The sequence below is a fragment of the Bacillus sp. 01N45 genome (assembly GCF_056399205.1).
The window spans coordinates 343,740-400,057 of the sequence record NZ_JBFTQW010000001.1 but is presented as its reverse complement, the minus strand read 5'-3'; the positions used below and the strand labels follow the sequence as shown (position 1 = coordinate 400,057).

At 35.7% G+C, this 56,318-nt stretch carries 67 protein-coding genes (2 of these 67 cut by a window edge); 46 read left to right on the top strand and 21 right to left on the bottom strand.

Annotated features, from left to right (window positions below; translation table 11 throughout):
- Together AC1DMU_RS02030 and AC1DMU_RS02025 are read right to left on the bottom strand one after the other, a co-directional pair.
- Positions 1-1,112 carry the 5' portion of a Na+/H+ antiporter family protein gene (locus AC1DMU_RS02030; RefSeq protein WP_088064357.1) on the bottom strand. The gene continues 208 nt to the left of window position 1, outside the view, so 1,112 of the gene's 1,320 nt are visible here — the first part of the coding sequence; its start codon is at positions 1,110-1,112; its stop codon lies off the left edge, out of view.
- A gap of 131 nt (positions 1,113-1,243) precedes the next feature.
- A complete protein-coding gene (locus AC1DMU_RS02025; RefSeq protein ID WP_476941460.1) occupies positions 1,244-2,242 on the bottom strand; it encodes an alpha/beta fold hydrolase in 999 nt (332 codons plus the stop codon).
- A gap of 121 nt (positions 2,243-2,363) precedes the next feature.
- Here AC1DMU_RS02025 and AC1DMU_RS02020 point away from each other — a divergent pair, with 121 nt between their 5' ends.
- Complete coding sequence (locus AC1DMU_RS02020; RefSeq protein WP_088064355.1) at positions 2,364-2,840, top strand: ribbon-helix-helix domain-containing protein; 477 nt, start codon at positions 2,364-2,366, stop codon at positions 2,838-2,840.
- A gap of 122 nt (positions 2,841-2,962) precedes the next feature.
- Here the strand turns inward: AC1DMU_RS02020 and AC1DMU_RS02015 are convergent, their stop codons facing one another.
- Positions 2,963-4,552: a bifunctional metallophosphatase/5'-nucleotidase gene (locus AC1DMU_RS02015; RefSeq protein WP_088064354.1), complete on the bottom strand. Its 1,590-nt coding sequence runs from the start codon at positions 4,550-4,552 to the stop codon at positions 2,963-2,965.
- 200 nt (positions 4,553-4,752) lie between these two features.
- Here AC1DMU_RS02015 and AC1DMU_RS02010 point away from each other — a divergent pair, with 200 nt between their 5' ends.
- The 3 genes from AC1DMU_RS02010 (at position 4,753) to AC1DMU_RS02000 (ending at position 6,558) form a co-directional block, all read left to right on the top strand.
- On the top strand, positions 4,753-5,016 hold the full coding sequence (locus tag AC1DMU_RS02010; protein ID WP_000727564.1) for a YqkE family protein: 264 nt from the start codon (positions 4,753-4,755) through the stop codon (positions 5,014-5,016).
- A gap of 68 nt (positions 5,017-5,084) precedes the next feature.
- Entirely contained in the window at positions 5,085-5,609 is a 525-nt protein-coding gene (locus AC1DMU_RS02005; protein WP_088064353.1) for a GrpB family protein, read from the top strand.
- Between the two features lie 121 nt (positions 5,610-5,730).
- Positions 5,731-6,558 carry an aldo/keto reductase gene (locus AC1DMU_RS02000; protein ID WP_088064352.1) on the top strand — a complete coding sequence of 276 codons (828 nt, stop codon included), beginning with the start codon at positions 5,731-5,733 and terminating at the stop codon, positions 6,556-6,558.
- Positions 6,559-6,587: 29 nt separating this feature from the next.
- On the opposite strand, the gene lolS is transcribed toward AC1DMU_RS02000, so the two are convergent.
- Together lolS and mciZ are read right to left on the bottom strand one after the other, a co-directional pair.
- Positions 6,588-7,502, bottom strand: coding sequence for an aldo/keto reductase (gene lolS / locus AC1DMU_RS01995; protein ID WP_088064351.1), 915 nt, complete (start codon positions 7,500-7,502; stop codon positions 6,588-6,590).
- Positions 7,503-7,555: 53 nt separating this feature from the next.
- Positions 7,556-7,684 (bottom strand): Z-ring formation inhibitor MciZ, encoded by a 129-nt coding sequence (gene mciZ, locus AC1DMU_RS01990; protein ID WP_000870295.1) that lies wholly within the window; start codon positions 7,682-7,684, stop codon positions 7,556-7,558.
- Between the two features lie 74 nt (positions 7,685-7,758).
- Here mciZ and AC1DMU_RS01985 point away from each other — a divergent pair, with 74 nt between their 5' ends.
- On the top strand, positions 7,759-8,298 hold the full coding sequence (locus AC1DMU_RS01985; protein ID WP_000067040.1) for an NUDIX domain-containing protein: 540 nt from the start codon (positions 7,759-7,761) through the stop codon (positions 8,296-8,298).
- A 24-nt stretch (positions 8,299-8,322) separates the two neighbouring features.
- On the opposite strand, the gene AC1DMU_RS01980 is transcribed toward AC1DMU_RS01985, so the two are convergent.
- Positions 8,323-8,874: a GNAT family N-acetyltransferase gene (locus tag AC1DMU_RS01980; RefSeq protein WP_476941459.1), complete on the bottom strand. Its 552-nt coding sequence runs from the start codon at positions 8,872-8,874 to the stop codon at positions 8,323-8,325.
- Between the two features lie 155 nt (positions 8,875-9,029).
- Between AC1DMU_RS01980 and spoIIM the strand changes: the two genes are divergently transcribed.
- The 9 genes from spoIIM to corA all read left to right on the top strand — a co-directional run bounded on the left by spoIIM (position 9,030) and on the right by corA (position 17,125).
- The gene (gene spoIIM, locus AC1DMU_RS01975; protein WP_223261357.1) at positions 9,030-9,647 is read left to right on the top strand and encodes a stage II sporulation protein M; all 618 of its coding nucleotides are present in this window, start codon (positions 9,030-9,032) and stop codon (positions 9,645-9,647) included.
- 106 nt (positions 9,648-9,753) lie between these two features.
- Positions 9,754-10,209, top strand: coding sequence for a ferric iron uptake transcriptional regulator (gene fur, locus AC1DMU_RS01970; RefSeq protein WP_000392655.1), 456 nt, complete (start codon positions 9,754-9,756; stop codon positions 10,207-10,209).
- 103 nt (positions 10,210-10,312) lie between these two features.
- Positions 10,313-10,543: a YqzK family protein gene (locus AC1DMU_RS01965; RefSeq protein WP_001250432.1), complete on the top strand. Its 231-nt coding sequence runs from the start codon at positions 10,313-10,315 to the stop codon at positions 10,541-10,543.
- Positions 10,544-10,549: 6 nt separating this feature from the next.
- Positions 10,550-11,440, top strand: a complete 891-nt coding sequence (gene xerD, locus AC1DMU_RS01960; protein ID WP_000390083.1) for a site-specific tyrosine recombinase XerD — start codon at positions 10,550-10,552, stop codon at positions 11,438-11,440.
- Positions 11,441-11,583: 143 nt separating this feature from the next.
- Complete coding sequence (locus tag AC1DMU_RS01955; RefSeq protein ID WP_137013664.1) at positions 11,584-12,327, top strand: FixH family protein; 744 nt, start codon at positions 11,584-11,586, stop codon at positions 12,325-12,327.
- A gap of 442 nt (positions 12,328-12,769) precedes the next feature.
- A complete protein-coding gene (gene deoB / locus AC1DMU_RS01950) occupies positions 12,770-13,954 on the top strand; it encodes a phosphopentomutase (RefSeq protein ID WP_048546267.1) in 1,185 nt (394 codons plus the stop codon).
- Positions 13,955-13,966: 12 nt separating this feature from the next.
- On the top strand, positions 13,967-14,788 hold the full coding sequence (locus tag AC1DMU_RS01945; protein WP_001078444.1) for a purine-nucleoside phosphorylase: 822 nt from the start codon (positions 13,967-13,969) through the stop codon (positions 14,786-14,788).
- Positions 14,789-14,795: 7 nt separating this feature from the next.
- Positions 14,796-16,100 (top strand): pyrimidine-nucleoside phosphorylase, encoded by a 1,305-nt coding sequence (locus AC1DMU_RS01940; RefSeq protein WP_088064349.1) that lies wholly within the window; start codon positions 14,796-14,798, stop codon positions 16,098-16,100.
- A gap of 62 nt (positions 16,101-16,162) precedes the next feature.
- Positions 16,163-17,125, top strand: a complete 963-nt coding sequence (corA, locus tag AC1DMU_RS01935; protein ID WP_060488448.1) for a magnesium/cobalt transporter CorA — start codon at positions 16,163-16,165, stop codon at positions 17,123-17,125.
- 34 nt (positions 17,126-17,159) lie between these two features.
- On the opposite strand, the gene AC1DMU_RS01930 is transcribed toward corA, so the two are convergent.
- Complete coding sequence (locus AC1DMU_RS01930; RefSeq protein WP_060488352.1) at positions 17,160-18,449, bottom strand: NCS2 family permease; 1,290 nt, start codon at positions 18,447-18,449, stop codon at positions 17,160-17,162.
- Between the two features lie 134 nt (positions 18,450-18,583).
- The gene (locus AC1DMU_RS01925; protein ID WP_060488353.1) at positions 18,584-19,255 is read right to left on the bottom strand and encodes an SIMPL domain-containing protein; all 672 of its coding nucleotides are present in this window, start codon (positions 19,253-19,255) and stop codon (positions 18,584-18,586) included.
- A 159-nt stretch (positions 19,256-19,414) separates the two neighbouring features.
- Between AC1DMU_RS01925 and AC1DMU_RS01920 the strand changes: the two genes are divergently transcribed.
- Positions 19,415-19,834 carry a MarR family winged helix-turn-helix transcriptional regulator gene (locus AC1DMU_RS01920; RefSeq protein WP_001003308.1) on the top strand — a complete coding sequence of 140 codons (420 nt, stop codon included), beginning with the start codon at positions 19,415-19,417 and terminating at the stop codon, positions 19,832-19,834.
- A gap of 102 nt (positions 19,835-19,936) precedes the next feature.
- Positions 19,937-20,482, top strand: coding sequence for a hypothetical protein (locus tag AC1DMU_RS01915; protein ID WP_000820916.1), 546 nt, complete (start codon positions 19,937-19,939; stop codon positions 20,480-20,482).
- Positions 20,483-20,506: 24 nt separating this feature from the next.
- Here AC1DMU_RS01915 and AC1DMU_RS01910 read toward each other — a convergent pair whose 3' ends face one another.
- The 4 genes from AC1DMU_RS01910 to AC1DMU_RS01895 are packed head-to-tail and all read right to left on the bottom strand — an operon-like array spanning position 20,507 to position 23,901.
- Positions 20,507-21,571 carry an ABC transporter permease subunit gene (locus AC1DMU_RS01910; RefSeq protein WP_088064348.1) on the bottom strand — a complete coding sequence of 355 codons (1,065 nt, stop codon included), beginning with the start codon at positions 21,569-21,571 and terminating at the stop codon, positions 20,507-20,509.
- Positions 21,572-21,583: 12 nt separating this feature from the next.
- Positions 21,584-22,645 (bottom strand): ABC transporter permease subunit, encoded by a 1,062-nt coding sequence (locus AC1DMU_RS01905; protein ID WP_088064347.1) that lies wholly within the window; start codon positions 22,643-22,645, stop codon positions 21,584-21,586.
- Positions 22,635-23,516, bottom strand: coding sequence for an ABC transporter ATP-binding protein (locus AC1DMU_RS01900; RefSeq protein ID WP_087985125.1), 882 nt, complete (start codon positions 23,514-23,516; stop codon positions 22,635-22,637). The genes AC1DMU_RS01905 and AC1DMU_RS01900 overlap by 11 nt, the downstream gene beginning before the upstream one ends.
- The gene (locus tag AC1DMU_RS01895; RefSeq protein ID WP_046957464.1) at positions 23,482-23,901 is read right to left on the bottom strand and encodes a GntR family transcriptional regulator; all 420 of its coding nucleotides are present in this window, start codon (positions 23,899-23,901) and stop codon (positions 23,482-23,484) included. The genes AC1DMU_RS01900 and AC1DMU_RS01895 overlap by 35 nt, the downstream gene beginning before the upstream one ends.
- 166 nt (positions 23,902-24,067) lie before the next feature.
- Here AC1DMU_RS01895 and dacF point away from each other — a divergent pair, with 166 nt between their 5' ends.
- From dacF to AC1DMU_RS01825, 14 genes are all read left to right on the top strand, one after another.
- Positions 24,068-25,258 (top strand): serine-type D-Ala-D-Ala carboxypeptidase DacF, encoded by a 1,191-nt coding sequence (gene dacF, locus AC1DMU_RS01890; RefSeq protein ID WP_000831992.1) that lies wholly within the window; start codon positions 24,068-24,070, stop codon positions 25,256-25,258.
- Positions 25,259-25,428: 170 nt separating this feature from the next.
- Positions 25,429-25,779, top strand: coding sequence for an anti-sigma F factor antagonist (gene spoIIAA, locus AC1DMU_RS01885; protein WP_000059133.1), 351 nt, complete (start codon positions 25,429-25,431; stop codon positions 25,777-25,779).
- Positions 25,780-26,220 (top strand): anti-sigma F factor, encoded by a 441-nt coding sequence (gene spoIIAB, locus AC1DMU_RS01880; protein WP_048546248.1) that lies wholly within the window; start codon positions 25,780-25,782, stop codon positions 26,218-26,220.
- 12 nt (positions 26,221-26,232) lie between these two features.
- Entirely contained in the window at positions 26,233-26,991 is a 759-nt protein-coding gene (gene sigF / locus AC1DMU_RS01875; protein ID WP_000350733.1) for an RNA polymerase sporulation sigma factor SigF, read from the top strand.
- A gap of 137 nt (positions 26,992-27,128) precedes the next feature.
- Positions 27,129-28,655 carry a sodium-dependent transporter gene (locus AC1DMU_RS01870; RefSeq protein ID WP_000450092.1) on the top strand — a complete coding sequence of 509 codons (1,527 nt, stop codon included), beginning with the start codon at positions 27,129-27,131 and terminating at the stop codon, positions 28,653-28,655.
- Positions 28,655-28,753, top strand: coding sequence for a methionine/alanine import family NSS transporter small subunit (locus AC1DMU_RS01865; RefSeq protein WP_000016829.1), 99 nt, complete (start codon positions 28,655-28,657; stop codon positions 28,751-28,753). Before AC1DMU_RS01870 ends, AC1DMU_RS01865 begins: the two co-directional genes overlap by 1 nt.
- Positions 28,754-28,869: 116 nt before the next feature.
- Positions 28,870-29,490, top strand: coding sequence for a stage V sporulation protein SpoVAA (gene spoVAA / locus AC1DMU_RS01860; RefSeq protein WP_087985124.1), 621 nt, complete (start codon positions 28,870-28,872; stop codon positions 29,488-29,490).
- Positions 29,483-29,899 carry a stage V sporulation protein SpoVAB gene (spoVAB, locus tag AC1DMU_RS01855; RefSeq protein ID WP_000572948.1) on the top strand — a complete coding sequence of 139 codons (417 nt, stop codon included), beginning with the start codon at positions 29,483-29,485 and terminating at the stop codon, positions 29,897-29,899. Before spoVAA ends, spoVAB begins: the two co-directional genes overlap by 8 nt.
- 14 nt (positions 29,900-29,913) lie before the next feature.
- A complete protein-coding gene (gene spoVAC, locus AC1DMU_RS01850; protein WP_000147730.1) occupies positions 29,914-30,372 on the top strand; it encodes a stage V sporulation protein AC in 459 nt (152 codons plus the stop codon).
- A gap of 13 nt (positions 30,373-30,385) precedes the next feature.
- Positions 30,386-31,402 carry a stage V sporulation protein AD gene (spoVAD, locus tag AC1DMU_RS01845; RefSeq protein WP_088064346.1) on the top strand — a complete coding sequence of 339 codons (1,017 nt, stop codon included), beginning with the start codon at positions 30,386-30,388 and terminating at the stop codon, positions 31,400-31,402.
- Between the two features lie 3 nt (positions 31,403-31,405).
- Positions 31,406-31,756, top strand: a complete 351-nt coding sequence (gene spoVAE, locus AC1DMU_RS01840) for a stage V sporulation protein AE (RefSeq protein ID WP_000345909.1) — start codon at positions 31,406-31,408, stop codon at positions 31,754-31,756.
- 5 nt (positions 31,757-31,761) lie between these two features.
- Positions 31,762-32,331: a stage V sporulation protein SpoVABEA gene (spoVAEA, locus tag AC1DMU_RS01835; RefSeq protein ID WP_001254416.1), complete on the top strand. Its 570-nt coding sequence runs from the start codon at positions 31,762-31,764 to the stop codon at positions 32,329-32,331.
- Positions 32,318-33,790, top strand: coding sequence for a spore germination protein SpoVAF (spoVAF, locus tag AC1DMU_RS01830; protein ID WP_087985122.1), 1,473 nt, complete (start codon positions 32,318-32,320; stop codon positions 33,788-33,790). Before spoVAEA ends, spoVAF begins: the two co-directional genes overlap by 14 nt.
- Before the next feature lie 96 nt (positions 33,791-33,886).
- The gene (locus AC1DMU_RS01825) at positions 33,887-34,690 is read left to right on the top strand and encodes a Cof-type HAD-IIB family hydrolase (RefSeq protein WP_002008448.1); all 804 of its coding nucleotides are present in this window, start codon (positions 33,887-33,889) and stop codon (positions 34,688-34,690) included.
- A gap of 31 nt (positions 34,691-34,721) precedes the next feature.
- Here the strand turns inward: AC1DMU_RS01825 and AC1DMU_RS01820 are convergent, their stop codons facing one another.
- Entirely contained in the window at positions 34,722-35,588 is an 867-nt protein-coding gene (locus AC1DMU_RS01820; protein ID WP_000850509.1) for a DUF1002 domain-containing protein, read from the bottom strand.
- Positions 35,589-35,775: 187 nt separating this feature from the next.
- Here AC1DMU_RS01820 and AC1DMU_RS01815 point away from each other — a divergent pair, with 187 nt between their 5' ends.
- Both AC1DMU_RS01815 and ribT read left to right on the top strand, forming a co-directional pair.
- Positions 35,776-36,213 (top strand): peptidylprolyl isomerase, encoded by a 438-nt coding sequence (locus AC1DMU_RS01815; RefSeq protein ID WP_000853789.1) that lies wholly within the window; start codon positions 35,776-35,778, stop codon positions 36,211-36,213.
- Between the two features lie 468 nt (positions 36,214-36,681).
- On the top strand, positions 36,682-37,050 hold the full coding sequence (gene ribT, locus AC1DMU_RS01810) for a GNAT family N-acetyltransferase RibT (protein WP_088064345.1): 369 nt from the start codon (positions 36,682-36,684) through the stop codon (positions 37,048-37,050).
- A 20-nt stretch (positions 37,051-37,070) separates the two neighbouring features.
- Here ribT and AC1DMU_RS01805 read toward each other — a convergent pair whose 3' ends face one another.
- Positions 37,071-37,589, bottom strand: coding sequence for a DUF309 domain-containing protein (locus AC1DMU_RS01805; protein ID WP_088064344.1), 519 nt, complete (start codon positions 37,587-37,589; stop codon positions 37,071-37,073).
- A 97-nt stretch (positions 37,590-37,686) separates the two neighbouring features.
- Entirely contained in the window at positions 37,687-37,782 is a 96-nt protein-coding gene (locus AC1DMU_RS01800) for a YjcZ family sporulation protein (protein WP_000510194.1), read from the bottom strand.
- Positions 37,783-37,951: 169 nt separating this feature from the next.
- Here AC1DMU_RS01800 and scpA point away from each other — a divergent pair, with 169 nt between their 5' ends.
- The 6 genes from scpA (at position 37,952) to phnF (ending at position 43,211) form a co-directional block, all read left to right on the top strand.
- Positions 37,952-38,695 (top strand): segregation/condensation protein A, encoded by a 744-nt coding sequence (scpA, locus tag AC1DMU_RS01795; protein WP_001199757.1) that lies wholly within the window; start codon positions 37,952-37,954, stop codon positions 38,693-38,695.
- Between the two features lie 158 nt (positions 38,696-38,853).
- A complete protein-coding gene (gene scpB, locus AC1DMU_RS01790; RefSeq protein ID WP_000375162.1) occupies positions 38,854-39,426 on the top strand; it encodes a segregation/condensation protein ScpB in 573 nt (190 codons plus the stop codon).
- Positions 39,427-39,504: 78 nt separating this feature from the next.
- A complete protein-coding gene (locus AC1DMU_RS01785) occupies positions 39,505-40,407 on the top strand; it encodes a ComEC/Rec2 family competence protein (protein ID WP_001257286.1) in 903 nt (300 codons plus the stop codon).
- Positions 40,408-40,614: 207 nt separating this feature from the next.
- Complete coding sequence (gene nagA / locus AC1DMU_RS01780) at positions 40,615-41,757, top strand: N-acetylglucosamine-6-phosphate deacetylase (protein ID WP_002107769.1); 1,143 nt, start codon at positions 40,615-40,617, stop codon at positions 41,755-41,757.
- Positions 41,758-41,761: 4 nt separating this feature from the next.
- Positions 41,762-42,550, top strand: coding sequence for a glucosamine-6-phosphate deaminase (gene nagB, locus AC1DMU_RS01775; RefSeq protein ID WP_001024205.1), 789 nt, complete (start codon positions 41,762-41,764; stop codon positions 42,548-42,550).
- Entirely contained in the window at positions 42,480-43,211 is a 732-nt protein-coding gene (gene phnF, locus AC1DMU_RS01770; protein ID WP_002194085.1) for a phosphonate metabolism transcriptional regulator PhnF, read from the top strand. Before nagB ends, phnF begins: the two co-directional genes overlap by 71 nt.
- Positions 43,212-43,281: 70 nt before the next feature.
- Here phnF and AC1DMU_RS01765 read toward each other — a convergent pair whose 3' ends face one another.
- Entirely contained in the window at positions 43,282-44,088 is an 807-nt protein-coding gene (locus AC1DMU_RS01765) for an HAD family hydrolase (RefSeq protein ID WP_476941458.1), read from the bottom strand.
- 165 nt (positions 44,089-44,253) lie between these two features.
- On the opposite strand from AC1DMU_RS01765, the gene glcT reads away from it, so the two are divergent.
- The 4 genes from glcT (at position 44,254) to ptsP (ending at position 49,616) form a co-directional block, all read left to right on the top strand.
- Positions 44,254-45,102 carry a glucose PTS transporter transcription antiterminator GlcT gene (gene glcT / locus AC1DMU_RS01760; protein ID WP_001067321.1) on the top strand — a complete coding sequence of 283 codons (849 nt, stop codon included), beginning with the start codon at positions 44,254-44,256 and terminating at the stop codon, positions 45,100-45,102.
- 339 nt (positions 45,103-45,441) lie between these two features.
- A complete protein-coding gene (gene ptsG, locus AC1DMU_RS01755) occupies positions 45,442-47,505 on the top strand; it encodes a PTS glucose transporter subunit IIABC (protein WP_000473194.1) in 2,064 nt (687 codons plus the stop codon).
- A gap of 135 nt (positions 47,506-47,640) precedes the next feature.
- Positions 47,641-47,904, top strand: a complete 264-nt coding sequence (gene ptsH / locus AC1DMU_RS01750; protein WP_000411080.1) for a phosphocarrier protein HPr — start codon at positions 47,641-47,643, stop codon at positions 47,902-47,904.
- A complete protein-coding gene (gene ptsP / locus AC1DMU_RS01745; protein WP_000174214.1) occupies positions 47,904-49,616 on the top strand; it encodes a phosphoenolpyruvate--protein phosphotransferase in 1,713 nt (570 codons plus the stop codon). The genes ptsH and ptsP overlap by 1 nt, the downstream gene beginning before the upstream one ends.
- A 97-nt stretch (positions 49,617-49,713) precedes the next feature.
- On the opposite strand, the gene AC1DMU_RS01740 is transcribed toward ptsP, so the two are convergent.
- The 3 genes from AC1DMU_RS01740 to AC1DMU_RS01730 all read right to left on the bottom strand — a co-directional run bounded on the left by AC1DMU_RS01740 (position 49,714) and on the right by AC1DMU_RS01730 (position 51,460).
- On the bottom strand, positions 49,714-50,082 hold the full coding sequence (locus tag AC1DMU_RS01740) for a DUF3915 domain-containing protein (protein ID WP_088064341.1): 369 nt from the start codon (positions 50,080-50,082) through the stop codon (positions 49,714-49,716).
- 196 nt (positions 50,083-50,278) lie between these two features.
- Positions 50,279-50,497: a hypothetical protein gene (locus AC1DMU_RS01735; protein WP_088064340.1), complete on the bottom strand. Its 219-nt coding sequence runs from the start codon at positions 50,495-50,497 to the stop codon at positions 50,279-50,281.
- 345 nt (positions 50,498-50,842) lie between these two features.
- Complete coding sequence (locus AC1DMU_RS01730) at positions 50,843-51,460, bottom strand: nitroreductase family protein (protein WP_000180385.1); 618 nt, start codon at positions 51,458-51,460, stop codon at positions 50,843-50,845.
- Between the two features lie 330 nt (positions 51,461-51,790).
- Between AC1DMU_RS01730 and AC1DMU_RS01725 the strand changes: the two genes are divergently transcribed.
- The 4 genes from AC1DMU_RS01725 (at position 51,791) to AC1DMU_RS01710 (ending at position 55,531) form a co-directional block, all read left to right on the top strand.
- Positions 51,791-53,083, top strand: a complete 1,293-nt coding sequence (locus AC1DMU_RS01725; protein WP_142291805.1) for a GGDEF domain-containing protein — start codon at positions 51,791-51,793, stop codon at positions 53,081-53,083.
- A gap of 90 nt (positions 53,084-53,173) precedes the next feature.
- Entirely contained in the window at positions 53,174-54,310 is a 1,137-nt protein-coding gene (locus AC1DMU_RS01720) for a serine hydrolase domain-containing protein (RefSeq protein ID WP_141542696.1), read from the top strand.
- Positions 54,311-54,314: 4 nt separating this feature from the next.
- On the top strand, positions 54,315-55,193 hold the full coding sequence (locus AC1DMU_RS01715; protein ID WP_088064338.1) for an NAD(P)-dependent oxidoreductase: 879 nt from the start codon (positions 54,315-54,317) through the stop codon (positions 55,191-55,193).
- A gap of 5 nt (positions 55,194-55,198) precedes the next feature.
- Positions 55,199-55,531 (top strand): DUF3909 family protein, encoded by a 333-nt coding sequence (locus tag AC1DMU_RS01710; RefSeq protein WP_087985115.1) that lies wholly within the window; start codon positions 55,199-55,201, stop codon positions 55,529-55,531.
- A gap of 51 nt (positions 55,532-55,582) precedes the next feature.
- On the opposite strand, the gene AC1DMU_RS01705 is transcribed toward AC1DMU_RS01710, so the two are convergent.
- Positions 55,583-55,858, bottom strand: coding sequence for a hypothetical protein (locus tag AC1DMU_RS01705; RefSeq protein ID WP_000054671.1), 276 nt, complete (start codon positions 55,856-55,858; stop codon positions 55,583-55,585).
- 310 nt (positions 55,859-56,168) lie between these two features.
- On the bottom strand, positions 56,169-56,318 hold the end of the coding sequence (locus AC1DMU_RS01700) for a 1,2-dihydroxy-3-keto-5-methylthiopentene dioxygenase (protein WP_088064337.1). Its footprint extends 363 nt past the window's final position; 150 of the gene's 513 nt are visible here — the last part of the coding sequence; its start codon lies beyond the right edge, outside the window; the stop codon is at positions 56,169-56,171.

Below are 56,318 nucleotides of genomic sequence, written 5' to 3'. Positions count from 1 at the left end.
AATCCAAGCTGCATGCAAAGAGGCACAAAAATTGTTGTTAAAATAGGGATGGTTGAAAAGGATGAACCAATTCCCATCGTAACGAGAAGTCCAATCACAAGCATAAGAAATGCAGCGAGTGGTTTGTTATTTCCAATTATATGTGCACTCGTTTGCACAAGAGATTCAACATGTCCTGTTTTTCGAAGAACAGCGCCAAATCCAGCGGCAGCGATCATAACAAAACCGATAAAGGACATCATGCGCATTCCGCTTGTTAATATCGCATCTGCTTCTTTAAGAGGTAGACTACCACTTACTGATAAGACGATAATCCCCGCTAAAGCACCGAAAATCATTGATTCTGTTGCTAATTGAACAGTTAATGTGGCTATGATAGATAACAATCCGAAAGTAATGCTACGTGTTGTATAGGGAACGATTTCATTTGCGGTAGTATGAACTTGTTCTGTTTCATACGTACGAGGTTCCCGGTACGTAATGAATACCGCTACACATAATCCAATAATCATACCGATTGCTGGAATAGTCATTGCTTTTGGAATAAGTGCGACATCAAATGTAAGACCACTTTGCGCAGCATTTGTTTGCAATACGTCATGATAAATTTTTCCGAACCCTGCTGGAATCCACATATAAGGAGTAATCAATCCGAATGTAATAATACATGTAACAAGTCGGCGATCCACTTTCAGCTCATTTAATACTTTTAAAAGTGCTGGAATTAAGATAGGGATGAAAGCGATATGAACAGGAATCACATTTTGTGAGAAACAAGCCATCGTTAAAATGATGAATAAAATAAGTATTTTAGAATAAACTTGTTTTTTCGTGTCTTGTTCATTGCCAATCCATTTTAGTGCAGTTTGAATCATGGCATCTGGAAGTCCTGTTTTGGAAAGGGAAATAGCGAAACCGCCAAGCATTGCATAACTTAAAGCGATTGGAGCACTGTTTCCAAGGCCAGTTGTAAAAGTGTTAATAGTTTCTGAAATACCGAGTCCACCGATAATTCCGCCTGTTAAAGCTCCAACAATGATGGCGACAATGACCTGGACACGTAACAAACTAAGCAATAGCATAACTGCTACTGCGACGAGTACAGCATTCATAATAAATGTAATCTCCCTAAAATTTTATTGTGTTAAGGCAAGTAAATATGAAGCACTTTGCTAGATTTATACATAGTTGCGACATATTATTATAAATTGTTTTCTATGAAATGTAAAAGAGCCTTTTGTTACTAATGTTGAAAAGCTAGCCCTTGTTTAATTGATTGTAAAGAATTGGCGAATAATTCTGGTTCTTCTAAATCAGGAGAATGTGCTGAATTTGGGAACCAAATCATTTTTTTTATGGGGGCTTCTATCACATCACAATATTCCTGAACGAGAGCATAAGGAGTTTGATAATCATAGCGACCAGAACAAAAATAAACCGGAATAGATAAGCTTGAAATAGAAGAAAAGAAATCGATTGTCAACATTTCTTCCCATAAAACGCCAGATTTTAAATTTCCTGCGAGAAACTTGAACCAATCTAATAGCGTATATTCAGGGGAAAAGAAGCCTTTTCGTATGAAAGAAAAGGAAGATCCGTTTTGGATTGCTCCGCCGAATGTGCCAAGCCACTTTCTTTGAATAATAAGGCGTCTTGTATCTAAAAATGGTGGTTTGCCTAATTTCAAAAGGGACGCTAATGCTTTTTTATGATCATGTTTTTTTGCAGAACGAATTAAATGCTGATATAGCAATTCTTCGTTTTGTTTCATATGTACAATCTGCCCAATACCGATGTAAGCCTCGATATACTGTGGATATTGATGTGCTATGTTAAGCCCAATAATGCTTCCCCAAGAATGACCAGCGAGAAATAGTTTCTGTTTATTGAACTTTTTAAGTACATATTGAATCACTTCTTTTGCATCGGAAACGAATTGTTCGATTGTAAAATTTGCTCCGAAATCTTTCATTGAAAAGGATTTACCTGCCCCGCGCTGATCCCAATTAATAACGATGAAGTGTTTCTCCAATTCTTTTTGAAAATGACGAATAAATCCAATTTGTGCCATGCCAGGTCCGCCATGACAGCATAATAAAATTGGCTGCTCTATGTTTTGCCCGCGTATAAGGAGAGTTTGTTTTCGATTATGGATCATAACGCTTTCCATCGTAGCAATACTATTAGGAATGAGTTGTTTATTTTCATTATAAAACTGTGGGGTATAGCTACGAAAAAGCATATGGAAATCCTCCTTTTCTGAAATCGTATGAATCGCACAGGCTATTTGTTTTGCATATACTGTTAGAAAATCATTGTAACATACCATACTAGTGTCATTTCAACACGGGAGGAGGGAAATTGTGACGATTGGAGAAATTATAGATTGCTTAAATAGACGTGAATCCATCGCTATTATAGCAAAACGTCTTGAAATAAGCCCATATACATTATCAAAGAAATTAAGATTGATTGGATACGAATATGATGGAGAACAGAAGAAACGTATTTTTGTAGGAGATGGAGAAGAACCGCGTCACTTACAACTCCAAGAAGCGACAGCCCTTCAATATGCGACAACGGATTATCAATTATTAATTTATGAGCAATTACAAAGTATTTATGAGTTATTAAGAAAGAGAGAAGAAGTAATTGTGCCCATTATGAGTATAAGTACAGAAAAAAAGAAACGTACCTTTTCTATTAATAAAGAAATATTAGCAAAACTAGACATTATATCAGAAGCGAAAGGAATTCAAAAATCTAAACTTGTAGAAGAGGCGTTACAACAATTTTTACAACAATATGATTTTAACAAAACATCACATTTTGATAACTAAAGAAAAGGATACTATGTTCATTGTAAGAACGAGTATCCTTTTTAGGTTTTACTAATGTTGTGGATTAAGTATAAGTGCGTATCCTTTACAATAAAAATCTGGGTCGCATATTAGGGAAATACTTAATTTATCTTTTGAATTCTTCCATCAATAACTGGCTGAATTGGTTCTTTTAATTGTTTTACATAATCGACTAGCGCTTCAAAGTCGTTTGGACCAGTTTCTGAATTCTTCCCATTTTTAAATGATACGAATCCGTCACCGCCAGAAGCTAAGAAAGCATTCGCAACTACGCTATACGTTTTAGATGGAGATAACTCTTCGCCATTTGTTAAGCGTATATTCGTAACCTTTTCACCGCTTGGTTTATTTGCATCCCACGTATATTGAATACCTGAAATTTGAAGCATTCTTGTTGTTCCTTTTTGCCATTGTTGATTTAAAATGTCGCGAATATCTTGACCTGTTAAATCTACTTTAATCAATTGGTTTCCAAAAGGCTGAATGCCATATAATTCGCCCCAAGTAATATCGCCAGCATCTAAGTCATTACGAATGCCACCAGGATTCATAAGTGCGATTTGAGCTTGCATCGTTTGACGCTGTGCGTCGGCAATTACATTCCCAAGAGTAGATTCACCAGCATCATTTTGTTTACGGTCGATAGGTGCTGTAGATTTTCCTACAACTTCATTTACAAGTGGTGCGATTGTTTCTTTATATTGATCTATTTTTTGTTTTACTTGTTTATCAGGTTCCACACCTTCATGATATGTTGTAATCACTTCAGCTTTTTTCTTTACAATATCTTTTGTTTTACGATCAATTGTTACATCTACGTCTGAGAAAGCTGTTCCATAAGAGTTCGCTTGGACGATTAGTTTATTATTTACAGTACCATTTACATACGTGTGACTATGTCCACCGAAAATAACATCAACTTCCGAGTCTGTTTCATTTGCAATTCGAGTAAGGTCTCCATTTGTCACGCCAGACTCATCAGTTGTTCCGCCGACATGGGCAAGGACGACGATGGATTTAACACCGAGACGCTTTAATTGTTGCGTTGATTTATTAATTGCTTCTACTTCGTCAGTGATCTGTACATTTTTAAGCATAGTAGGCATCACGACATTTGGCGTATCAGTTGTAACAACGCCAATGAATCCTACAGGAACACCATCTACCATTTTTACAGTAAATGGTGGTAAAAATAAGCGACCAGTTGATTTGTTATAGAAGTTAGCAGCGACATAAGGGAAGTTAGCACCTTTGAAATTACCTGTTTTCTCGTGATATCCACCGTAAATGAGGCGTTTCATTTCATCGATACCTTCATCAAATTCATGGTTTCCGATTGTACCAACATCGAATTTTAAGTCATTTAAAAATTCAATTGTTGGTTCATCTTGTAACAACGCTGAAACTGGTGGACTAGCTCCGACAATATCGCCAGCATGTACGAGAAGTGTATTAGGGTTTTGTTTTTTACGTTCTTTTAAATAAGTGGCTAAGTACTCAGCGCCACCAGCTTCTTTGTTATTAATTTTTTTAACAGTATCTAGTTGTCCATGGAAATCATTAATACCAAGCATTTGTACGTCTACGTAGCGGTTTTGTTCAGCTGGAGTCTGGGATGGGGGAGCGGCAAATACGCTTGAAAAAGTAATGGTGCTTAAAACGGCAACAGCAGGAATGATTTTTTTCCACATAATTTAATTCTCCTTTTTTATAATCTGACATCATACGACATAATTTTAATAGATTCATAGGATTATATCTATATAAAAATTTAGTTTTTTCGAAAAATTAACATATTTACAAAAAGTGAATGATAGAGTAACGAACCTTTTTTATTGTCGAGTTCATTGTATATCTACTATAATGGAGAAAAAAGTAAAAGGTGAGTAGCATGAAGAAAAAGAAACAAAGACAAATGCAAAGACAATCGCAAGTGAATAGACCAGAGAAAGAGTCGCTTACATTAGGCGATCAATTAAATGATTCACTCATGCAGCAATTAAAGAATAAGAAGAAAGAATTGCAAGTGAGAGAAGAAGAAAAAGAGGCAGCTGAACTGGAAAGAAAGCGCCGAGAACAAAAAGAACGTGAAAAAAATAAATCATTTGAAGAACTGTTAAGTGAAAGTAGCCTTACTTGGAAAGACTTTAAATAATATAAAAAATGATCAGTGCATACCGCTGATCATTTTTTTGACGAGCTTGTAAGAAAAGGGGAGTTTTAATGAGAAAAATTGTAGTCGTTCCGCATGAAAATCATTGGAATGAAAAATTTCAAATAGAGGCCGAACGATTAAAATCGGCGATGCCAGAAAGGGTGAAAGTCCATCATATTGGAAGTACATCAGTGCCAGGACTGGCAGCTAAACCAATTATAGATATGATTATGGAAGTAGAGTGTATCGACAGAGTAGATCATTGGAATGAACGTTTTGAAGAGCTTGGTTATATCGTAAAAGGGGAAAATGGTATTTCAAGACGTCGTTATTTTATTCATGGAACTGAGGAAAAACGCTCGTATCACTTACACGTTTTTGAAAAAGGAAATCCTGAGATAGTAAGGCATTTAGCGTTTCGTGATTATATGATGGCTCATTGTGAAGAAGCAGAGGCATATGCAACCTTAAAGAAAGAATTAGCCGAAAAATATACATATGATGGCACGTTATATACGGAAGGAAAAAATGAGTTTGTGCGTAGTGTTGATGAAAAAGCGAAAGAATGGAGAGAAGGAAATATGAATAATTGAGTTTGCGTTTTAGTGTATAAAATTATTATGTAAACTGTACATATGTTTTGACTTTTTGGTTGAATCTTGTTGAAATAAAGTGGTAGCTTATAAAAAATGTAAGAATGAAAGGGAGACGACTGTGCACATTCCAACAACTACACTTCATAATGGCGTAAAAATGCCGATGATTGGTCTAGGCGTTTATAAAGCGAAAGAAGGCGATGAAGTAAAACAAGCAGTAAAAACAGCGTTAGAAGTTGGATATCGTTCGATTGATACAGCAACTGTATATGAAAATGAAAGCGGTGTCGGAGAAGCGGTTCGTGAATCAGGGATTCCGAGAGAAGACATATTTATTACAACAAAAATTTGGAACGACGATCAAGGATACGAGGAAACACTTGAGGCGTTTGAAAAAAGCTTAAAGAAATTACAAATGGACTATGTAGATTTATATTTAATACATTGGCCAATAAGAGGGAAGTATGTCGATACGTACCGAGCGCTAGAAAAACTGTATGAAGAAGGTAAAGTGCGCGCAATTGGTGTTTCAAATTTTCATAAACATCATTTAGAACTGTTATTACCAAATTGTAAAGTGAAGCCGATGGTCAACCAAGTGGAACTTCATCCGATGTTAGCGCAATTTGAATTGCGTAATTTCTGTCAAGGTGAGCAAATTCAAATGGAAGCATGGAGCCCATTAATGAGAGGCGGGGAAGTATTCGAGAACCCGATTATTCAGGCCATTGCTACGAAATATGAAAAAACACCTGCGCAAGTTATATTAAGATGGGATATTCAGAGCGGGGTAGTGACGATTCCTAAATCTGTTACACCATCTCGCATTAAGGAGAATTTTTCTATCTTTGATTTTTCATTAACGGAAGAAGAGATGACTCAAATTAATACGTTAAATCGTAATTTACATGTAGGAACGAATCCGGATAAATATGATACGCTATAAAAAGACGCTACCAGTATGGTAGCGTCTTTTTAACGATGTAAAGCGTAAGTATCACATTTAGCAATTTGCTGAAGTTGTATATATTGAGCTGTTGTTAACTGTGTTTGTTTACTAGCCTGGCCATTTTCTTTCAATTGCCCAATAGAGCTTGCACCAGGTATAACAGCTGCAACAGTTTCGTTATGTAAGCAATATTGAATAGCTGTTCCTGTTAAAGAGCTTTCTCCGATTATTTCTTTTACATTCGCAAGTGTCGCATATAATTCATCGTAAGAATAAGAAAGATAATTCTTTTCTTTTACTCTTTCTATCTTTCTTGCATTATTATCAGTTAAAATTCCTTTTGCAAGTGGCCCACGAGCAATAATGCTAATTTGATGTTCACTTAGAAGTGGGAACCATTCTTCAGGGCGACGATTTAAAAGGCTATATTCCATTAGCACACTAACGATATTGGAACGTTTAGCATATTCACGGATAACATTTGGACGTATAGAAGAAATACCGTAATGACGAATAATACCTTCTTTTTTTAATTCTTCAAAGGCTTCAATTGTTTCATCTATTGGATCTTCAATCGTCCCGCCGTGAAGTTGATAAAGATCAATATAATCAGTTTGAAGTCTACGTAAACTTTCTTTCACTTCAGCCTTTATGTAACTTTTAGAAGGATCCCAAGACCACCCGTTTTTTTCTTCTGTCCATCGATTTCCAACTTTTGTTGTAAGAACAATTTGGTCTCGTTTCCCTTTTAAGGCTTTTCCAACAAATTCTTCGTTTAATCCATAATCATATAAATCCGCTGTATCAAAAAAATTGATTCCTAAATCGATTGCTTCATCGATAATACGCATAGCTTCTGTTTCAGATGTACCGAGAGACATACAGCCAAGTCCCATTTCTGTCACAAACAAATCTGAGTTTCCTAATTGACGTTTTTTCATAGGTCAACCTCCTTACCTTTATTGTACGCAAGGGAAAAGAGGTTGACAAACGTTTACTTTTTATTTGCTGTAATCCACTCTTGTACAGTTGTATACTCTTTTCCATATTGTTTTAGCTTATGGCGAATTTGCCATGCTTTTCCGACTAAAGTGACGCGATTTGGTAAAATATAAACTTTCATTTCTATCACGCTCCTTTCAATGTGGTAAAATGTATGAGGAAAGAATAGGAAATAGAACAGGGAGATGAAGTAGTATGAGTAATCTTGCAGAGAGAACAGTAAAAACTGAACCGATTTTTGATGGTAGAGTTATAAAAGTTCGTGTTGATGATGTAGTATTACCAAATGGAGCAATGAGTAAACGTGAAATTGTAAATCACCCTGGTGCAGTTGCTATTATTGCTATTACTGATGAGGGGAAAATTGTGCTTGTCGAGCAGTATCGTAAAGCGCTTGAAAAGGCGATTATAGAAATTCCGGCCGGCAAGTTAGAACCTGGTGAAAAACCTGAGGTGACAGCAGTTCGTGAATTAGAAGAGGAAACAGGATATGTATGTGAAAATATGGAGCTTATTACTTCTTTCTATACATCTCCAGGATTTGCAGATGAAATTTTATATGTATATAAAGCGACAGGTTTGACGAAAAAAGAAAATAAAGCCGAGTTAGATGAAGATGAATTCGTAGAATTGATGGAAGTATCGTTAGAAGAAGCGATTATTCTTATGAAAGATCTTCGTATTCATGATGCGAAGACGATGTTTGCAGTACAATATTTACAACTACAAAAATAAACACTCGCCAAAGGCGAGTGTTTTTTAATTGATTTTTGCGTATACGCGTGCATCACGTAAGCTACCATCTGGTGCTATGAAATCATTTTCCATTGTACCTTCTAGAATAAATTCTAAACGTTCTGCTAGGTTACATGCATTTGCATTTGTTGTATCAGTACGAATTTCAATTCTTCTAGCACTTAGCTTATCAAAGGCAAATTGAATGGCACCTTTAATGGCTTCAGTCATATAGCCTTGTTTTGTATAAGCACTATGCAGCCAGAAGTGAAGTGAAAACTTTGGAATATCCCAGTTTTCAGGCTTGAGCGTTATAGCTCCGATGAATGTACCAGATACTTTATCGTATAAGTGAAAATCAAGTGTTTCACGAAGTAAAAACTGCCCGTGAGCGTTACGAACGATTTCTTCAGCACTTTCTTCTGTTTCAGCGTTAATTGGCATCCACGGTACTAAGTCTTCTAGAGAAGCTTGGATTGCTTCATACACTTCTGCACCATCACCTGGAAATGGCTTACGAACTTGTAAGCGTTCAGTTTGAAATAATGTTGGAAAATCTAATAATAATGGTTTCAAGAGAAATCCCTCCTATTCTCTACTTTTTAGTTTAGCAAAGTAGAGCGGAATTTCAATGTTAATTCGTCATACTTTTTTCTTTCTTTCATACATTTTTAATAAGAGTGTGAACGGAGGGAAGAAAAATGTGGAGAAAAACTTGGCAAGACCGTGTAATGTCTCACATACAGGAAAACTCTTCATTATATATATTTAACGCTGTTTTATTATTGATGGGAGTAATATTTGGGGCCATTCTTGTAAATAGTTTACAATTAAATCAAAAACAAGATTTATCATTTTATTTACAACGTTTTTTTGGACAAGTTTCTAAAGGAGAATTTGCTGTTGCGAGCGAAATGTTTCGAGAAAGTTACTTTTCGCAATTAAAATACATTGGATTTATTTGGATTTTGGGGATTTCAATTATTGGATTGCCACTTATTTTTATTTTATTATTTGTAAAAGGAGTAGTTGTCGGATTTACAGTAGGTTTTTTAGTAAGTCAGCATGGATGGAATGGATTATTATTAGCATTCGTTTCTGTATTGCCACAAAATCTCATTATTATTCCAGTATTTCTCGTTATGACAACAATTGCTGCAAGCTTTTCCTTACGCATGATTAGACATCAATTTATTCGGAAAATAACCGAACCGCTATTACCATTATTAATTCGTTATACATGCTTCTTTCTTGTAATCGGAGTAGTGTTAGCTCTTGCTTCTAGTGTAGAAGCTTATGCATCACCAGTTTTAATGAAAGAAGTCGTTGAGGCTATTAATAAACAATAAATACTTTTTGAGAATAATTATCAATTTGTTTTTATTGTTTTTCTTTTGACAGAAGCCCTTCTTCTGATATAATGGTGTAAGAGTGGCGAGGAGGGAGTAGTACCGAATGGAAGAAAGAATTGAACGAATTAAGAAGCAATTACATGCAGCGAGCTACAAATTAACACCGCAACGTGAAGCAACAGTTCGTGTGCTGCTAGAAAATGAAGAAGATCATTTAAGCGCAGAAGATGTTTACCTCCTTGTAAAAGAAAAGTCGCCAGAGATCGGATTAGCAACCGTCTATCGAACTTTAGAACTATTATCTGAGTTAAAAGTTGTCGATAAGATTAACTTCGGAGACGGTGTTTCACGCTATGACTTACGCCAAGAAGGTGCGCAGCGTTTCCACCATCATTTGATTTGTACACAATGTGGTGCTGTACAAGAAATACAAGAAGATTTACTTGGTGAAGTGGAAAGGAAAGTAGAACATGACTGGAGCTTTAAGGTGAAGGATCATCGTTTAACATTCCATGGGATTTGTAAAAATTGTCAAGAAAATGAAACGGATGAAAAATAACCTTTTCCTATTTAACTAGGAAGAGGTTTTTTATTTGAATAAGGTATAAATTGGTGAAAGCTTGGCATATGTTGTAATAACTTATATTTTGGAGGAATTTACAATGCGCCGAGCTTTAAAATTAACTTTTGATGGGATAAAAGTATTTTTATTATTTACAAGTTGTACGATTTTGTTTTATTTCGCTATACTATGGATAAATGAAGAATATGAAAGCTATCATCGTTATGAAAAGCCAAAAGAAGAGACTGTAGAAAAAGTATCAGGGAATGAAGAGCCGGCAAAGGATGCTTTCGTAAATAGAATGATGTTTTTCTATGAAAATGGGGAGTAGTGTAGATTGGAAGATCAATTAAAAGATTTTATTCATTATATGGTTGTCGAAAAAGGGCTAGCGAAAAATACAGTAGTATCTTATGAACGTGATTTAAAAAGTTATGTAAAGTATTTGCAAAATGTAGAACAGGCGAAAAGCTTTCATGAAGTAACACGCTTGCACATTGTTAATTTTCTGCAGCACTTAAAAGAAAACGGAAAATCTTCGAAAACATTAGCACGTCATATTGCATCGATTCGTTCGTTTCACCAATTTTTACTTCGTGAACGGGCGGTAGAGCACGACCCATCCGTACATATTGAAACGCCGCAAGGAGAACGGAAATTACCGAAAGTACTATCAATCGATGAAGTAGAGGCGTTACTTCAGACACCGAAAATGACGAGTGCTTTTGGGGTTCGTGACAAGGCGATGCTAGAGTTATTGTATGCAACAGGACTTCGTGTTTCGGAATTAATTGCCTTAAATTTAGAAGATGTACATTTAACGATGGGATTTGTTCGTTGCATAGGGAAAGGGAATAAAGAAAGAATTATTCCACTAGGAAGTTTAGCGACGGAAGCGATTCAAAAGTATATTGAAAAGGGAAGAAGAGAATTGATGGGTAAAAAAGTAGTAGATGCACTCTTTTTAAACCATCATGGGAATCGATTATCAAGACAAGGATTTTGGAAAATTTTAAAACGATTGGCGAAAGAAGCAAATATTGAAAAAGAGCTTACACCGCATACGTTGCGCCATTCTTTTGCTACGCATTTATTAGAAAATGGAGCAGACTTGCGTGCTGTGCAAGAAATGCTTGGACATGCAGATATTTCAACGACGCAAATTTATACGCATGTTTCAAAAGCTAGATTAAAAGATGTATATAAACAGTTTCATCCGAGAGCATAGTTACTATGCTCTTTTTTCATAGATTCAAAAGGCTACAGTACTTCACAAAAACTTCACAAACATTTCGTACATTGTTTTCAGCAGAAGACTAGAATATTACAATGTATTTCCTCTATACTAAATAAGGTATGAAGGAGGAAATGATGATGAAAAAACTTATTATGACTTTATTTATCGCGATGCTAGCATTGGCTGGCTGTAATACAAACAAAGAAGAACCGAAAAAAGAACAGAAACTAGAAGCTGTAAAAGTAGCAGTTCAAACAAATCCGAAAGAAATTAAACCTGGTGAAAAAACAGAAGTACAAGCACTTGTTACACAAGGAAAAGAAAAAGTAACAGATGCTGATGATGTAAAGTTTGAAATTTGGAAAGCTGGCGACGAAAAGCACGAGATGTTAGATGGTAAGCATAAAGGAAAAGGTGTTTATGCAGTAGAGAAAACGTTCGAGACGGATGGAGTATACCATATTATCGCTCACACAAATGCACGTGAAATGCATGTTATGCCAGAAGTAAAAGTGGCTGTAGGAAATGCGAAAGTAGAAGATGCGAAAAAAGAAAATAGTCATCACGGTGCAGGGCATGGCGATCATAAAAGCGATACAATGATCCATCTTATGGCTGGTGATATAAAAGCAAATGCTGAATCGACTATGAAAGTTCATTTAAAACAAAAAGAAGAAGCGTTAACTGGTGCTGAAGTACAACTTGAGATTTGGAAAGATGGTGTTGAAAAACACGAATTTATTCCAGCGAAAGAAGGAAATAAAGGAGAGTATGAAACGAAACATACTTTCAAAGAAAATGGTTCTTACAAAGTGAAAGTTCATGTTAAAAAAGGCGAACTACATGAACATAAAGAAGAAACAGTAGAAGTAAAATAAAAAGCAGCTCTTTAGAGCTGCTTTTTATTTTTATTCCGTAAACGTCCAATTGATGAGGGCTTATAATCAGTGGAGAAGAACTAAACTCCTACTAATCAAAGTTTCACTTTATATGAAGAAATAAATCATAAAATAATTAGCACTTATTTGCATAATGGATTACAATAGAAGTGTGAAGAAAATGAGAAATTCTACGAAAATGTATTAAAAAGAAAGCGTAAACATGTTATGATATCTGTATCAGATGTCTGACATCTGACTTAGAAAAAACTAGAAATGTTTTTGAGTCGTTTCGAAGTAAACGAAATAGGTTAGAGAATCAATTAAAGAAGTACTGTTTGACAATGAGAACGAAAGAGAATTCTTATGGAGAACAGTTTCACTTTATAGCGTTTTGAACATACTACAAGAAGTAGAACTGAACTTATAGGAGGTCGCAGTTATGAATAAATATAAACGTATATTCCTAGTCGTAATGGATTCTGTTGGAATCGGTGAAGCACCAGATGCTGAGCAATTTGGTGATTTAGGATCTGACACAATTGGTCACATTGCTGAACATATGAATGGGTTACAAATGCCTAACATGGTGAAATTAGGTCTTGGTAACATTCGTGAAATGAAAGGTATCTCTAAAGTAGAAAAACCACTTGGATATTATACAAAAATGGAAGAGAAATCTACTGGTAAAGATACAATGACAGGTCACTGGGAAATTATGGGTCTTTACATTGATACACCATTCCAAGTTTTCCCTGAAGGCTTCCCGAAAGAATTACTTGATGAATTAGAAGAAAAAACAGGTCGTAAAATCATCGGTAATAAACCAGCTTCTGGAACTGAGATTCTTGATGAGCTTGGTCAAGAGCAAATGGAAACAGGATCTTTAATCGTTTACACTTCTGCTGATAGCGTATTACAAATCGCAGCACACGAAGAAGTAGTGCCGCTTGATGAGTTATATAAAATTTGTAAAATTGCACGTGAATTAACATTAGATGAGAAATACATGGTAGGTCGCGTTATCGCTCGTCCATTCGTTGGTGAGCCTGGAAACTTTACACGTACACCAAACCGTCATGATTATGCATTAAAACCATTCGGCCGTACGGTAATGAATGAATTAAAAGATAGTGACTACGATGTTATTGCTATCGGTAAAATCTCTGACATATATGATGGTGAAGGTGTAACTGAGTCACTTCGTACGAAGTCTAATATGGATGGAATGGATAAGCTTGTAGATACATTAAATATGGACTTTACAGGTCTTAGCTTCTTGAACTTAGTTGACTTTGATGCATTATTTGGACACCGCCGTGATCCACAAGGGTACGGAGAAGCTCTGCAAGAGTATGATGCTCGTCTTCCAGAAGTATTCGAAAAACTAAAAGAAGATGATTTATTATTAATTACAGCAGACCACGGTAATGATCCAGTTCACCACGGTACTGATCATACACGTGAATATGTACCGTTATTAGCATATAGCCCAAGCATGAAAGATGGCGGACAAGAATTATCAATTCGCCAAACATTTGCTGATATTGGTGCAACGGTAGCAGAAAACTTCGGCGTGAAAATGCCAGAACACGGAACAAGCTTCTTAAACGAGCTAAAGAAATAGGGGGATAAACAAATGAATCGTGAACTTATTACAAAATCAGCTTCATACTTAAAAGAGAAATTTCAAGAAACGCCACAAGTAGGACTAATCCTTGGATCTGGACTAGGTGTATTAGCAGATGAAATCGAGAACGCAGTAACAGTACCTTACAGTGAAATCCCTGAATTCCCAGTATCAACTGTAGAAGGTCATGCAGGTCAACTAGTATTCGGTACACTTCAAGGTGTAACAGTAGTAGCAATGCAAGGACGTTTCCACTTCTATGAAGGATACGACATGCAAAAAGTAACATTCCCAGTTCGTGTTATGAAAGAACTAGGTGTAGAAACAGTTGTTGTAACAAATGCAGCTGGTGGTGTAAATACATCATTTGAGCCAGGCGATCTTATGTTAATTTCAGACCACATTAACTTCATGGGTACAAATCCATTAATCGGACCGAATGATTCTGAAATGGGCGTACGTTTCCCTGATATGTCTACATCATATACGACAGAACTTCGTGAAATGGCGAAACAAGTTGCAGCGGACTTAAATATTAAAGTACAAGAAGGTGTATACGTTGGAATGACAGGTCCTGTATATGAAACACCTGCTGAAATTCGTATGCTTCGTACACTTGGCGGAGATGCAGTTGGTATGTCAACAGTACCTGAAGTAATTGTAGCGCGTCATGCTGGTATGAAAGTACTTGGTATTTCTTGTATTTCAAATATGGCAGCTGGTATTTTAGATCAGCCACTTCATCACGATGAAGTAATCGAAACGACAGAACGTGTTAAAGCTAACTTCTTAGCATTAGTAAAAGCAATCGTAAAACAAATGAAGGGGTGACCTCACAATGAGAATGGTGGACCTAATTGCAAAAAAACGTGACGGACATGCACTAACGACAGAAGAAATTAACTTTATTGTTGAAGGATATACGAATGGTGATATTCCTGATTACCAAGTAAGTTCACTTGCAATGGCAATTTTCTTCCAAGATATGGACGATCAAGAACGTGCTGATTTAACTATGGCAATGGTAAATAGCGGTGATACAATCGACTTATCAGCTATTGAAGGGGTAAAAGTAGATAAGCACTCAACAGGTGGTGTTGGTGATACAACAACACTTGTGTTAGGTCCATTAGTAGCCGCTTTAGGTGTACCGGTTGCAAAAATGTCTGGACGTGGGTTAGGACATACTGGTGGTACAATTGATAAATTAGAAGCAGTTCCAGGATTCCATGTTGAAATCGAAAATGATGAATTCATGCGACTTGTAAATGAAAACAAAATCGCAGTTATTGGTCAAAGTGGAAACTTAACACCTGCGGATAAAAAGTTATATGCACTTCGTGATGTAACGGCAACAGTAAACTCAATTCCGCTTATTGCAAGTTCGATTATGAGTAAAAAAATTGCTGCTGGTGCAGATGCAATTGTTCTTGATGTAAAAACTGGAGCAGGTGCATTTATGAAAACAGATGAAGATGCAAAACGTTTAGCAGAAGCAATGGTGCGCATTGGTAATAACGTTGGTCGTAATACGATGGCTGTTATTTCTGATATGAGTCAACCACTTGGTGAGGCGATTGGTAACGCACTTGAAGTACAAGAAGCAATTGATACATTACAAGGTAAAGGACCGAAAGATTTAGAAGAGTTATGTTTAACGCTTGGAAGTCAAATGGTATACCTTGCTGGACAAGCTTCATCTTTAGAAGATGCACGTGAGAAATTAATTGAAGTAATGAACAACGGTAAAGCGCTAGAATCATTTAAAACGTTCTTATCAGCGCAAGGCGGCGATGCTTCTGTTGTTGATGATCCTTCTAAATTACCACAAGCACAGTTTAAAATTGAAGTAGAAGCGAAGGAAGACGGTTATGTATCAGAAATCGTTGCAGATGAAATCGGAACAGCAGCAATGCTTTTAGGAGCAGGACGTGCGACGAAGGAATCTGAAATTGATTTAGCAGTTGGCTTAATGCTTCGCAAAAAAGTAGGGGACAGCGTGAAAAAAGGTGAATCCCTTGTTACAATTTACGCAAACCGTGAAAATGTGGACGATGTAAAAGCAAAAATTTATGAGAACATGAAGATTGCTAACGAACATGTAGATGCACCAACATTAGTGCACGGCATCGTTACCGAATAATAAAAAAGGGCCAAGGAGTATTTCTCCTTGGCTTTTTTTGCTATTTTTTGTTTATAATAATAATGGGTGAAATTATGATTAGAATTTGTGCAATAACAAAAACAGATGAAGTATTATATGATGTTTCGCTAGAAGAAACAACGAAAGACCATATTGTATGGTATTGGCTAGATTTATATAAGCCAACGAAAGAAGAGTATACATACATTTTGCAAGATCATTTTAAGTTCCATCCCCTTGCAATTGAAGACTGTATAGAATATGTACAGAGACCAAAAGTTGATTTTTATGATGGATATAACTTTTTAGTTCTTCATGCATTTGGTGAGGATGGATTAGAACCGCACGAGATTGATTTATTTATTAGTGATCGTTTTATTGTTTCTTTCCACTTTTCTCATAACAATGCAATCGAAAGAGTATGGAAAACACTTGGGGAAAAGAAGCGTATTAAAAATAGTCCTTTACACGTAGCGCATACAATTATCGACCAAATTGTAGATGACTATTTTGCGCCTGTATATTACATTGAGGATCATTTAAATGCAATTGATGATAATTTAACGGGTGAGACAGCAGGAAGTGTATTAGAAGAAGTATTTGATATACGTACAGATTTATCGAAGCTAAGGCGCACAATCATTCCGATGCGTGATTTATTGTATCGTATTTTAAATTCGACTCGTTTTTACGGTATAAGCGATCATGAGATTTACTTTAAAGATATACATGACCATTTGCTTAAACTGACAGAAATGATTGAAGCAAGCCGCGAGTTAACGGCAGATATTCGGGATAGCTATTTTTCATTAAACTCACATCATATGAATAACATTATGAAAACATTAACTGTATTCTCGACTATTTTCATGCCATTAACATTTATTGCGGGAGTATACGGAATGAACTTTACGCATATGCCAGAGCTTGGTGGACAATATAGTTATTTTATTTGTCTACTTCTAATGGCGCTAATTGGCGGTGGGATGATGGCTTGGTTTTATAAAAAAGGATGGTTTAAGTAAAAAAACACCGAGGAAAATTCCTCGGTGTTTTTACTTAACCAATAGCATGTAATACGAACATGGCTAAGAATAAGCATGTAACGATATACATAGACGGTGCGACTTCTTTACGCTTTCCAAGAGCAACTTTTAAGATAGGATAAGCAATAAATCCGAACGCAATGCCATCAGCGATACTATATGTGAGCGGGATCATGACGATAATTAAGAACGCTGGAAATCCTTCTGAAAAATCGTTCAGAGGAATTTGCTGAATGCTTGTAATCATCAGGCCGCCAATAATAATTAAGATTGGTGCAATGGCACTATCAGGAATTAGTTTCACAAACGGAAGTGCAAACAGTGATGCGAAGAATAACAACCCCGTAACGATAGACGTCAGACCTGTCTTTCCGCCTGCAGTAATACCTGCAGCACTCTCTACTGTTGATACGGTAGGGCTTGTGCCAAATAGACCACATGTCATTGCTGAAATTGCATTGGCTTGGTAAGCACGTGGGAATTTACGGTCATCTTCTAATAAACCGTGCAGAAGTCCCATGTTCTCAAAAATAAGCACCATGCTTAAGGAGAATGTTGCAATCCAAAACGGTAAGGAAGAAAGTTTGCCAAATGACATAGCTCCAAACACATCGCCGTAATTAGCGAATGAGAATGAACTATTTCCGATTTGACTTGTATCAACAAGACCAAATAGCCATGCAATACCAGTTCCTATTGCAATCGTCCATAAAAAGCTTCCACGTACGTTACGAATAAATAGTACAAGTGCAACGATAAGAGTAAGTAGTGTCGCAAGAACGACAGGGTTACTTAATTTACCCATTGCAACAGCAGTATTTGGATTCGAAACGACTAAACCACCTTTTTGCAATCCGATAAATGCTAAAAATAATCCGATGCCGACAGTAATAGCTTCCTTTAATGACTTTGGAATCGATACTGAAAGCAAGCGAGCGATTGGTGTAAACGCAGCAATTGCAAAAATAATACCAGAGATGAAGACAGCTGCTAATGCTTCCTGCCAAGCTAATCCGAGCGTATGCACAGCAGTGTACGTGAAGAATGCATTTACGCCCATACCAGGGACAAGAATAGCAGGTGCATTTGCCCAAAATGCCATGAGCAGACATCCGACAAATGAACTGAAAACAGTTGCTAAAATTCCAGCTTCAAGAGGAATGCCAGCATCCGATAAAATTGATGCATTTACAATCATAATATATACGATTGTGAAAAATGACGTAACTCCAGCTAAAACTTCTTGTTTTGGTGATGTTTCGTGTAAACCTAATTTAAATGTTCTTTCAAGTATTCCTTTCATGTTAAACCTTCTTTTTCATATCCCTCTCCCACCCGTGATATCTCTTTTGTAAGAGCTCACCGTCCTTTATTATATCAGAACATCATGTTTTTACAACAAGGAAAATGATAACGTTTACTTATAAAAGAAATTATTTATAAATACGTAAAAATGGCTCGTATTGTTGAAATGATTTCTAATTCTCCTGATTGAATGGGCGGAGCTGCTTGCGCATGTAAAGTAGCATAGGACGTCACTTCCCGTGGTAATTGGGCGGATTCTTCAACGAATGAGAGTGGAACTGGATTAATGTTTAAATTGTATGTACTCGCAATAGCACGAGCTTTTTCTACCGCTTGTTGCAGAGCTTGAATAAGAGCTTGCTCATAATATTTATTTGGATGAGATATTCGAAAACGTAACCCTTTTGCTAAGTTTGCTCCATTTGAAACGGCTATATCATATACTTCCCCTGCTTTTTGTACATTTAAAACGGTAATTTCATACAAATGTTCCACACGATATCCTTGTAGTAATGCTTTATCATTTACATATTCGTACTGGGGCGTAATCGTATATGAAATGGTTTCTATATTTTTTTCGGCAATACCTAGTTGTTTTAGTGCATCCAATAATTGTTTTGATTGCACTGCATTCTCTTCTTGTGCCTGTTTTACATTTTTATGATCTGTACGAATACCAATCGTTAATATAACAACATTTGGTTTTGCTTTTATAACGCCTTCACCTTGCACCGTAATGGTAGCTTCTTTACCAGTATTAGCTGTACGTACGTTGTGTAAATAAGGATTCATTCCACCTTGCATCTTCCATCACCATCCTTATTTATATGTATATGTGTGAACAAAAAAGAAATTTGTATGAAAAAGTTACATAAATGAGAATGTTAAAGAAAGAAAGCATATACAATAAGGGTATTTATAGATTATAATATGTGTAAATATGATAAAAAAGGGACGAGGCTAGTGAACGAAAAAAGAGAAACACTGATTTTAGAGTTATCCGGATCATTTCGAAAGATGATACGTTTATTACAAAATGATATTAATACACGTTTTGCAGAACATATGCCATACAATGAATTTTCTGTATTACGCGCGTTATTTTTAAAGAGTCCACAGATGGCTTCGCAAATTGCGAGTGAAGTAAACGTAACCTCTAGTCATATTACAGCTGTTACTGATCGTCTCGTACGAAAAGGGTTTGTAGAAAGAAAGCGTTCAAATTCAGACCGTCGTATCGTGTACCTAGAAATTACAGAACACGGAAGAGAAGTAACTGAAAAACTTGAAGCTGTGCGTAAAGAATATTATAAAGAGAAATTTAAAGGTTGGAGCGACCAAGAAATCGAAATGGTGTTAGAGCTATTTGGCCGCGTATTATAATAAATGAGGATAGGAAGCGAAAGTTTTCCTATCCTTTTTCTTTTGAATAAAAACATTTTGAAACTCCAATACTTTAATTAAAAAGAATCGGAGTGAAAGATTATGAAACGTATTTGTATGCTTTTCATTATGATTGGAAGTTTTTTCTGCTTTAATCAATTCGTGGACGCTGCAACGCCTCTTCAAGTCGTTCAGAAAGAATTACAACATATTTCAAATAAGCAACCTGTTTTATATTCAAAACTATGGATTCGTTCTATGCAGAATGCTATTTTATTTCATCATAGTGATAACATTCGGCATGAAGATACGATAAGCAATGTGACAAAGTCTTCTCTTATAAAAGTAAAACAACTTCCACTTCAGAAAGCATCACAGTACATCCCGAGATTATCGCAATATATTTCTAAGTTTGAAGCTGAGAATGTGCAAGTGTATTATGTTGCAGCTCGTTATGAAGTGAAAAAAGAAAATCCGTATCAGTTAAATGGCATGAATTATTTTATGCAAGTGTTTATTCAACAAGGAGGAGAATGGAGAATTGCTGAAAGCATAGTTGCTCCAACAGATCAAATCGTGGCAAATGGTGACGGCTTTGGAACGAAGCAAGAAAAAGAGTATGGGAAAAGAAGAGAGAATGTGAAATAACCTCCTCATGAAGAGGAGGTTATTTTATTTAAAATTCCAAGAGACTTTCCATTTTAATATTTTTGGCAGGAAGAAATACATAATTAAACTAGTAACTAAAAATCCGATGTAAAAGCTGGACAATGAATGCGCGCGACTTAGCATTAAGCCTCCAACGATTCCACCAAAGAAAATCGCACAAGCCATAACTACTTTTTGTAGTTTCGGATACAATAAGTAGTTACCATTTCGCTCATTGACTGAACGGGCATATAAATATATACCGAGTGATAATAAAATAATAATATGTGCAATAGGTGCAATCAATGTTTTTGCCGGCGGGATTGTTGTAAAGTTTGGTTCATTATGACGTACTCCATCCTTATCAGTATAAGCGTTTTGAGGATCGTAATTAAAGCTAATAGTAAACTCTTCTGCTGGACCAGAAATACGTATGTTTTCCATAATATCATGTATACTGCCATTGTTCTCATGAAAGTCGGCATTCGAGTGAACAGCAATGACTCCTGATATTAGAGATGGAAGTAACACTGGGAAGATTAATATAGCTGCAGTAAGAAATCCTTGCGATATAATATTCCCTGCAATTGTACCTACACATAAGGTAAGTGTATAAATAGCGATTAATACAATTAACATGTATATAAAGTAACTATGAAAAGGGGAAAATACTTGATATTTATTATGAAAAGTTAACTTTTTCATAATAGCAAATAGCCCCCAGTTTAAAACGACAACAGCGGCGATATTACAGATTCCAAACAACCACTTTGTTATATAAAGGTGTGAACGTTTAAATGGCATAGACCATAACAAGTCGCTAGCGTTATTTTGTCTTTCCCATCCAATTAACGTACAAGCTAGAACGATTAGCACACTACCTAACAGCATGATAGAATCTAGAAGTATTAAATCAAAACTGTAATGATATATAACTTTCCATTTTTTATTCATATTTAGAAAATATTGCTGTTGAATAGAAGTCATATAGTATTTATATGACAAAGTATAGAAGCTGACGAGCCAAAATAACCATACAACATATTTACTTTGTTGATATGTTCTTAGCCATAGTGCTTTTTGAAACATAGGATCTCTCCTTTAAAAAACTTTATAATTTGTTAGGCGTGATAATACAACATAAGTAATGATTCCAGCGAGAAACAAACTGATATAGTAGTTAGGTAAGAAATAAAATTGATTTATTTTATAGCCACCTAGTAATGCAAAGTAAATGGTTGTCCCCCATATCCATATTTTTAAATGTTTTTGGAAAATAAATATCTTTTGAGTGTTTTCATTTGGTGATCTTGTATATAAATATGCGCCAAGTAGTAAGTAAAATATTGTATAAAAAATCGGGACCAATATGGATTTAGCTGAATAATATCTATAAGATGCTGGATCTCTTAAAGTGTTTGGATCGTTTTCTTTTTTACGTGATTTTGGATCATAATCGTAATAAATAGAAAAATTATATATTGGTGCAACAATATTTGTTTTATTATTTATTTCAGAAAGACTTTCATATAAGTGAGAGTTTCTATTATTTTGAACATTTAAATGATTTATTGTAAAATTGTACAGCAATGAAATAAATGTAAGACCCATTAGTAACCAAGGAATACAAAAAACAACTTGTGAAAAAACGCTTCCAGTAAAGGCACCGATACATAATGCAGCTGTATATACTGCAACATATGAAACAATTGCATAAAGAAAGTATCGATGAAATGGCCCGAATGATTGATAATCAAAATGAATCGTTGTTCTATAAATAAAGTACATAAGAATCCAGTTTACAAGGAGAGACCCAATAATCCAAAATGAACCGAAAGCCCATTTAGATAAGAAAACATCTTTTCTTTTAAATGGCATTGTTAAAAGTAGTGCATTAGACTGGCTGCTACGTTCCCACCCTATTAATAGACAAGCAATAGAAATAATAAGGATAGTTATCCAAAAACTATTACCTGTATTTGACCAAAAAGCATAATCATAATAGAACGTTCCCTTTTCATGTAATTTATAATAATTAGCAAGTTGTTGCTGAGCTGCTTTATAGTATCCGAAAGATAGAAGATAAAGTGTATAAAAGAAGAACAGTAGTACAGCATATTTCCCGCGTTTCCAATTCCACGTCCACAACGCCTTATGAAACATAACCATCCTCCTCTAGTGTCGTAACGAAGACATCTTCAAGTGACATTGTTAATTCTTCAATGAGTATAGGTTGTTCTTTATAAAACTTCTCCAATGTTGCAGCCACATTTCCCTCAATTAAGATTGTATATACTTTTCCTGTTTGATTTAATATTTTAATATTGCTTAAGTTTTCTAGTTTTTGAGGTAATGAACGTTCGTAAGCTACTTGTATTTTTGCAAATCGTGATTTGGCATCGTCTAGTGATGTAATAGACGAGATAGTATGGCCTTTTAATATAATAATTGTATCTGCAATTTGTTCCACTTCATCTAAATGGTGAGTTGAGATGAAAATGGTAATCTCTTTTTCTGCCACTTCTCCAACGAGAAACTGTAAAATCTGCCTTTTAACGATAGGATCAAGTCCGTTTGTCGGTTCATCCAAAATGATATATTCTGCTTTTGTAGAAACGGCTAAAATGATGGCAAGCAATGCTTTCATCCCTTTTGAATAACTACGAATTCGTTTGTTTGGTAAGTTAAAACGTTCTAACAGTTCATAGAAATATGCTTCATCAAATGCGTTATAAACTTCTTTATAAAACTTTACAATTTCTTTTACCGTATATCCGTTCAATATGTTAGTAGAATCCGGAACATATACGATTTTTTGCTTTATTTCAGGACAATGATGAATGTTTGTATCCTCATATGTAACAGTCCCTGCATCAGGGTCTAAAATGCCGACCATCGTTCGTAATAAAGTTGTTTTGCCCGCACCGTTTCTTCCAAGTAATCCGATGATACTTCCTTTTTGTAATGTGAAAGAAACATCGTCTAAAATTGTTTGATTATCAATTGTTTTCTTGAGGCTTGTCACTTTCAGCATCCGTATTTCCTCCAATCTCTTTATAGTATGAATCTATCCAATCATGAATTTTATCTTTCGTAATACCAAGATAAGAGGCTTCTAATAGTAATTGATGAAATTGCTTTTCAACCATAGCGATTTTCCTTTCGTCTAATGTTGGGGTAATCGATTGGGATACAAATGTTCCTTTTCCTCGTAATGTTTCAATAATCCCTTGTCGCTCTAACTCTTGATACGCTTTACTCACTGTATTTGGATTTATAACGAGTAAAGAAGCGAGTTCGCGTACAGAAGGAAGTTTATCACTTGGAGCTAACATGTTTTTCAATACGAGTTCTTTTATATTTTGAACAATTTGTTCCCATATCGGAGTGTTGCTTCTTGGATCAAGTTGAATATGCAAGAGCAATGTCTCCTTTCTGACTTGTATTAAGTGTACTACTGTATATAGTACACTTAATACAATATAGGTGATGAATATATTTGTCAACTGAAAATATTAGAAAAATATGGTATTAAAAAATAATAAATTGGAAAAAATAGGTTTGATATAGAATGGAGGGTTAGTCATGAAGCGAGTTTTTGGAATACTTGTTTGTTTCATGTTATTGCTTTCTGGTACTTCAGTTAGTTTCGCACAATCTGAGAAGACGAAGCAGGAAAAAACAGAAGAAACAACGCCGAAGTTAGCGGAACAAGCGTCATCAGCAATTGTAATTGAACAAGATACAGGTAAAGTTTTGTTTGATAAAAATCCAAATGAGAAGTTACCACCTGCTAGTATGACGAAGATTATGACAATGCTATTAATTATGGAACAAGTTGAAAAAGGAAAACTAAAACTGACCGATAAAGTTAGAGCAAGTGAGCATGCAGCTTCAATGGGTGGATCACAAATCTTTTTAGAGCCTGGAGAAGAGATGACTGTAAATGAAATGCTAAAAGGTATTGCTATTGCATCTGGAAATGATGCGTCTGTTGCAGTAGCGGAGCATATCGCGGGTTCAGAAGAAGGTTTTGTAAATATGATGAACAAAAAAGCGAAAGATTTAGGACTGAAAAATACTCATTTTCAAAATCCAACAGGTCTTCCGGCTAAAGACCATTATTCCACAGCAAATGATATGGCTATAATGGCAAAAGAATTGATGAAGTACCCACTTATTCGCAAATATACAGGTAAATACGAAGACTATTTACGAGAAGATACGGATAAGAAGTTTTGGCTCGTGAATACGAATAAGTTAGTACGTTTTTATCCTGGAGTAGATGGTGTGAAAACGGGCTTTACGACAGAAGCAAAATATTGTTTAACAGCATCGGCTGAAAAAAATGGCATGCGTGTGATTTCAGTTGTTATGGGAGCACCTACATCGAAAGAACGGAATAATCAAGTAACAAAGCTTCTTGACTATGCATTTGGACAATATATGACAAAGAAATTGTATACACGTGGCGAAAAAATTAAGACTGTACAAGTAGGAAAAGGGAAAAAAGAAAAAGTAGATTTAGTTGCGTCAGACAATGTGTCTCTTCTTATGAAGAAGGGCGAAAATATGGACAAAGTAAAGCAAGAAGTAATTGCTGAAAAGAAAGTGAAAGCGCCGATTAAAAAAGGTGACGCGCTGGGTACACTTGTTATTAAAAAAGATAAAGATGTTTTATTAAAACAAACAATTGTAGCAAAAGAAGATGTTGCTGCAGCGAGCTGGTGGGAGTTATTTAAAAGAAGTTTTGGGATGTTTTCAACATCAAAATAGCGGCAAACATTTTGCCGCTTTTCTATTCGTATGAAAGTAAATAATTGCCGAATGTTTTCACTTTATGGCGAAATAGTTCTTCTTTTGTCAGCAGGAAGGATTCTTATGTTGTATCACGAAAATCTTTATGTATGTAAATGAGTAAAGTTTGAGCATAAGGAGGAAATCGTGTGAGTCTTTCCATGCAATTAGAAGTAAAGCGTGACGTCCTATGTGTGAGACTAGCGGGTGAATTAGATCATCATACTGCTGAAGAGTTGCGAACGAAAGTAACAGATATGATTGAGACACATGGTGTTCATCATATTGTTTTGAGCCTAGAGAACTTATCGTTTATGGATAGTTCTGGTTTAGGTGTTATATTAGGCCGATATAAGCATGTAAAGGGATTAGGTGGAGAAATGGTTGTTTGTGCAATTTCACCGCCTGTTAAGCGTTTATTTGAAATGTCGGGCTTATTTAAAATTGTTCGCTTAGAAGAAAGTGAAGCGCATGCGCTCGCGACGTTGGGGGTGGCGTAAATGAGAAATGAAATGAACCTTCAATTTTCAGCATTAAGTCAAAATGAATCATTCGCTCGCGTTACAGTAGCTGCTTTCATTGCGCAACTAGATCCAACGATGGAAGAACTTACGGAGATTAAAACAGTTGTGTCAGAAGCAGTTACGAATGCAATTATTCATGGATACGATGGAAATGCAGAAGGTGTTGTTTATATTTCTGTAATTTTGGAAGAAGCAATGGTGAAACTCACGATTCGAGATGAAGGGATTGGCATCTTTGATTTAGATGAAGCAAGACAACCCCTTTTTACAACTAAACCTGAATTAGAGCGTTCCGGAATGGGATTTACTATCATGGAAAATTTTATGGATGAAGTAGAAGTTATTTCAAACGAATCTTTCGGGACAACAATCCATTTGACAAAATACTTATCAAATAGTAACGCTCTATGCAATTAAGGAGAATAGCCTATGGACATAGAGGTCAAAAATGAGAAGAAGAAACCTCAGTTAAAGGACCACGAGCTAAAAGCGTTAATTCAACAAAGTCAAGATGGAGATCAACAAGCGAGAGATACAATCGTTCAAAGTAATATGCGTCTCGTATGGTCGGTTGTGCAGCGTTTTCTTAATCGAGGATACGAACCAGACGATTTATTTCAAATTGGATGTATTGGGCTCTTAAAATCGGTAGATAAATTTGATTTATCTTTCGACGTGAAATTTTCAACATATGCAGTTCCAATGATTATTGGAGAAATACAACGATTTTTACGTGATGATGGATCAGTGAAAGTAAGTAGATCTTTAAAAGAAACAGGAAATAAAATTCGAAAGATGAGAGACGAGCTTTCGAAAGAATTCGGAAGGGCACCAACGATTAACGAAGTAGCCGAAGCGTTAGAACTAACGCCAGAAGAAGTGGTTCTGGCGCAAGAAGCGAGTCGTGCTCCTTCATCCATACATGAAACGGTGTATGAAAACGATGGAGATCCAATCACTATTTTAGATCAAATTGCTGATCAATCTGAAACGAAATGGTTTGATAAAATTGCTTTAAAAGAAGCAATTAGAGAATTAGATGATCGAGAACGTTTAATTGTATATTTACGCTACTATAAAGACCAAACCCAATCAGAAGTAGCGGAGCGCATAGGTATTTCGCAAGTACAAGTTTCAAGACTTGAAAAGAAAATATTAAAACAGATGAAAGATCGAATAGATGAGTAGCTATCTATTCGATTTTTTTTATGACTTTAATTTAGTAGGGATTGTAAACTTTCGTAAAAATTAACAGAATTTATTGATAATTTAGTAAATTTAAAATATAATCCAAGTATGAACTTGTCACAAAGGGGGAAGGAAATATGGAAACGAGGCAACAATGGGGAACGAGGGCCGGATTCATTTTCGCAGCGGTCGGCTCTGCCGTTGGATTAGGAAACATATGGCGTTTTCCTTATACAGCGTATGAAAATGGGGGAGGCGCATTCTTTTTACCGTACTTATTCGCATTATTAACGACTGGTATTTCATTATTGGCGTTTGAATTTGCTCTTGGGCATCGTCATCGTGGTTCGGCGCCACTTACATTCTTCCGTATTAGTCCGCGTGCTGAATTTATCGGATGGTGGCAAATGTGTGTAACGTTTATCGTTTCAACATATTATGCAGTAATTATTGCTTGGTCTATTTCCTATACGTACTTTGCAATTACTGGAGCATGGGGGAAAGACACGCAATCATTTTTATTTAAAGAGTATTTGCATGTTGCAGATAAGCCTGGACAGTTTGGAGGGCTCGTACCGGAAGTATTAATTCCATTAGCTCTCGTTTGGATTATCGTGCTCGGTGTAGCATTTAAAGGAGTTAAAAAAGGAATCGAAGTTGTTAATCGTATTTTCATCCCTTTATTAGTTGTTATGTTCCTTATTATCGTAGTTCGTGCAGTGACGATGGAAGGTGCAATGCAAGGGTTGGATGCATTCTTCAAACCAGATTGGAGTCGTATTTTTGATGGGAAAGTATGGCTTGCTGCTTATGGTCAAATTTTCTTTAGCTTATCTTTAGCATTTGGAATTATGATTACGTATTCTAGTTATTTACCGAAAAACTCAGATACAACAAATAATGCCTTTATTACTGGCTTTGCAAACTCAGGATTTGAATTGTTAGCTGGGATTGGGGTCTTTGCAGCTCTTGGATTTATGGCAAATAATATGGGAGTACCAGTTGATAAAGTAGCAAGTGCTGGTGTAGGACTTGCGTTCGTAGTATTCCCGCAAATCATTAATGAGTTACCGATGTCACCGTTATTTGGCGTATTATTTTTCTTATCATTAACGGTTGCTGGAATTACATCCCTCATTTCACTTGCGGAAGTATGTTTTGCTGCCGTATCTGAAAAGTTCAGCTTAAGTCGCCAAAAAACAATTGGAATTATGGGGACGCTTCTCGTACTAGTTTCTCTTGTTTTTGCAACACGTGGCGGGCTTATGTTCCTAGATGTTGTTGATTATTTCGCTAATAACTTCGGATTAATTTCAATTGCATTAGCGGAAGTGGTTACGATAGGGCTCATTCTACGCCGTTTACCAGTTTACCAAAATCATGCAAACTTCGTATCTGATATTAAGTTAGGGACGTTTTGGAGAGTAAGTTTACTCGTTATTACCCCGCTTATGTTAGGGTACATGTTAATTGATGGCACAATCCAAAATATTAAAAAGAACTACGGAGATTATCCAACGGAGTTTGTCGTAACATATGGTTGGTCAATTGCAGCAGCCTTCCTTATCGTTGCACTAATCATTAGTATAAAGAAATGGAATGCACAAATACATTCAGATTCTGCTAAGCTTGAAAAAGAATGGAAAGATCGGGGTGTTTCATAATGAGCGGATCAGCGATTATGATGATGGTGATTGGTATGGTAGTCATTTGGGGAGGACTCGCATTAAGTATTGCAAATTTATTTAAGAAAAAGGCATAAACTAAAAAACATCTGTACCGAAACGGTACAGATGTTTTTTTATGAAAAAATTGTATTAGAAAAAAATTCAATAACCATACTACAACTACGAGGAAGAGTGAAGAGGTGAATAGAAATTGGAACAAACAATTTATATTAAAATGCGTAATCGATTAAAAGTTTCTCCTACGTATGAAGTGAAACTACGTGATGTCGCTCAACTTGCCGGAGATACTGAGGTAGTTGAGTCGTTACAGGATGAGGTAGTTTACAAAATAACAGCGCATGATAAGACACATGTTGTAATTGATGTTATGAAAATTATTGAGATTATTAGGCGAAAAGCGGCTCATATACAAATTAATTTACTCGGTTCTGGACAAACTCTTGTTGAAATTATATATGAAAAAAAGAAAGTACATCCGGTTTTCTTCGGACTTGTATGGTTGTTACTTTTTATTGGAGCGGCTCTTGCGATCATTTATTTCCATGAAGATGTAAGCATGCAACAAGTGCACCAGCGGTTATATTACATGATTACGGGAGAATTTAAGGCGCAGCCACTGCTATTTCAAATTCCTTATTCAGTAGGTCTTGGGTTAGGTATGGTCTTATTTTTTAATCATGTATTTCAAAAGCGAATTAATGAAGAGCCGAGTCCGTTAGAAGTGGAGATGTTCCAATATCAGCAGTCACTTGACCAATATGTAATTGTTCATGAAAACAAGGACAATATGAAACAACTTGCCGATGATTGAGTCTGGGCTTGTTATTTTAATTGGTTTAGCGGGAGGAATTGCAGTGGGTAGCGGATATGTCGCATTTTTAGCTGTACTTGGTATAATCCCCCGTCTAGCTCAATTAACGAGAAGTGGAAAGCACATTCAATATTTTGAGTGGGCAGTTATTGCAGGTACGTTAACAGGAGCTTGGTGTAGTTTGAAAAACATTACATTTCAAACGTCGCAATATTGGCTTGTTATATTAGGAATATTTTGTGGCACATTCATTGGAATGCTTGCAGCCGCATTAACAGAAGTGTTAAATGTTTTACCTATTTTAGCGAAACGAGTAGGGGTAGAAGGGAAAATCGTTGTTTTACTCGTTGCTCTTGTACTTGGCAAAGTAATAGGCTCATTGTTTCACTGGATTTATTTCGTAAAGTAGGAGGCAGTATATAAATGACAGGGCGAAAACTAAAGGATGATTACATAAATAAAGTGAAGGAGTACCATCCAAAACCAAACTATTTCCTAAATTGTGTCAAGGCATTTCTTGTAGGTGGATTCATTTGTACTGTCGGAGAAGTATTGATGAAATTTTATATACATTATTTTCATTTCAGTGAACAAGAGGCAGGAAATCCGACAGTTGCAACGCTTGTATTATTATCGGCGATTTTAACAGGTTGTGGTGTATATGATAAAATCGGTCAATTTGCTGGAGCGGGATCGGCCGTACCTGTTACGGGATTTGCGAATTCTATGGCGAGCGCTGCGCTAGAACATAAGAGTGAAGGAATTGTGCTTGGGGTTGCTACAAATATGTTTAAGCTAGCGGGAAGTGTTATCGTTTTTGGGGTCGTTGGTGCATACGTTATTGGATTAATAAGATATACTTTTAACATTTTTATGTCTTAAAGGAGGGGCTAGTATGAGGTTGACCGGAAAACAAACGTGGGTATTTCAAAATGATATTTATGTGAATGCAACCGGTACTGCTGTCGGTCCAAAAGAAGCTGAGGGCCCTCTTGGGAAGGATTTTGATATTTCATATGATGATTTACATTGCGGAGAGGAAAACTGGGAACTTGCTGAACGAAGGTTAATGTCAGATTCAATTCAACAAGTCTTGCAAAAAGGAAATGTAAAAACATCACAAATTGATTTCTTTTTAGCGGGTGATTTATTAAATCAAACAGTGACAGCAAATTATGTTGCGCGTAGGTGGGGGATTCCCTTTTTAGGGATGTTTAGCGCTTGTGCAACCTCGATGGAGACTTTAGCGGTTGGATCAGCCTTTATAGATGGTGGATTCGCAAATCGTGTTTTAGCGACGGTAAGTAGTCATAATGCAACGGCTGAAAGACAGTTCCGTTATCCAACAGAGTATGGGGGACAAAAACCAGGAACAGCAAATTCCACTGTTACAGGTGCGGGATCCATATTAATTAGTAAAGAAAAAAGTGCTATTAAAATTACGGCAGCTACGATTGGAAAAGTGCAAGATTTAGGGATTGCGAATCCTTTAGATATGGGGTCGGCGATGGCACCTGCTGCTGCTCATACAATTCAACAACACTTTGAAGATTTGAAGAGAAGTGCAGCAGATTATGATTTGATTGTTACCGGTGATTTATCAGCTATTGGGACACCAATAGCAAAACAACTGTTACTGGAAGAAGGTTATGATCTTGGGCATATATATAATGATTGCGGATTAATGATTTATGATCCCGGTCAAGAAGAAGTATTTGCCGGTGGTAGTGGTTGTGCTTGTTCAGCTGTTGTCACATATGGTCATTTATTAAGCGAGATGCAAAAAGGGAATTTACAACGAATTTTTGTCGTTGCTACTGGTGCGTTATTAAGTCCGATGATGATGCAGCAGAAAGAAACCATTCCAACAATTGCACATGGTGTCGTATTTGAGAGAGTGAAGGGAGAGTGAATTGTGGATTTTATATATGCATTTCTTGTAGGAGGCGCCATTTGTGTAATTGGACAGGTATTGTTAGATTTCGCAAAGTTAACACCAGCCCATTTAATGGCTACCTTTGTAGTTATAGGAGCAGTTTTAGATGGATTTGGATTGTACGATAAGCTTATAAAGTTTGCTGGTGCTGGGGCGACAGTTCCTATTACAAGTTTTGGACATTCACTATTACATGGGGCAATGCATGCGGCAGAAAAACACGGATATATTGGGATTGGTATGGGTATGTTTAGTTTAACGTCTGCAGGCATTTCTGCAGCGATATTATTTTCATTTTTTGTAGCACTTATATGTAAACCGAAAGGATAAATCAAATGAGACGAAGGGTTGTTTTGGTCACAGATGGAGATGAATATGCAAAGCGAACAATTGAGCTTTTAACGAAGGAATTTGGGGGAAGGTGTATTTCAGCATCACAAAGTAATCCAACCAAATTGACAGGGAAGAAAGTTGTTGAGCTTATTATGCAAACGCCATATGACCCTGTATTTGTCATGTTTGATGACAGTGGATTTATTGGAGAAGGATCTGGTGAAAAGGCTTTAAAATATGTAGCCACACATAAACAAATTGATGTACTGGGGATTTTGGCAGTAGCGTCTAATACACATCATTGGGAATGGGCACGTGTAGATGTCAGTGTAGATCGAAACGGGAATTTAACCGAATACGGTGTTGATAAATTTGGACTTCCAGATGGTGAAATTGGCAGAATTAGCGGAGATACAATTTATTGTTTAGATGATCTGAATGTTCCTGTCATTGTGGGAGTTGGTGATATTGGTAAGATGTGTGGAAACGATGAATGGGAGAGAGGATCACCTATTACTAGAAAAGCGATTCAATTAATTTTGGAAAGGAGTGGTTTTTATGACGAAGCCTAAAAAAGTGGATATCCCTATTTCATCTTTCATAAGTGATAATGAAAATTACTTAAAGCAAACAGCTGGACTGGGTGTTACATACGACGTTGGCATTCGTAAATTTCAAATTTTAAATAAAGAAATTGGTGTGTTATTTGTAAACGGACTTTGTGATACAAATTATATTATCCCTATTTTAGAAGAAGCGGTGGATACAAATGAGATAAGGGATGTAGAAGAAGATACAGTGAAGCTTTTAGAGAATCGTTTAATCCATCAACAAGTAAGCAAAGTGAAAACGATGGATGAGGTAATGCTCCAAGTATTATCAGGACTTATTGTTATATTTGTGGAAGGTGAAACGGAAGCGTTCGCAATAGATGTTCGCAGCTATCCAGGACGAACACCGACAGAACCTGATACTGAAAAAGTAGTACGCGGTGCGAGGGATGGATTTGTTGAAAATATCGTTGTAAATACAGCGTTAATTCGTAGGAGAATTCGAGATCCACGTCTTCGAAATGAAATGATTCGAGTAGGAGATAGATCCCAAACTGATATTTGTATTACATATGTTCAAGATGTTGCAAATCCAGATTTAGTAAAGATTATAAAGCAAGAATTAAATAACATTGATGTCGATGGAATTACGATGGCGGATAAAACAGTGGAAGAATTTGTTGTAAAGCAAAGCTATAATCCATTCCCGCTTATTCGATATACAGAAAGACCGGATGTAGCGGCGAATCATTTATTAGAAGGACATGTGTTAGTACTAGTTGATACATCACCGAGTGCTATGATTACTCCAACAACATATTTCCACCATTTACAGCATGCGGAAGAGTTTAGACAAAATCCAGCTGTCGGTACATTTTTACGTTGGGTACGCTTTTTAGGTGTCTTATTCTCCTTATTTTTACTACCATTTTGGTTAGTGTTTGTATTTGATCCAACTCTTTTACCAGAAAAACTTGCTTTCATTGGACCGACTAAGATGACACATTTACCAATTCTATTACAGGTGTTGATGGCCGAAATCGGACTTGAGTTTTTAAGGATGGCAGCCATTCATACGCCAACGCCGTTATCTTCTGCTGCAGGGTTAATTTCCGCCATATTAATTGGTCAAATAGCAATCGATGTAGGTTTGTTTGTACCAGAAGTTATTTTGTATGTAGCAGTTTCTATGATCGGTGCATATGCAACACCGAGTTATGAATTAGGATTAGGAAATAAAGTTGGAAAATTGTTTGTTATTATTTTAACAGGTCTCTTCCATGAGATGGGATTTGTAATTGGTATGACGATATTGATTTTATTTTTAACGTCTATAAAAAGTTTACAAACGCCTTATTTATGGCCGTTTTTACCATTTGATTGGGGTGCATTAACAAAAATTCTACTTCGCCCGACGATGTCTAGTTTAAAAGTACGACCAAGTATTGTAAGACCTCAAAATGTAAAAAGACAAAAATAAACGGGATTATACACCCGTTTATTTTTTTAGCAAAAATTTATTGTTTTTTAACAAAAATCAAACATTTTTTGTGTACACTTAGAGTAGATATTGTGTATGGAAGGGGAAGAGGACATGATTAAATTATTTGTAAGTGATTTAGATGATACGCTCGTTTATAATGTGAATCATATGCAAAAAGAAGATGAACGTGCACTTTGTTGGTTAGCTGAAAAAGGGACAAATATTTGTTTTGCCTCTGGCCGCTTTACTCATCGAATTGATGAAGTCGTAAATAGGTTTGCATTCCCGTATTACACAACTAGTTTAAATGGAGCAACGATGTTACTGCCGGATGGAAAAATATTTCATGAATCAAGTTTTGAAGATGGGATTGCCCAGGAAATATATCGATATATCCATAAAAAGGGACTAGCAGATATTGTTTGTGCAAATGAGCAACGGTATACAAAAAGAAAGAATGAACATCATCATACTTTTGAAACGTATATGGGCGTGCATATTGCTGAGATAGAAGCATTAGAAGAGGAATTTGGTAAGACTGTACATCCTGCGAAATTGTTTGTTTTTGGGGAAGAAGAGACAATTGCAGCATTAGATCAAGAGTTACGAGATACATTTCAGAGCGAAGCGGAAGTTTTTATGTCTGGTAAACGCTATGTTGACATTATGCCAAGGGGAGTAAGTAAAGGGAGTGCTTTAAGGCGACTAATGGAACATTTACAAATTGAAGCAAATGAAGTTGCATGCATTGGAGATTCTTTCAATGATATTTCTATGTTTGAAGTAACTCCGCATTCATTTACTCTACATCATGCTCATCCATATGTGAAGAATAAGGCAAATCATATTGTTCGTTCGGTCGAAGAAGCTGTTATGAAATTGCCATTACTTGTATAAAAAAAGAAGCTCGTCACTGACGAGCTTCTTTTTACTTGAATAACGATTTAACAAAATCAATGATACTTGAGAAGAAATCTTTAACTTTATCTAGGAAACCTTGCCCTTCTTCAGATCCTAAAAAGGCAGAAACGTGTTCTTTTGCTTTATTTAACTGACTGCCAACTTGATTCCAATCGATATTAAGATTTTTCATTTTATCAAATAGCGCAACTAAGTTATCTAACTGTTCATCCGTTAATGTAATACCAAGTTGATCCGCAATTTTTTTAATTAATGAACGTAAATCTTCAGTCGTTTTTGGCTGTTCTTTGGCAATTTCTTCTTTAATTTTTGCAACAAGTTGAACTGCTTTTTCTTCACCAATTTTATCGCCGAGCTGGGCTGTTTGCACCATTTCTTCATTGGCTACTTTTTTTACTTCCTCAGGAATTGCTTTGTTCGATGTTGTTTCATAGGCTTTCATTAAACCGGTTAAAGCAGCAGTTCCTGAAACTTTAAATGGTGCAGTAATTTGAATTTCTGCATCTTTCACACCTGCTGTAATAAGTGCGTTTGTGTACATTGCATCTGTTATCGAATTAATGTTTTTTGAACGTACAATGAGACCAGAACCTGGCTTTGTGTATGTAATCATAGAAGAGGAAATTGCTCTCGTACCAATTTGGGCTTTTGGAACAATCCCTTCTAGAAATTTATGTTCTTCCGCATTAGACACAGTAATGATTGTAGCATCTTTTGGTGCTTTCATTTCTTTTAACAGATCTTGTTTTTGTTGTTCAGACAAGTTTTCTCCTAGTGTAACAATTGATTCTCCTTCGATGATGTCTGCAAACGAAGCTGTTGGCATCATAAATACCGTTACAGCCAATAGCAGAGCTAGTAATTTCGTTTTCACGAAAAATCGCTCCCTTTCTCTTTCTAAAATTTTCGGGCAACACAGTTATTATAGTATATATTTCTTATTTGTCACCTAGCTTTTTCCACATTTCGAAAAAGAAGTATCTAGATTGTCGGATTCTTTTTGTTTCTAGTCATGAATGTGGTAATATAGTGCTGAGATAGTTGAAAGGAGACATATACGTATGAAAACTTTAGGATACATATTAATGGAAAATGGTGAAAAAATCGAGTTAGAATTTTTCCCAGAAGAGGCACCAAAAACAGTAGAAAACTTTAAAAAACTAGCAGAGCAAGGATTTTATGATGGTGTGACATTCCACCGCGTTATTCCTGGCTTCGTAAGCCAAGGTGGAGATCCAACAGGAACAGGTGCAGGTGGCCCAGGTTACTCTATCCCATGTGAAACTGATGGAAATCCTCATAGACACCTTGTAGGTTCACTTTCTATGGCTCATGCTGGCCGTAATACAGGCGGTAGCCAATTCTTTGTTGTTCATGAGCCACAACCGCATTTAGATGGTGTACATACTGTATTCGGTAAAGCAACAAGCGGTATTGAAACAGTATTAAACATGCGTCAAGGCGATGTAATGAAAGAAGTTAAAGTTTGGGAAGAATAAGTTAATGGGAAAAGAGAGCTATGGCTCTCTTTTTTGTTTTTTAATAGGAACGGGTATTTCGTTTGCAGTACATGATACAAGTAGTACTGTTATTGTAGCGAAAATATGGCGCTTATAAGAACAAAATTTTAACAAATTACATAGAATACATTAGATTTCATGTTTCAATAAATATTTTTATTACATTAATTTTGCTAGAATTCATTTGCTCTCAGGTGATGAATATTGGAGTGGTAATGAGCGGTGGATGTTTCTTTTTACTTTCATATAACAGCGTTTCTTTGTTAATCTACTTAGAAAAAATAGTACTGAAACATATATTTGACTTTCTTCTTTTTGCTTTGTATGATTATCAAGTTGTTTTAGGCCCTTCTCACTCTGTTGAAAATATTGTAAAATGAATGTGATATGAAAAGAGTGGTTGAGGGGATTAATAGTTTGTAACTTTTGTAAGAAGGGATAAGGGTTATGTTAATTCGTTTTAAAAAAAGTTATGAAAAGATTGCAATGGGGCTTCTTTCATTTATGCCAACTGAAAAAGATGTGAAAACATTACAATTGACTATGAAAGATTATGAGGCAAAGGATGATTGGCAATTGTATTTGTGGAAACAAAACGAAGATTTTGTTGGGATAATGGGGATTGTAAAAAAAGAGAATCAAGTGATGGAAATTCAGCATTTGAGTGTGAACCCGTCTCATCGTCATATGGGTATTGGAACGAAGATGGTTCAAGAGTTAAAGAGTAAATTTCTTGAGTTTACAATTTGCGGAAATGAGCAAACAGCAAGTTTTTGCAAAAAGTGTAAAGGGCTAGAACAAAATATACATTCGTAAAAGCAGAGATAAGTGGTTTATTATCTCTGCTTTCTTTTTTGTAATTGTTCGTTTCGTTCAGCGATAACCTCTGTTCGATCACGTAATGTGTGCTTATGTATTATATATTCATTAGAAGTAGCATTCACGTCTTTCCAAGGAAGGTTTTGTTTCTGGCATAATTCCATGCAGTGCTTTTCTAATGCTGTATCCGATAACGGTAAAAATAACGGTGTAAAACTCTCTTCTTTCTGTATAGATTGCAATCTATCCTGGAGTAAGCATAGAAGTTGTGTCTGATTTATTCCTAAACGTAGTAAAGGTGCACTGTTTTTTTCTAAAATCGTTATGGCGCTTTTCATCATCTTTTCTGAGCCATTCCAGTTAGAGCGTCTTTGATGGTATAAAGAAACTGCAATTTGAATAAGACCGACTAAATAATTATCACGATTTCCTCTCGGTTTTGTTTTCCAATATTCTTCCAGTGTTTCGTGGCATTCAAAATAATCATAATCTCCGTGAAAATGAATTAAAAATTGTATGTATTCGGTAGGATACATTTTCTTCACCCCTGTTTAACGGTTATAAATACAAGTGTATCATAGAAATATAAACAATAAACGACTAGGGAATTGTCCCTAGTCGTTATTGTTCATATTAGCAGAAGCAAGCTGCCCCTACAATAATTAGTAAAATAAACAATACAACAAGTAATGCGAACCCACCGCTAAAACCGCAATCAACGTGACCCATAGTTTTTTGACCTCCTACATTGTTCTTACTACACTGTTATCATATGAAGCGGTGGGCATGATGATATAGGCATAGGTCTATTTTTAATTAAATTTCTTAAAAAGGTTGGATAGAACATGAGTATGCTCTATACTTATGTTGTTATAGAAAAAATGTGGTGGGATGCTTTGTGCAGTATAATTTTAAAGTAGAGGCTTTTGAAGGGCCTTTAGATTTATTGTTACATTTAATACATCGTTATGAAATTGACATATATAATATTCCTGTAGCGGAAATTACAGAGCAATATTTATCTTATGTTCATACGATGAAAGAACTACAATTAGATGTTGCAAGTGAGTATTTAGTAATGGCTGCGACTTTATTACAAATTAAAAGTAAAATGTTGTTGCCGAAACATGAAGAAGATGTACTTGATAACGGTGATGACTTTATAGATGATCCTCGTCAAGAATTGATGGAGAGGTTAATTGAATATAAGAAATATAAGCAAGTTGCTACTGAGCTAAAAGAAAGAGAACAAGAAAGAGCACAGCTATATACACGTCCGCCAATTGATTTTACATCGTTACAACAAGAAGAGGAGACAAACTTGCCTCTTGATGTTACGTTATATGATATGCTAGCGGCATTTCAAAAATTAATGCGCCGTAAAAAAGCAAAGAAACCTGTAACAACACGTATTACTCGTCAAGAAATACCAATTGAAAAGCGCATGATTGATATTTTAAAACAGTTAGAAATACAAGGTGGTCGTCAAAGTTTTTATGATTTGTTTGTTGATGATGAACGGGAAATAATGGTTGTAACATTTTTAGCGGTTCTTGAGCTTATGAAAAATCAACAAATCATAATTGAACAAGAACATAATTTTGATGAAATTTTCGTATCAAGCTCTACTAAATCTGCATAGATTTAGTATGGAAAATGGGATGGGAATAATATATCTCATGCTAGGTTTGAATGTATCGTTTGGAACAAGAGAAAAAATATTGAACCGAACGCATTGATTGTGATTCGGTTTTTTGATGTGTATTTTTATGGAGAAAATTGGAGGAAGGAGCTCGTAAAATGGATAGAAAAGAACAGAAATCAATCATTGAAGGGCTTTTATTTGTTTCTGGTGATGAAGGGATTTATCCAGAACAAATAGCGAAAGTGCTTGAAATTGAAGGAAATGAAGTAATCGATATTTTAGAAGAAATGCAAAAAGAATGTGAAGGTGCACACCGCGGTTTGCAAATTGTACAGTATGCAAAAGTATATCGTTTTGCTACAAAGAAAGAACATGCTTCGTACTATCAAAAATTAATAGATATCCCAACAGCTGCTTCACTTTCTCAGGCTGCTTTAGAAACGTTAGCGATTGTGGCATATCGTCAACCTATTACAAGGACTGAAATGGAAGAGATTAGAGGGGTGAAAACCGATAAGGCGTTACAAACGTTAGTTTCACACTTACTTATAAAAGAAATGGGAAGAGCAGAAGGGCCAGGGCGTCCTATTTTATATGGAACAACGAAAGAATTTTTGGATACATTTGGATTGAAAACATTAGATGATTTACCGGCACTTTCTGAAGAGAATGAACAAATGAATGAAGCAGATTTATTCTTTGGTTCTTTACAGGAGATATCGAAATAAAAGCTTAGCATTTTGCTAAGCTTTTTTTGTATATCAATTATATACCGTGCCATACTAATTGAAAAAAGGAGACGAGTTATGAGAAGTATGCGAGGTATTTTATTGTTAGTTTCTGTTTTGTTATGCTTTTCTTTAAATAGTGCATCGGCTAAAAGATATATGATGTCTATTCATACCGCGTCTCCTTTACATATGCAGCGGCAACATTTTGGTAAAATGAAAGTGAGTTTTTTAAAAGTTGGACAAGGTGATGCGACACTTATTACATTGCCAAATGGACAAACGATGTTAATTGACGGGGGACCTTATGAAGCCGGAGAGGTTATCATTCAAAAACTAATCGAAAAAGGGATTAACCATTTAGATGCTATCGTCAGTACGCATCCTGATATGGATCACATTGGAGGACTTATTCCGATTGTAGAGCAAATGCCGGTATCGCTTATATTAGATAGTGGAAAAACATATAGTTCTTTTACGTATCATACATACCGGAATCATATTAAAAAAAGAGGAATTCCTTTCGTTTCAGTAAAAGAGGGACAATACATACCGCTAGATCCGCATGTTTCCATACAAGTATTAAACAATGGGAAATCAAAAGATGAAAATAATGAATCTTCAATTGTGTTGAAGGTACGATACGGAAAAGCGGATTTTTTACTAATGGGTGATGCTGATGTGCGGACGGAAACTGAAATATTAAAGCAGTTTGATGTACATGCAGATGTGTTAAAGGTGGGACATCATGGCTCCTATACTTCAACAAGTGAAATGTTTATAAAAAAAGTAGAACCACAGTTTGCGATTCTTTCATATGGAAGCAGAAATCCATATGGACATCCGCATCAAAGTGTAGTGAGACGCTTAAAACAGCATGGTATAATGATATATGGAACAAATAAACGTACAGTAGAAATGGAAACAGACGGCGAGCATATTACAATAGGCTCTAGTGGATTAATGCCATTACTTAAGTGAGTAATATGATAGGGGATATTCTCCCTTTTTGGAAAACTGAATAACATATATTATAATTGCAAGAGACGTACTAAGTTTCCTTTTTGTTAAACAAAGAGGAAATTTCATTCGAATGTCTAGACAACTACTCGTGCATATATTAAGATGGAATTAGGCGAATAAGGTAATAATAACAAGTAGGTATTTCATGGGAAAGGATCGATGAAAATGAAAACGCAAGTTGTCATCAATGCCAAAATTTATACAGGTCAAGAAGTAGTGGAAAACGGATTTATTCGTTACGCAGAAACAATTAAAGAAATTGGTTTGATGGCTCAATATGTATCACAAGAAAATGAAGCGGTTTTAGATGCAGCAGGGAAGATTGTGATTCCAGGTATGATTGATGTTCATATTCATGGTGGATACGATATTGATGCGATGGATGCAAATAGCGATGGATTAGTAACTCTAGGTAAAGAAATGTTAAAAGAAGGAGTTACAACTTACTTTCCAACAACAATGACACAAGCTCCAGAAGCAATCGAAGCGGCACTACATGCTGCGAAGGAAGCGAAAGAAAAAGGAGCACATTTCGAATATATTCACTTAGAAGGACCGTATGTTTCAAAAAAACGTGCAGGTGCACAACCACTTGAACATATTGTTCCTGCGAATATTGAACAATTTAAACAATGGCAGGAAGCAAGCGGGAATCTAATTAAATTAGTAACATATGCACCTGAAGAAGAAGGTGCGTTAGAGTTTGAGCAGTATCTTGCTGAAACTGGTGTTGTTGGCACAATGGGGCATACAGATGCAATTGATGCGCAACTAAAAAATAGAAACATTACACATGCAACGCATTTATACAATCAAATGCGTGGATTACATCACCGAGAACCAGGAGTTGTTGGTCATGTGTTATTAAATCCAGATGTAATGGTTGAAGTAATTACAGATGGTATTCATATTCACCCTGATATGGTGAAATTAGCATATAAATTAAAAGGACCGAAAAAAGTAAGTGTTATTACTGACGCAATGCGTGCAAAAGGTCTTGAAGATGGATTATATGAGCTTGGCGGACAGCCAGTACATGTAAAAGATGGTAGTGCTCGATTAGAAGATGGAACGTTAGCTGGTAGTATTCTAAAAATGGATCAAGCTTTCCGAAATGTAATTGAATTTACAGGTTGTTCAATCGAAGATGCAGTACTGATGACATCAGTTAACCAAGCAGAAGAGTTTGGATTAAATCATAAAGGTGCATTAGCGGTAGGAAAAGATGCAGACTTTGTTGTGATGAATGAAGATTTACATGTATATGATACGGTTCGTTTAGGAATTCATATGAAGGAAGGGAAGTAATTAAATGAATATTCTTGTTGTAAAAACTCCAGAAGAACTAGCAGAAGCAGGATATAAATTAATTGAAGAAGTTGTAAAAACAAAAGAAAATCCAACATTAGGAATGGCTACAGGAAGCTCTCCATTAGGTATTTATGCAGAAATGCGAAAAAATAAACTTGATACAAGCCGTGTAACCACTGTAAACTTAGATGAGTACGTAAATTTACCACATGAAGATAAAAACAGCTATCACTATTTCATGCAAGAACAGTTGTTTGATCATCTTCCATTTAAACAAACTTATGTACCAAACGGGATGGCAAGTGATTTAGAGGAAGAGTGCAAACGTTACGAGGGCATTCTAGCTGCTAACCCAGTTGACCTACAGATTCTTGGAATCGGTGAAAACGGTCACATCGGATTTAACGAACCAGGAACACTGTTTAATTCTCCAACAAACATTGTTGAATTAACAGAATCTACACGCCAAGCAAACCTTCGCTTCTTCGAAAAAGAAGAAGATGTGCCAACGCATGCGATTACAATGGGAATTGGAAGCATTATGAAAGCGAAACAAATTTTACTTGTTGCTATGGGTTCTAAAAAGGCAGAAGCTGTGAAAGAATTATTGCAAGGTGAATATAGCGAAGCGTGTCCTGCTACAGTTTTACAACGTCATCCGAATGTAACCGTAATCGCTGATCAAGAAGCTCTATCTTTATGCAGTGAGGCGATTGCTGATGAACATCGACAAGTATTCACCATTTCCGATCTATTATCAGATTCAAGAGTGGGTGAAACAGCTAATTGAGGACGGCGAATGGAAGCCGGGAGATAAAATCCCATCTGAGAATGAACTTTGCGATAAGTTCGAAGTGAGTCGTATGACAATCAGACAGGCGATTAATAATTTGGTGGAACAAGGTTATTTATATCGGAAACGTGGAATCGGTACGTTTGTCCAACTTCCGAAAGTGGAACAAAAATTGCAAGGAATGACGGGATTCACAGAAGATATGATTTCTCGTGGGATGAACCCAAGTAGTCAATTACTTAGTTTCCGCCTAGTTCCAGCTACTGCGAAAATAGCAGACCGGTTGAGAATACAGGAGGGAGAGTCGGTTTATGAAGTGAGGCGTATACGTTTAGCTGATGATGAACCGATTGCTTTTGAGACGACATATTTGTCGCCAGCTCTTGTAAAAGATATTAACGAAGAAATATTGCAACAATCTTTATATGAACATTTAGAGAAAAAACTGGGCTTTAAACTTGTTAGCGCTACTCAATCAATTGAAGCTTCAATTGCAACGGATAATGAAGCTGAACATCTGCATATTCCTAAAAAGGCGCCAGTGCTTGTAATGCGTCAATGGTCATATTCAGAAGGTGAAGTACCGTTAGAGTATGTGAAATGTATTTATCGTGGGGATCGTTATAAGTTTATTACAAACATCGCACGTAACAAATAATATATTTCAGTTCGTGAAGTACAGTTAATGTCAAATTGTTTAACATGTAAAGAAAAAATACGACTCATCCTTACAAGGAGTGAGTCGTATTTTTATTATGAGTAATTACGTGGTTAACAGCATCTTTAACTGTATTTACTACATAGTGAGCGTGTTCTTTTACTGCTTCATCTGCTTGAGACATAGCAAAACTGTGAGGAGTTAAAGAAAACATCGGGATATCATTATAAGAATCCCCTATGCAAGCAACTTCCTCTGGTTGTAGTTGAAACTCTTTTAATAAAACAGAAATAGCAGCCCCTTTACTAATATTAGGTGGCATTACATCTAAACATTGTTCTGCTGAAATGAATGTACTAACTTTTCCGTGGAATTTTTCATCAATTTTTTTCTGAAGGAGTTGTAAGCTTTCCTTTGTTCCACCGACAGAGATTTTATTTGGGAAAATTGTATCATCAATTTTCTGTAATAGATGCGGTTCTTCAACAGAAGTCATCGTTACTTGTTGTTCAAGCTCATGAATGAACGGTGTTTTCTCTTCAATGTAATAATTATGCTCATCACTTACATAACGAAAATAAGGATCTTCATTTGTCATTGCTAACAGATCAGGTAGAATACTCGAATCAAATGTTGCGGATAATAGTTGCTTGTTTTCATGTGTGTACACGAAAACACCATTTACACTAATACGATGGAAATTTGTATTTACAGCTTTCATTAAGTCTGCAATTTCATTATCCAATCGGCCAGAAGCGAAACAAAGAATAACATTTTGCTCAGCAAGACTACGAAGTGCTGCAATATCTTGTTCGTCAATTAGCCCTCCGTGTTGCATCATTGTACCATCGATATCACTTACAAACATTTTAATCATGTTGTTATCTCCTTTCTATGTACAGTTGCTCTTACATTATACGCATCATATATAAACATGTCTAAAAAATGAATTTTTATGAAATGGTAGATGTTTTACATTGACGACAAAGAAGAATGTTCTGTAACATAAAAGCAGGCTATTTAAGTACGAGGGTGGTGTTATATGAATAATTATCTAGAAATTAAAAAAGTTTTAAATAATAATGTCATCATTGCTAGCCATCCTGAACATGAGGAAGTAGTAGTGATTGGTAAAGGAATTGGATTTGGGAAAAAAGCGAAAGATGTATTGGAGCAAGAACAAATTGAAAAAATGTTTGTTTTAAAAAATGAACGTGATCGTGAACAATACAAACTGTTAGTGCCGCATGTGAGTGAAAAACTAATTGAATTAATGAATGATATTATGTTCTACATTCAAGAAAAAGCAAAATCACCATTGAATGAACATATTCATATCGCTTTAACAGATCATATTTCTTTTGCGATTAAGCGGTTAAAACAAGGACTTACAATAGATAATCCTTTTTTAGTTGAAACGAAAATGCTCTATCCAGAGGAATATGAAATTGCTGAAGGGGTTGTAGACCTTTTAAATTCTCGTTTACAAATTACATTGCCAGAAGGAGAAATTGGTTTTATTGCACTCCATATTTACAGTTCGCTTACAAATTCAGATTTATCTTCAGTTAATCAAAACTCCCGTCTCATTGCACAGCTCGTATCTTTAATTGAGACAAACTTACAAATTACATTAGACCAAGAAAGTATCCACTATTTACGCCTTATCCGTCATTTACAATACGCAATTGAACGGGTAAAAAAAGGGGAAAAAGTAGAGGAATCACAAAGTTTTGCTGATTTATTAAAGGCAGAATATCCTGTCTGTTATAATTTAGCTTGGAAGCTAGTTAAGGTCATGCAAAAAGAATTGCAACTTCCTGTGTATGAAGCAGAGAGCATATATTTAACGATGCACCTGCAGCGCTTAGTGAAAGCAGAGCATGTGTAAAAAGACATATATTTTTGTCTAAAATGAAAACGTTAAAAAAAATCATTGAATCGCTTACAATAGTTATGTATAATAACTATTGCAAAGTTATACAAATTTCGACAAACACATTAAGGTAAGTAACGAAAACGTTTGCCTTAATTATAGTGAACTTATACGTAAACCTATTTTTGACACGTGTTACTGATTCGATCAGGCATGAGTGGAGAAAAGCAAGGAATGTAAGCTTGAGAAAGGGATATACTACCCTTTGTATAGCTATCGTTCTATCTTTTTTTCCTCATGTCTTTTTGGCGTTTGTCGGAAGGTATCAATATAGATAAGAGAGGAAGGGTTTCCATGTTTAAGAAGATCTTTGGTGTTCTTCAAAAAGTCGGAAAAGCGTTAATGCTTCCAGTAGCGATTTTACCGGCAGCAGGTATTTTACTTGGATTTGGTAATGCATTTCAAAATCCACAGTTAACAAATGTTATTCCTGCTTTAAAAGCAGATTGGTTCGTAATGGTAGCAAAAATTATGGAACAATCTGGTGATATTATTTTCGCTAACCTTGCATTATTATTCGCAGTTGGGGTAGCAATTGGTTTAGCTGGTGGAGACGGAGTAGCTGGATTAGCAGCGTTCGTCGGCTACTTAATTATGAACAAAACGATGAGTGTGTTCTTAGAAGTAGATAAGCTAGTGAAAGTAACAAGTTCTGGAGCAGACCCAGTAAAAATTGGATTTACAGATCCAGCATATGCAAACGTATTAGGAATTCCAACGCTACAAACGGGAGTGTTTGGTGGTATTATCGTCGGTATAGTAGCGGCATATTGCTACAATAAATATTTCAACATTGAATTACCATCATACTTAGGTTTCTTCGCAGGTAAGCGTTTCGTACCGATCGCAACTGCAACATTCTCTTTAGTAGTAGGTATAATCATGTGTTTCATTTGGCCATACATTCAAGGTGGCTTAAATACGTTCTCACATCAAATGATTGATGCAAATAGAACATTAGCAGCATTCATATTCGGTTTAATTGAACGTTCATTAATTCCATTTGGATTACATCATATTTTCTATTCACCGTTCTGGTTCGAATTCGGTCAGTATACAAATGCAGCTGGCGAATTAATCCGTGGTGACCAAAAAATCTTTATGGCACAGTTAAAAGACGGTGTAGAATTAACAGCAGGTACATTTACAACTGGTAAGTATCCGTTCATGATGTTCGGTCTTCCAGCAGCAGCATTAGCAATGTACCATGAAGCACGTCCAGAAAATAAAAAATTAGCAGCTGGTATTTTAGGTTCTGCTGCATTAACATCTTTCTTAACAGGTATTACAGAACCACTTGAATTTTCATTCTTATTCGTAGCACCAGTACTATTCGGAATTCACGCAGTATTCGCTGGTCTATCATTTATGACAATGCAAATTTTAGGTGTTAAAATTGGTATGACATTCTCTGGTGGTTTAATCGACTTTATGTTATTCGGTGTACTGCCAGGCCGTACAGCATGGTGGTGGGTAATTATTGTTGGTCTTGTACTAGCAGTTATTTACTACTTCGGATTCCGCTTTGCAATCCGTAAATGGGATTTAAAAACACCTGGTCGTGAAGTAGCAAATGCAAATGACGGCGCAGGTAAAACAGAAGCAGGAGAACTTCCACGTGAAGTATTAGTAGCACTTGGTGGTAAAGAAAACATTGCTTCTTTAGACGCTTGTATTACTCGTTTACGTGTTCAAGTTAACGAACAAAAGAATGTAAACAAAGATCGCTTAAAAGAGCTTGGAGCAGCTGGTGTACTTGAAGTTGGAAATAACATTCAAGCTATTTTTGGACCGAAATCTGACACATTAAAATCACAAATTCATGATATTATGTCAGGTCGTACACCTCATGTTGAAAAAGAAGAGCCTGTAAAGGTAGAAGAAACTCCTAAACAAGTTGATGAAAACGAAACAATCGTATCACCAATTGAAGGGAAAATCTTACCGATTACAGAAGTACCTGATCAAGTATTCTCAGGAAAAATGATGGGAGACGGATTTGCAATCGAGCCAACAGAAGGAACAGTAGTTTCTCCAGTTAACGGTGAGATCGTCAACGTATTCCCTACAAAGCATGCGATTGGTATTCAATCTGAAGGCGGAAAAGAAATTTTAATCCACTTCGGTATTGATACTGTAAAATTAAATGGTGAAGGTTTTGAAGCACTTGTAGCACAAGGCGACAAAGTGAAACAAGGACAACCATTATTAAAAGTAGATCTTGCATTTGTAAAAGAAAATGCACCATCTATCATTACACCAATTGTCTTTACGAATTTACAACAAGGACAACAAGTCGAATTGAAAAAAGATGGAAATGTTAAGAAGGGCGAAAACGCTATTATTGACATTCAGTAGGAATTTGACGCAAAATGTTTATAATTATAATAGGCGATGTGGTTGACCGAACATCGCCTATTATATACAATAGATGATGTAGTACTCACGTCTATACAACTAAAAAATACTGTAATTTAAAGGAGATAAATTATCATGGAAAAAATCTTTAAAGTAACTAGCGACTCAGGAATTCATGCTCGTCCAGCAACTCTACTTGTAAACACTGCAAGCAAATTTGGTTCTGACATTAACTTAGAGTATAACGGAAAAAACGTTAACTTAAAATCAATCATGGGCGTTATGTCTTTAGGCATTCAACAAAACGCAGAAATTAAAATCACTGCAAATGGTGATGATGCAGCTCAAGCACTAGCAGCTATCGAAGAAACTATGAAAAACGAAGGATTAGGAGAATAATGACTCTTAACATTCAAGGGATCGCTGCATCAAGTGGGATTGCTATTGCAAAGGCTTTCAGACTTGAGAATCCTGAATTTAACATCGAAAAGAAATCAATTACAAACGAAGCTGCTGAAATTGCACGCTTAGACGCTGCGCTTGAGAAAGCAAAAACTGAATTAGAAGCAATTAAGGACCATGCTTTTGCTGAGCTGGGTGCCGATAAAGCTGCGATCTTTGAAGCACATTTATTAGTGTTAAATGATCCAGAACTAGTAAACCCAGTAAAAGATAAAGTAAATAGTGAAAAAGTAAATGCTGAATTTGCAATGGATGAAGTTGCATCAATGTTTATTTCTATGTTTGAAAACATGGATAACGAATATATGAAAGAACGTGCTGCGGACATTCGTGACGTAACAAAACGCGTTCTTGCACATTTACTAGGAATTAACTTCTCAAACCCTGGTACAATTTCTGAAGAAGTAATCATCATTGCTGAAGATTTAACACCATCTGATACAGCTCAGTTAAACCGTAAGTATGCAAAAGGTTTTACAACTGATATCGGTGGACGTACATCTCACTCTGCAATTATGGCTCGTTCTATGGAAATTCCTGCAGTTGTTGGTACGAAAGTTGTTATGGAGAAAATCCAAAACGGCGATATCGTAATCATCGACGGTTTAGATGGAGAAGTAATTGTAAATCCATCAGAAGAAACTCTTCGTTCTTTTGAAGAAAAGAAAGCGAAATTTGAAGAGCAAAAAACTGAATGGGCAAAATTAAAAGACCAAGCTACTGTAACAAGTGATGGACATCACGTTGAGCTTGTTGCAAATATCGGAACACCAAATGATGTACAAGGTATTATCGATAATGGCGGAGAAGGCGTTGGTTTATACCGTACAGAATTCTTATACATGGGCCGTGACAATCTTCCAACAGAAGAAGAGCAGTTCGAAGCGTATAAAGCAGTTCTTGAAGGTGTAAAAGAAGGTCAACCTGTTGTTGTTCGTACACTTGACATCGGTGGAGATAAAGAGCTTCCATACTTACATTTACCAAAAGAAATGAACCCATTCTTAGGATACCGTGCAATTCGCTTATGTCTTGATGAGCAAGATGTGTTCCGCACACAACTTCGTGCATTACTTCGTGCTAGCGTATACGGTAACTTAAAAATTATGTTCCCAATGATTGCAACTCTTGATGAGTTCCGTCAAGCGAAAGCAATCTTATTAGAAGAGAAAGCGAAACTTGTAGAAGCGGGTACAACTGTTTCTGATTCTATTGAAGTCGGTATGATGGTTGAAATCCCAGCTTCAGCAGTATTAGCAGATCAATTCGCAAAAGAAGTTGATTTCTTCTCTATCGGAACAAATGACTTAATCCAATACACAATGGCTGCAGACCGTATGAACGAACAAGTAGCTTACTTATACCAACCATATAACCCATCTATTTTACGTCTTGTAAAAATGGTTATCGATGCGGCTCATAAAGAAGGCAAATGGGCTGGTATGTGTGGTGAGATGGCGGGAGATTCACTTGCTATCCCATTATTATTAGGATTAGGTTTAGATGAGTTCAGTATGAGTGCAACATCTATTCTTCCTGCAAGAACACAACTAAGCAAGTTGTCAAAAGCAGAAATGGAAACATTAGCAGAAAAAGCATTAATGATGTCAACTGCAGAAGAAGTTGTTGAACTAGTTAAAAGCATATAATCAATAAAAAAACCTGAGTCGATTTGAAATCGGTCTCAGGTTTTTTCTATGAGAAAAGTAAATCTTATTTTCTTACTATAGAGGATAAGGAACGGAATTAGATAGCGATAGCAACGATATCAGTTGGGCATACACGTAAAATACCAGTAAAAGTATTTCGATTTTGATTGTTCTTATCGTCTTTATTATTATCTTTATCGTCTTTGTTATTACGAGCTAAAGCAGAGAAAAGAGCAACGCCGTTAGCGAAACCTTCAAAAATTACATTGTTGAATGTTCCGTTACCTCTAATGCTTAAAAGAGAAAGTTCTGTTCCAACTGAAATGTTAGCAAGCACGTTACATACAGCAGGTCGTTGTGGTCTAACTTCCTCTCTCTCTTTCTCGCGATGGTCACGATGGTCGCACTCTCTTTCACGATGATGACAGTCTCTAAAGTTATCACAGCATCCAAATGATCCAAACATAATCCTCATCACCCCCTTCACACTTATAATCTATGTAAGTTCGGTAGTGAGTGACTGGACAGAGAGTGGAATTTTTTCTGGGGGATTTTCTCATTTTAAAAGACTAGCTGGGTGTTTAGTACGGAATGATGTTTAAAATAGGGGAAATATCACAAAAAAGTGTAAAGACCACCGAAATGAATGAAATAGGTAGGCTTTACACTTTTTTACTTTTATATAAAACGATGATATATACAGGGAGAGCTAAGAGTAGTGGTGCAATGGATCTTGCAGTATGTTTTTCTGCGTCTAATTTGAACGCTTCTTCTTTTGGGAATTGTAACACTGATATGTTTGTAGCATCGCCAATAAAATATAACAGCAGTACAGTTACTATGTAACTTAAAAGTGCGATAAAGCTTCCGTATGAACTCAATGAAAATCCCTCTCTTGTTATCTATTTGTTATCATTGTATCATAATTGTAACAAAAACACACGGTTATATTTCGATACTTTAACAAAATTCGACACGAAACGCCATTTATGTGTATGGGAATAGCATGAAGTTTACTGTTTTTTTATGTATAGATGTCGAATAATACATTGTAATATTACGGATGTGTGACAGGATAAAAAAGAAACGAAGGTAATGAAATTACCTTCGTTTCTTTTTTATTCTGTATTAAAGAGCAGTAAGCCCCCCACCTCAAAATTCAGCGAAAGCAAAGAAGTTAGGCGGAGGATTAACTGTCCATAAAAACCGATTATAGTTTCACTTTATTATTTTGCCCATTCACTCACTTGTTCTACGCTCATTCGTGGTGCAGGATGACCTTTTAAAGTTGATTCACCAATTGTAATAAGCATAATTGGTACGTAACGAGATGAAACATTGAATTCTTCTGTAAGTGCTTGTGGGTTGAAACCACCAATAGCACAAGTATCCCAGCCAGTTGCTTTAGCCGCAAGCATAAGTTGCATTGCTGCTAAAGATGCATTTGAAAAGGCTGCATCTCTTGGAAATTGCTCACGAGCATATGCAGACTCAATATTTTTAGCTAAGCGTTCTTTTGCTTCTTCTTTCATAAATCCTTGTTCTACAATTGGACCATAAACTGGTTCAACGTTTTTATAAGCTTCTAAATCACCTAAAATAGCGACTACAGCAGAAGCATCAAGTATTTGTTGCTGGTTATAAGCAATTGGATGCAATCGTTTCTGTACATCTTCACCTTGGAATACAAGGAATTTCCAGTGCTGCAAGTTCCAAGCAGAAGGTGCTTGAGCAGCTCCCTTTAAAATCTCGTGTAACTCTGTAGATGAAATTTCTTTCTCTGGGTTGAATGCACGTGTAGATGTGCGTTCGTATAGAACATTAAAAAAGTTGTCGTTTGTCATTATATATCCTCCAAGTAACATATCAAATTATAAAAAAATACATGTAATATATTCTACTTACATTTTGTAAGTTGTCGAATTTAAGAATATAATATCTTTATTTTAATTGTCAAGTTTTAAAGAGGAAGCTAGGGCATTCATACAAACGATACAATTCCTATAATCATACACTAGAAAAGGAATTTATAGAGAAAAAGCGAAAAGAGCATTCTCAATTAGCTTGTTAATATGTATCCCTCACTCATTAAAGTATTTAGAGAACAGTCTTTTTATAAAATGTTTGTGAGGAATGCAGTAGAACAAGATATATGAAGTGAGTGAAGACTAGTGATGAACATACTACATTTTTTATTAGAGAATACGGTTTTCCAAAATGTATTACAAGATCTTCAGTTAAATGTCCTTTATATAGAAAATGGATGTACACATCAACAAACGATAGAAAATATTCATCCAAAATGTATGTTTATAGCAAATAGTTTTGAAGAAGGAGAATTATTGTTTCAGAGAACAAAACCACATATTGTAATTATGTATGTAACAGAGTTTTCTCAAATAAAATATATAAAGAATATGTATAATCCACAGAGTACATTTATTGTCATTTGGGATCAACAGATAACAAGCGAGTTTGCAGAGGTGCTTACGTTAGGAATACGTAATATTGTGATAGCTCCTGTGACTCCACAAATGGTGTTAGAGGAAGTGAATAAGAGTTTGTATCAGCTTTCTTTAGTGCGGCAAGTAAGTTTGCAACAAGAATTACTTCAAACGATGTTTGATTTTCAAAATGATCTATTATTTATAGTAGAAGACGATGAGATTGTTGATTGTAATACAAATTTTTTAGAGTTTTTCGGATATGAAAATTTATTTGCCTATCGTGAGCAACATTTAGTATTTGCTGAACATTTTATTAGAGAAAACGGATACTATTCAACAACTCACGATATAACATGGTTAGATGATACATTATCATATGATAGAAGAATTAAGATGTCCAATTATGAAGGGGAAGTGTCAACTTTTTTATTGCGCGCGACACCACTGCCAGAAGATTTATCAAGATTTATTGTGAAGTGTACAGAGATTACAGAATTAGATGAAATCTATCAAGAACAAGAAAGGCTTGCTATGATAGATTCGTTAACAGAGATTTATAATCGTTTGAAGTTCCAACAAATACTAGAGGCAGAATGGGATAATGCAATGCGTAACGATGAAAAAATAGCACTTATTTTATTTGACATAGATAATTTTAAAATAGTAAATGACACGTATGGCCATGATTTTGGTGACTTAGCATTAATTCAGCTTGCAGAGCTTATGAAATCTAAAGTGGAGCAGCAACATGTATTTGCAAGGTGGGGAGGAGAAGAATTTATTATATTAGTAACTAACACAGTAGAAAAAGAAGCATTTCAGGTTGCGGAATCATTACGATTTTTCATTGAAACAAAGCAGTTCTCCGGAATTTCGAAATTAACAGCGAGTTTTGGAGTTGCGTTATATGAACAAGGGATTACAAGAGAAGAATTAATGCAACGAGCGGATATTGCATTATATGAAGCGAAAAAAAATGGAAAAAATCAAGTGTGTGTATATAGAAAAGAAAAAATGTAATTTTTCGCAACAAATTGTTGCGATTTTTTTTTATTGTTTGATAATAGAATAGGGGGACAATTTTTAGCGAAGGAATTATGGAGGATTAATATGATAAAAAAAGTAATGGTCATGGCTTCACTGTCTGCTATAGTTGGCGGCGGAGTATACTATTTTCTTGTTAACCCCAATATAAAGGAAAACACTGTATTAACAACTAAAGTGAATCCTACTATTGAAACGGAAGTACAAGGGAATATAGAAGAAAAAGAAGAGCAACAAATTGATTATGTTAGCATATCTCAAAAATTAGATCAATATTTAGTCGGAAAGCAATTCAATGGAACAGTTTTGGTAACAGATAAAGAGCATGTTATATTGAATAAAGGATATGGGTATGCTGATGTTCAAAATAAAATAGAAAATACGCCTCACACAAAATATCGTATCGGTTCTATTACGAAAACAGTTGTTGCCACATCTATTTTACAGCTGCAAGAACAAGGGAAATTGAATATTCAAGATAATGTAAATAAATATATTCCTTCATTTCCGGAGAATAAAAATATTACGCTGTATCATTTATTAACGCATACCTCTGGTTTACCTGAACATGCAAAAGGCAATGTTAATGCTGCTTCCCGTTTACAGTTAATTAATTGGATTGGACGTCAAAATTTAGAATTTCCTGCAGGAACAGGTTGGAGATATACAGATTATAATTATATGGTGCTTGCTTATATAATAGAACATATATCGAAAAAACCTTTAGGAGATTACATAAAAGAAAACATATTTGTAAAAGCAGATATGTATGAATCTGGTATGGGAAATATGGTACCTGGAGATAAAAATTTTACAAAGGGTTATGTGAAAAAAAATCAAGAGCTTGTACCAGCGCAGAAGTTAGGCATGGATTGGCTATATGGTTGTGGTGAGATGTATACGACAGTTGGAGATATGAAGAAATTAGACGAAGCAATTATAAATGGAAAACTTCTTTCTGAACAAAGTATACAAGCAATGTTTTCACCTTCAGCAGAACGGAAATATGCATTTAGTTTTTATATATATCCAGATTATTTTCATAATCATGGTGTATTATCTGGTTGGAACACTTTCAATAATTTTAATAAAGAAAAAGGAACTTTTGTTATGTTATTTTCAAATGTGAAAAATAGTATGGATGATGACTTTAATAAAGAGTTCCGAAAGATGGTAAATGATTTATTAGAACAAAGGGGATGAGAAAATGGAACATAAAACTTTATCAATAGGTTTCATTGGTATTGGCGTAATGGGAAAAAGTATGGTTTATCACTTAATGCAAGATGGTCATAAAGTATATGTATATAATAGAACGAAAGCAAAAACAGATTCTTTAGTGCAAGATGGTGCACATTGGTGTGATACACCGAAAGAGTTAGTGAAGCAAGTTGATGTTGTAATGACGATGGTTGGGTATCCACATGATGTAGAAGAAGTATACTTTGGGATAGATGGAATTTTGGAGAATGCAAATGAAGGCACGATAGCAATTGATTTCACGACATCTACACCAACATTGGCAAAACGTATTAACGAAACCGGTAAAAGTAAGAATGTATATACGTTAGATGCGCCTGTATCTGGAGGAGACGTTGGTGCGAAAGAAGCAAGGCTCGCAATTATGGTCGGTGGCGAAAAAGAAATATATGAAAAATGTTTACCGTTATTTGAAAAACTAGGGACAAATATTCAGTTGCAAGGACCAGCTGGAAGTGGACAACATACAAAAATGTGCAATCAAATTGCGATTGCTTCTAACATGATTGGAGTATGTGAAGCTGTTGCTTATGCGAAAAAAGCTGGACTAGACCCAGATAAAGTATTAGAGAGTATTTCAACGGGAGCAGCAGGTAGCTGGTCATTGAGTAACTTAGCTCCCCGAATGTTAAAGGGAGATTTTGAACCAGGGTTTTATGTAAAGCATTTTATGAAAGATATGAAGATAGCTTTAGATGAGGCTGAAAAATTGCAATTGCCAGTGCCAGGTTTAAGTTTGGCGAAGGAATTGTATGAGGAGTTAATGAAAGATGGGGAAGAGAATAGCGGAACACAAGTTTTATACAAAAAATACATAAGGGGGTAAATGAGATGGATCTTCAAAAATTTGATGAGATGATTGATACTGTTCAGCGAACAACTTGTATACAAATTAGTGCAAAACAAAAAGAAGCTTTTAAACAAAAATATGATTTTGAGCCGGAATTCGAATATGGAAGAGATGAGAAGGGGCATTATGTTATTCGAGCTTCAAAAAAGATGTTAGAAGAAATGGATTTTTATTTGGCATTGAAATATGATCGAGATGGGGTTGATCTTTATATGCAAGCAGAGATTGACGGTATATGTCACGTATCTGTTAGCTATAGTGAAGATGTCCTACATTTACAAGAATTGTTTCAATTTCTAGAAGAAAATAAATAAAAGTCCTCATTTGAGGACTTTTATTTATTTAGGTATATTTAATTTTTATAATTATAAGCTAGAAGCTCGGCGGCATCGTTCAATTGGGAATGGAATAACTTGCGCGATGTGATTAGGACCAAATTGTTTTGCACGAGCATGGCGTACTATATAAAATGCACACAGAATTGAAACAGGAATAGCGCCGAATAAACCGAAAAATAAAGCGCTTACACAAGATGCGACAAAACCTAAAACACCAACTTCTAACTCTTCCATAATAGCTCCTAGAATAACAGGAAGTGCTCCACACGTAACCCCTAGTATAAGTGCGATAAGTAAACTCATGATTATCCCCCTCTGTTTGCGATATTCTTTTCCTTTTTATTTAATAGTAGTATACCATACGTAAAACAGAATTTTCAGAAAAAATTCAAAAAAAGTTCAATAAATGTTCAAAAAGTGTTCAGAAATACACTTAAAAAATAGAAGGGGGAGGTTGTTTTTTTTGAACGAAAGGAATCGTATAGTTAGGTACATAAAAAATCAGGCTTATTTCATTTTTTGAAATAAGCCTGTTCCATAGGAGGATGTATATATGTAGAGTGAATAAAAGGTTGGAAAAGGGGATCCAAGTCCTTTTATTCAACTAACTACCTTAATAAATTGGAACCCAGCCTTCAGTTGTAACAAAAATACGAATAGCTACAACTTGACGATCATCTTGCAAGGTAAAATAGTGTCTTGCATTTTCTGGAACAGATATGAGATCGCCTGGCTCAAGTTCAACGTCAAAGAATTTGCCATC

Excerpts from the sequence above, each read along its gene's own strand:
- sigF (WP_000350733.1), top strand. The coding sequence starts at position 26,233 with ATGGACATAGAGGTCAAAAATGAGAAGAAGAAACCTCAGTTAAAGGAC.
- lolS (WP_088064351.1), bottom strand. The coding sequence starts at position 7,502 with ATGAAAAAACGTCAATTAGGAAACTCAGATTTGTTTGTGACAGAAATG.
- AC1DMU_RS01930 (WP_060488352.1), bottom strand. The coding sequence starts at position 18,449 with ATGAAAGGAATACTTGAAAGAACATTTAAATTAGGTTTACACGAAACA.
- AC1DMU_RS01740 (WP_088064341.1), bottom strand. The coding sequence starts at position 50,082 with ATGTTTGGATCATTTGGATGCTGTGATAACTTTAGAGACTGTCATCAT.
- spoVAF (WP_087985122.1), top strand. The coding sequence starts at position 32,318 with ATGACGAAGCCTAAAAAAGTGGATATCCCTATTTCATCTTTCATAAGT.
- spoVAB (WP_000572948.1), top strand. The coding sequence starts at position 29,483 with ATGATTGAGTCTGGGCTTGTTATTTTAATTGGTTTAGCGGGAGGAATT.
- AC1DMU_RS01985 (WP_000067040.1), top strand. The coding sequence starts at position 7,759 with ATGAGTAATCTTGCAGAGAGAACAGTAAAAACTGAACCGATTTTTGAT.
- AC1DMU_RS01910 (WP_088064348.1), bottom strand. The coding sequence starts at position 21,571 with ATGTTTCAAAAAGCACTATGGCTAAGAACATATCAACAAAGTAAATAT.
- AC1DMU_RS01965 (WP_001250432.1), top strand. The coding sequence starts at position 10,313 with ATGCGCCGAGCTTTAAAATTAACTTTTGATGGGATAAAAGTATTTTTA.
- AC1DMU_RS01725 (WP_142291805.1), top strand. The coding sequence starts at position 51,791 with ATGAACATACTACATTTTTTATTAGAGAATACGGTTTTCCAAAATGTA.
- spoIIM (WP_223261357.1), top strand. The coding sequence starts at position 9,030 with ATGTCTCACATACAGGAAAACTCTTCATTATATATATTTAACGCTGTT.
- AC1DMU_RS01710 (WP_087985115.1), top strand. The coding sequence starts at position 55,199 with ATGGATCTTCAAAAATTTGATGAGATGATTGATACTGTTCAGCGAACA.
- AC1DMU_RS01955 (WP_137013664.1), top strand. The coding sequence starts at position 11,584 with ATGATGAAAAAACTTATTATGACTTTATTTATCGCGATGCTAGCATTG.
- ptsH (WP_000411080.1), top strand. The coding sequence starts at position 47,641 with ATGGAAAAAATCTTTAAAGTAACTAGCGACTCAGGAATTCATGCTCGT.
- AC1DMU_RS01730 (WP_000180385.1), bottom strand. The coding sequence starts at position 51,460 with ATGACAAACGACAACTTTTTTAATGTTCTATACGAACGCACATCTACA.
- glcT (WP_001067321.1), top strand. The coding sequence starts at position 44,254 with ATGAATAATTATCTAGAAATTAAAAAAGTTTTAAATAATAATGTCATC.
- ribT (WP_088064345.1), top strand. The coding sequence starts at position 36,682 with ATGTTAATTCGTTTTAAAAAAAGTTATGAAAAGATTGCAATGGGGCTT.
- AC1DMU_RS01940 (WP_088064349.1), top strand. The coding sequence starts at position 14,796 with ATGAGAATGGTGGACCTAATTGCAAAAAAACGTGACGGACATGCACTA.
- nagB (WP_001024205.1), top strand. The coding sequence starts at position 41,762 with ATGAATATTCTTGTTGTAAAAACTCCAGAAGAACTAGCAGAAGCAGGA.
- ptsP (WP_000174214.1), top strand. The coding sequence starts at position 47,904 with ATGACTCTTAACATTCAAGGGATCGCTGCATCAAGTGGGATTGCTATT.
- corA (WP_060488448.1), top strand. The coding sequence starts at position 16,163 with ATGGGTGAAATTATGATTAGAATTTGTGCAATAACAAAAACAGATGAA.
- scpB (WP_000375162.1), top strand. The coding sequence starts at position 38,854 with ATGGATAGAAAAGAACAGAAATCAATCATTGAAGGGCTTTTATTTGTT.
- ptsG (WP_000473194.1), top strand. The coding sequence starts at position 45,442 with ATGTTTAAGAAGATCTTTGGTGTTCTTCAAAAAGTCGGAAAAGCGTTA.
- AC1DMU_RS01765 (WP_476941458.1), bottom strand. The coding sequence starts at position 44,088 with ATGATTAAAATGTTTGTAAGTGATATCGATGGTACAATGATGCAACAC.
- AC1DMU_RS01905 (WP_088064347.1), bottom strand. The coding sequence starts at position 22,645 with ATGTTTCATAAGGCGTTGTGGACGTGGAATTGGAAACGCGGGAAATAT.
- AC1DMU_RS01785 (WP_001257286.1), top strand. The coding sequence starts at position 39,505 with ATGAGAAGTATGCGAGGTATTTTATTGTTAGTTTCTGTTTTGTTATGC.
- AC1DMU_RS02010 (WP_000727564.1), top strand. The coding sequence starts at position 4,753 with ATGAAGAAAAAGAAACAAAGACAAATGCAAAGACAATCGCAAGTGAAT.
- spoVAD (WP_088064346.1), top strand. The coding sequence starts at position 30,386 with ATGAGGTTGACCGGAAAACAAACGTGGGTATTTCAAAATGATATTTAT.
- fur (WP_000392655.1), top strand. The coding sequence starts at position 9,754 with ATGGAAGAAAGAATTGAACGAATTAAGAAGCAATTACATGCAGCGAGC.
- spoVAEA (WP_001254416.1), top strand. The coding sequence starts at position 31,762 with ATGAGACGAAGGGTTGTTTTGGTCACAGATGGAGATGAATATGCAAAG.
- AC1DMU_RS02005 (WP_088064353.1), top strand. The coding sequence starts at position 5,085 with ATGAGAAAAATTGTAGTCGTTCCGCATGAAAATCATTGGAATGAAAAA.
- AC1DMU_RS02025 (WP_476941460.1), bottom strand. The coding sequence starts at position 2,242 with ATGCTTTTTCGTAGCTATACCCCACAGTTTTATAATGAAAATAAACAA.
- AC1DMU_RS01925 (WP_060488353.1), bottom strand. The coding sequence starts at position 19,255 with ATGCAAGGTGGAATGAATCCTTATTTACACAACGTACGTACAGCTAAT.
- AC1DMU_RS01900 (WP_087985125.1), bottom strand. The coding sequence starts at position 23,516 with ATGCTGAAAGTGACAAGCCTCAAGAAAACAATTGATAATCAAACAATT.
- spoVAC (WP_000147730.1), top strand. The coding sequence starts at position 29,914 with ATGACAGGGCGAAAACTAAAGGATGATTACATAAATAAAGTGAAGGAG.
- AC1DMU_RS01915 (WP_000820916.1), top strand. The coding sequence starts at position 19,937 with ATGAAACGTATTTGTATGCTTTTCATTATGATTGGAAGTTTTTTCTGC.
- AC1DMU_RS01945 (WP_001078444.1), top strand. The coding sequence starts at position 13,967 with ATGAATCGTGAACTTATTACAAAATCAGCTTCATACTTAAAAGAGAAA.
- AC1DMU_RS01825 (WP_002008448.1), top strand. The coding sequence starts at position 33,887 with ATGGAAGGGGAAGAGGACATGATTAAATTATTTGTAAGTGATTTAGAT.
- mciZ (WP_000870295.1), bottom strand. The coding sequence starts at position 7,684 with ATGAAAGTTTATATTTTACCAAATCGCGTCACTTTAGTCGGAAAAGCA.
- AC1DMU_RS01720 (WP_141542696.1), top strand. The coding sequence starts at position 53,174 with ATGATAAAAAAAGTAATGGTCATGGCTTCACTGTCTGCTATAGTTGGC.
- deoB (WP_048546267.1), top strand. The coding sequence starts at position 12,770 with ATGAATAAATATAAACGTATATTCCTAGTCGTAATGGATTCTGTTGGA.
- spoIIAB (WP_048546248.1), top strand. The coding sequence starts at position 25,780 with ATGAGAAATGAAATGAACCTTCAATTTTCAGCATTAAGTCAAAATGAA.
- AC1DMU_RS01805 (WP_088064344.1), bottom strand. The coding sequence starts at position 37,589 with ATGTATCCTACCGAATACATACAATTTTTAATTCATTTTCACGGAGAT.
- dacF (WP_000831992.1), top strand. The coding sequence starts at position 24,068 with ATGAAGCGAGTTTTTGGAATACTTGTTTGTTTCATGTTATTGCTTTCT.
- AC1DMU_RS01715 (WP_088064338.1), top strand. The coding sequence starts at position 54,315 with ATGGAACATAAAACTTTATCAATAGGTTTCATTGGTATTGGCGTAATG.
- nagA (WP_002107769.1), top strand. The coding sequence starts at position 40,615 with ATGAAAACGCAAGTTGTCATCAATGCCAAAATTTATACAGGTCAAGAA.
- phnF (WP_002194085.1), top strand. The coding sequence starts at position 42,480 with ATGAACATCGACAAGTATTCACCATTTCCGATCTATTATCAGATTCAA.
- AC1DMU_RS01865 (WP_000016829.1), top strand. The coding sequence starts at position 28,655 with ATGAGCGGATCAGCGATTATGATGATGGTGATTGGTATGGTAGTCATT.
- AC1DMU_RS01815 (WP_000853789.1), top strand. The coding sequence starts at position 35,776 with ATGAAAACTTTAGGATACATATTAATGGAAAATGGTGAAAAAATCGAG.
- AC1DMU_RS01870 (WP_000450092.1), top strand. The coding sequence starts at position 27,129 with ATGGAAACGAGGCAACAATGGGGAACGAGGGCCGGATTCATTTTCGCA.
- AC1DMU_RS01705 (WP_000054671.1), bottom strand. The coding sequence starts at position 55,858 with ATGAGTTTACTTATCGCACTTATACTAGGGGTTACGTGTGGAGCACTT.
- AC1DMU_RS02015 (WP_088064354.1), bottom strand. The coding sequence starts at position 4,552 with ATGTGGAAAAAAATCATTCCTGCTGTTGCCGTTTTAAGCACCATTACT.
- AC1DMU_RS01800 (WP_000510194.1), bottom strand. The coding sequence starts at position 37,782 with ATGGGTCACGTTGATTGCGGTTTTAGCGGTGGGTTCGCATTACTTGTT.